Source organism: Microvirga pakistanensis, from assembly GCF_004458765.1.
Lineage (GTDB): Bacteria > Pseudomonadota > Alphaproteobacteria > Rhizobiales > Beijerinckiaceae > Microvirga > Microvirga pakistanensis.
Genome location: NZ_SPJX01000652.1, coordinates 170,195 through 226,066, shown reverse-complemented (window position 1 = coordinate 226,066; position 55,872 = coordinate 170,195). Strand labels below are relative to the sequence as shown.

The 55,872-nt window shown below is 64.6% G+C and carries 54 protein-coding genes, 1 tRNA gene and 2 pseudogenes (2 of these 57 only partly in view); 29 read left to right on the top strand and 28 right to left on the bottom strand.

The features are described 5' to 3' along the window. The 5 genes from E4K09_RS25840 to E4K09_RS25820 all read right to left on the bottom strand — a co-directional run. Nucleotides 1-1,104, bottom strand: the 5' portion of a protein-coding gene (locus E4K09_RS25840; RefSeq protein WP_134500494.1) for a glycosyltransferase. 117 nt of this gene lie to the left of the window's left edge; 1,104 of the gene's 1,221 nt are visible here — the first part of the coding sequence; the start codon lies at nt 1,102-1,104; the stop codon falls past the left edge of the window. 193 nt (nt 1,105-1,297) lie between these two features. After that, on the bottom strand, nt 1,298-1,609 hold the full coding sequence (locus E4K09_RS25835; protein ID WP_134500493.1) for a polyhydroxyalkanoic acid system family protein: 312 nt from the start codon (nt 1,607-1,609) through the stop codon (nt 1,298-1,300). A 116-nt stretch (nt 1,610-1,725) separates the two neighbouring features. After that, complete coding sequence (locus E4K09_RS25830) at nt 1,726-2,031, bottom strand: hypothetical protein (protein WP_134500492.1); 306 nt, start codon at nt 2,029-2,031, stop codon at nt 1,726-1,728. Between the two features lie 95 nt (nt 2,032-2,126). Further along, nucleotides 2,127-2,480 carry a hypothetical protein gene (locus E4K09_RS25825; protein WP_134500491.1) on the bottom strand — a complete coding sequence of 118 codons (354 nt, stop codon included), beginning with the start codon at nt 2,478-2,480 and terminating at the stop codon, nt 2,127-2,129. A gap of 77 nt (nt 2,481-2,557) precedes the next feature. Next, on the bottom strand, nt 2,558-2,884 hold the full coding sequence (locus E4K09_RS25820) for a septal ring lytic transglycosylase RlpA family protein (protein WP_244610694.1): 327 nt from the start codon (nt 2,882-2,884) through the stop codon (nt 2,558-2,560). Between the two features lie 388 nt (nt 2,885-3,272). Here E4K09_RS25820 and crtI point away from each other — a divergent pair, with 388 nt between their 5' ends. From crtI to ispH, 9 genes are all read left to right on the top strand, one after another. Next, nucleotides 3,273-4,823, top strand: coding sequence for a phytoene desaturase family protein (crtI, locus tag E4K09_RS25815; protein WP_134500490.1), 1,551 nt, complete (start codon nt 3,273-3,275; stop codon nt 4,821-4,823). A gap of 10 nt (nt 4,824-4,833) precedes the next feature. Beyond that, nucleotides 4,834-5,232, top strand: a complete 399-nt coding sequence (locus tag E4K09_RS25810) for a DUF2141 domain-containing protein (protein ID WP_244610686.1) — start codon at nt 4,834-4,836, stop codon at nt 5,230-5,232. Nucleotides 5,233-5,238: 6 nt separating this feature from the next. Next, nucleotides 5,239-6,321: an SAM-dependent methyltransferase gene (locus E4K09_RS25805; RefSeq protein WP_134500489.1), complete on the top strand. Its 1,083-nt coding sequence runs from the start codon at nt 5,239-5,241 to the stop codon at nt 6,319-6,321. A gap of 118 nt (nt 6,322-6,439) precedes the next feature. Further along, nucleotides 6,440-7,975: a phytoene desaturase family protein gene (locus E4K09_RS25800; protein WP_134500488.1), complete on the top strand. Its 1,536-nt coding sequence runs from the start codon at nt 6,440-6,442 to the stop codon at nt 7,973-7,975. Between the two features lie 95 nt (nt 7,976-8,070). Next, nucleotides 8,071-8,811 (top strand): lysophospholipid acyltransferase family protein, encoded by a 741-nt coding sequence (locus E4K09_RS25795; protein ID WP_134500547.1) that lies wholly within the window; start codon nt 8,071-8,073, stop codon nt 8,809-8,811. After that, the gene (locus E4K09_RS25790; protein WP_134500487.1) at nt 8,808-9,911 is read left to right on the top strand and encodes a glycosyltransferase family 2 protein; all 1,104 of its coding nucleotides are present in this window, start codon (nt 8,808-8,810) and stop codon (nt 9,909-9,911) included. The genes E4K09_RS25795 and E4K09_RS25790 overlap by 4 nt, the downstream gene beginning before the upstream one ends. A 4-nt stretch (nt 9,912-9,915) precedes the next feature. Continuing rightward, nucleotides 9,916-11,574, top strand: a complete 1,659-nt coding sequence (locus E4K09_RS25785; RefSeq protein ID WP_134500486.1) for a squalene/phytoene synthase family protein — start codon at nt 9,916-9,918, stop codon at nt 11,572-11,574. Beyond that, on the top strand, nt 11,571-12,857 hold the full coding sequence (locus E4K09_RS25780) for a hydroxysqualene dehydroxylase (RefSeq protein WP_134500485.1): 1,287 nt from the start codon (nt 11,571-11,573) through the stop codon (nt 12,855-12,857). Before E4K09_RS25785 ends, E4K09_RS25780 begins: the two co-directional genes overlap by 4 nt. Further along, complete coding sequence (gene ispH / locus E4K09_RS25775) at nt 12,854-13,822, top strand: 4-hydroxy-3-methylbut-2-enyl diphosphate reductase (RefSeq protein ID WP_134500484.1); 969 nt, start codon at nt 12,854-12,856, stop codon at nt 13,820-13,822. The genes E4K09_RS25780 and ispH overlap by 4 nt, the downstream gene beginning before the upstream one ends. Here ispH and E4K09_RS25770 read toward each other — a convergent pair. Continuing rightward, the gene (locus E4K09_RS25770; RefSeq protein ID WP_134500483.1) at nt 13,801-15,222 is read right to left on the bottom strand and encodes an MATE family efflux transporter; all 1,422 of its coding nucleotides are present in this window, start codon (nt 15,220-15,222) and stop codon (nt 13,801-13,803) included. The two genes, ispH and E4K09_RS25770, sit on opposite strands and share 22 nt — an antisense overlap. A gap of 137 nt (nt 15,223-15,359) precedes the next feature. Between E4K09_RS25770 and E4K09_RS25765 the strand changes: the two genes are divergently transcribed. Both E4K09_RS25765 and E4K09_RS25760 read left to right on the top strand, forming a co-directional pair. Continuing rightward, a complete protein-coding gene (locus E4K09_RS25765; protein WP_134500482.1) occupies nt 15,360-16,337 on the top strand; it encodes an amidoligase family protein in 978 nt (325 codons plus the stop codon). Next, nucleotides 16,334-17,035, top strand: a complete 702-nt coding sequence (locus E4K09_RS25760; RefSeq protein ID WP_134500481.1) for a gamma-glutamyl-gamma-aminobutyrate hydrolase family protein — start codon at nt 16,334-16,336, stop codon at nt 17,033-17,035. The genes E4K09_RS25765 and E4K09_RS25760 overlap by 4 nt, the downstream gene beginning before the upstream one ends. Nucleotides 17,036-17,041: 6 nt before the next feature. Here the strand turns inward: E4K09_RS25760 and E4K09_RS25755 are convergent, their stop codons facing one another. Beyond that, complete coding sequence (locus E4K09_RS25755; protein WP_134500480.1) at nt 17,042-18,526, bottom strand: response regulator; 1,485 nt, start codon at nt 18,524-18,526, stop codon at nt 17,042-17,044. 142 nt (nt 18,527-18,668) lie between these two features. On the opposite strand from E4K09_RS25755, the gene E4K09_RS25750 reads away from it, so the two are divergent. Beyond that, nucleotides 18,669-20,903 carry a glycoside hydrolase family 3 N-terminal domain-containing protein gene (locus E4K09_RS25750; RefSeq protein WP_134500479.1) on the top strand — a complete coding sequence of 745 codons (2,235 nt, stop codon included), beginning with the start codon at nt 18,669-18,671 and terminating at the stop codon, nt 20,901-20,903. A 227-nt stretch (nt 20,904-21,130) separates the two neighbouring features. After that, nucleotides 21,131-21,970, top strand: a complete 840-nt coding sequence (locus E4K09_RS25745; RefSeq protein ID WP_134500478.1) for a DUF1206 domain-containing protein — start codon at nt 21,131-21,133, stop codon at nt 21,968-21,970. Between the two features lie 116 nt (nt 21,971-22,086). Here E4K09_RS25745 and E4K09_RS25740 read toward each other — a convergent pair whose 3' ends face one another. From E4K09_RS25740 to E4K09_RS25710, 7 genes and pseudogenes are all read right to left on the bottom strand, one after another. Further along, nucleotides 22,087-23,187 (bottom strand): 5-methyltetrahydropteroyltriglutamate--homocysteine S-methyltransferase, encoded by a 1,101-nt coding sequence (locus E4K09_RS25740; protein WP_134500477.1) that lies wholly within the window; start codon nt 23,185-23,187, stop codon nt 22,087-22,089. Between the two features lie 22 nt (nt 23,188-23,209). Then, nucleotides 23,210-23,944: an ABC transporter ATP-binding protein gene (locus tag E4K09_RS25735; protein ID WP_134500476.1), complete on the bottom strand. Its 735-nt coding sequence runs from the start codon at nt 23,942-23,944 to the stop codon at nt 23,210-23,212. After that, nucleotides 23,937-24,689, bottom strand: a complete 753-nt coding sequence (locus tag E4K09_RS25730; RefSeq protein WP_134500475.1) for an ABC transporter ATP-binding protein — start codon at nt 24,687-24,689, stop codon at nt 23,937-23,939. Before E4K09_RS25730 ends, E4K09_RS25735 begins: the two co-directional genes overlap by 8 nt. Nucleotide 24,690: 1 nt before the next feature. Beyond that, nucleotides 24,691-25,755, bottom strand: coding sequence for an ABC transporter permease subunit (locus tag E4K09_RS25725; protein WP_134500474.1), 1,065 nt, complete (start codon nt 25,753-25,755; stop codon nt 24,691-24,693). Then, on the bottom strand, nt 25,745-26,599 hold the full coding sequence (locus tag E4K09_RS25720) for a branched-chain amino acid ABC transporter permease (protein ID WP_134500473.1): 855 nt from the start codon (nt 26,597-26,599) through the stop codon (nt 25,745-25,747). Before E4K09_RS25720 ends, E4K09_RS25725 begins: the two co-directional genes overlap by 11 nt. 64 nt (nt 26,600-26,663) lie before the next feature. Beyond that, nucleotides 26,664-27,839 (bottom strand): ABC transporter substrate-binding protein, encoded by a 1,176-nt coding sequence (locus tag E4K09_RS25715; RefSeq protein ID WP_134500472.1) that lies wholly within the window; start codon nt 27,837-27,839, stop codon nt 26,664-26,666. Nucleotides 27,840-28,044: 205 nt separating this feature from the next. Further along, nucleotides 28,045-28,233: pseudogene (locus E4K09_RS25710) on the bottom strand (tripartite tricarboxylate transporter substrate binding protein); the annotation flags it as partial. A 47-nt stretch (nt 28,234-28,280) separates the two neighbouring features. Here E4K09_RS25710 and E4K09_RS30510 point away from each other — a divergent pair. Continuing rightward, a pseudogene (locus E4K09_RS30510) lies at nt 28,281-28,487 on the top strand (VOC family protein); the annotation flags it as partial. Between the two features lie 98 nt (nt 28,488-28,585). Here E4K09_RS30510 and E4K09_RS25700 read toward each other — a convergent pair. Both E4K09_RS25700 and E4K09_RS25695 read right to left on the bottom strand, forming a co-directional pair. Further along, on the bottom strand, nt 28,586-28,867 hold the full coding sequence (locus E4K09_RS25700; RefSeq protein WP_134500470.1) for a DUF2218 domain-containing protein: 282 nt from the start codon (nt 28,865-28,867) through the stop codon (nt 28,586-28,588). A gap of 136 nt (nt 28,868-29,003) precedes the next feature. Beyond that, nucleotides 29,004-29,405 (bottom strand): hypothetical protein, encoded by a 402-nt coding sequence (locus E4K09_RS25695; protein ID WP_134500469.1) that lies wholly within the window; start codon nt 29,403-29,405, stop codon nt 29,004-29,006. A gap of 481 nt (nt 29,406-29,886) precedes the next feature. Here E4K09_RS25695 and E4K09_RS25690 point away from each other — a divergent pair, with 481 nt between their 5' ends. From E4K09_RS25690 to E4K09_RS29505, 6 genes are all read left to right on the top strand, one after another. Next, the gene (locus E4K09_RS25690; RefSeq protein WP_244610685.1) at nt 29,887-30,351 is read left to right on the top strand and encodes a Tat pathway signal protein; all 465 of its coding nucleotides are present in this window, start codon (nt 29,887-29,889) and stop codon (nt 30,349-30,351) included. Between the two features lie 9 nt (nt 30,352-30,360). Further along, nucleotides 30,361-31,047, top strand: coding sequence for a MotA/TolQ/ExbB proton channel family protein (locus E4K09_RS25685; RefSeq protein ID WP_134500468.1), 687 nt, complete (start codon nt 30,361-30,363; stop codon nt 31,045-31,047). After that, nucleotides 31,047-31,490, top strand: coding sequence for an ExbD/TolR family protein (locus E4K09_RS25680; RefSeq protein ID WP_134500467.1), 444 nt, complete (start codon nt 31,047-31,049; stop codon nt 31,488-31,490). The genes E4K09_RS25685 and E4K09_RS25680 overlap by 1 nt, the downstream gene beginning before the upstream one ends. Nucleotides 31,491-31,505: 15 nt before the next feature. Further along, nucleotides 31,506-32,429 (top strand): energy transducer TonB family protein, encoded by a 924-nt coding sequence (locus E4K09_RS25675; RefSeq protein ID WP_134500466.1) that lies wholly within the window; start codon nt 31,506-31,508, stop codon nt 32,427-32,429. A 232-nt stretch (nt 32,430-32,661) separates the two neighbouring features. Then, nucleotides 32,662-34,923 (top strand): PAS domain-containing sensor histidine kinase, encoded by a 2,262-nt coding sequence (locus tag E4K09_RS25670; protein ID WP_134500465.1) that lies wholly within the window; start codon nt 32,662-32,664, stop codon nt 34,921-34,923. A 724-nt stretch (nt 34,924-35,647) separates the two neighbouring features. After that, a complete protein-coding gene (locus E4K09_RS29505; protein ID WP_166802520.1) occupies nt 35,648-35,797 on the top strand; it encodes a hypothetical protein in 150 nt (49 codons plus the stop codon). A gap of 223 nt (nt 35,798-36,020) precedes the next feature. Here the strand turns inward: E4K09_RS29505 and groL are convergent, their stop codons facing one another. Both groL and groES read right to left on the bottom strand, forming a co-directional pair. After that, nucleotides 36,021-37,667: a chaperonin GroEL gene (groL, locus tag E4K09_RS25660; protein WP_134500463.1), complete on the bottom strand. Its 1,647-nt coding sequence runs from the start codon at nt 37,665-37,667 to the stop codon at nt 36,021-36,023. A 45-nt stretch (nt 37,668-37,712) separates the two neighbouring features. Beyond that, nucleotides 37,713-38,027, bottom strand: a complete 315-nt coding sequence (gene groES, locus E4K09_RS25655; RefSeq protein ID WP_134500462.1) for a co-chaperone GroES — start codon at nt 38,025-38,027, stop codon at nt 37,713-37,715. A gap of 810 nt (nt 38,028-38,837) precedes the next feature. On the opposite strand from groES, the gene E4K09_RS25645 reads away from it, so the two are divergent. Next, a complete protein-coding gene (locus E4K09_RS25645; protein WP_134500544.1) occupies nt 38,838-40,211 on the top strand; it encodes an MBOAT family O-acyltransferase in 1,374 nt (457 codons plus the stop codon). A 14-nt stretch (nt 40,212-40,225) separates the two neighbouring features. Then, nucleotides 40,226-41,245, top strand: a complete 1,020-nt coding sequence (locus tag E4K09_RS25640; protein ID WP_134500461.1) for a hypothetical protein — start codon at nt 40,226-40,228, stop codon at nt 41,243-41,245. A gap of 447 nt (nt 41,246-41,692) precedes the next feature. Here the strand turns inward: E4K09_RS25640 and E4K09_RS25635 are convergent. Further along, nucleotides 41,693-41,769: transfer RNA gene (locus E4K09_RS25635), tRNA-Arg, on the bottom strand. A gap of 222 nt (nt 41,770-41,991) precedes the next feature. On the opposite strand from E4K09_RS25635, the gene E4K09_RS25630 reads away from it, so the two are divergent. From E4K09_RS25630 to E4K09_RS25615, 5 genes are all read left to right on the top strand, one after another. Beyond that, complete coding sequence (locus E4K09_RS25630) at nt 41,992-42,204, top strand: sugar phosphorylase (protein WP_134500460.1); 213 nt, start codon at nt 41,992-41,994, stop codon at nt 42,202-42,204. Nucleotides 42,205-42,335: 131 nt separating this feature from the next. Then, nucleotides 42,336-42,482 carry a hypothetical protein gene (locus tag E4K09_RS29500; RefSeq protein WP_160883845.1) on the top strand — a complete coding sequence of 49 codons (147 nt, stop codon included), beginning with the start codon at nt 42,336-42,338 and terminating at the stop codon, nt 42,480-42,482. Then, on the top strand, nt 42,479-42,700 hold the full coding sequence (locus E4K09_RS25625) for a hypothetical protein (RefSeq protein ID WP_134500459.1): 222 nt from the start codon (nt 42,479-42,481) through the stop codon (nt 42,698-42,700). The genes E4K09_RS29500 and E4K09_RS25625 overlap by 4 nt, the downstream gene beginning before the upstream one ends. Nucleotides 42,701-42,769: 69 nt before the next feature. After that, nucleotides 42,770-43,603: a thermonuclease family protein gene (locus E4K09_RS25620; RefSeq protein WP_134500458.1), complete on the top strand. Its 834-nt coding sequence runs from the start codon at nt 42,770-42,772 to the stop codon at nt 43,601-43,603. Nucleotides 43,604-43,609: 6 nt separating this feature from the next. Next, nucleotides 43,610-45,031: a M48 family metalloprotease gene (locus E4K09_RS25615; protein ID WP_134500457.1), complete on the top strand. Its 1,422-nt coding sequence runs from the start codon at nt 43,610-43,612 to the stop codon at nt 45,029-45,031. A 169-nt stretch (nt 45,032-45,200) separates the two neighbouring features. Here the strand turns inward: E4K09_RS25615 and E4K09_RS25610 are convergent, their stop codons facing one another. The 6 genes from E4K09_RS25610 to E4K09_RS25585 form a co-directional block, all read right to left on the bottom strand. Next, the gene (locus E4K09_RS25610) at nt 45,201-46,073 is read right to left on the bottom strand and encodes an RNA polymerase factor sigma-32 (RefSeq protein ID WP_134500456.1); all 873 of its coding nucleotides are present in this window, start codon (nt 46,071-46,073) and stop codon (nt 45,201-45,203) included. A 163-nt stretch (nt 46,074-46,236) separates the two neighbouring features. Next, a complete protein-coding gene (locus E4K09_RS25605; protein WP_134500455.1) occupies nt 46,237-46,821 on the bottom strand; it encodes a CarD family transcriptional regulator in 585 nt (194 codons plus the stop codon). Nucleotides 46,822-47,260: 439 nt separating this feature from the next. Continuing rightward, on the bottom strand, nt 47,261-47,599 hold the full coding sequence (fdxA, locus tag E4K09_RS25600; protein WP_134500454.1) for a ferredoxin FdxA: 339 nt from the start codon (nt 47,597-47,599) through the stop codon (nt 47,261-47,263). A gap of 53 nt (nt 47,600-47,652) precedes the next feature. Continuing rightward, nucleotides 47,653-47,955 carry an RNA-binding S4 domain-containing protein gene (locus E4K09_RS25595; RefSeq protein WP_134500453.1) on the bottom strand — a complete coding sequence of 101 codons (303 nt, stop codon included), beginning with the start codon at nt 47,953-47,955 and terminating at the stop codon, nt 47,653-47,655. 9 nt (nt 47,956-47,964) lie between these two features. Then, nucleotides 47,965-51,081 (bottom strand): helicase-related protein, encoded by a 3,117-nt coding sequence (locus tag E4K09_RS25590; RefSeq protein WP_134500543.1) that lies wholly within the window; start codon nt 51,079-51,081, stop codon nt 47,965-47,967. A 203-nt stretch (nt 51,082-51,284) separates the two neighbouring features. Next, on the bottom strand, nt 51,285-52,151 hold the full coding sequence (locus E4K09_RS25585; protein ID WP_134500452.1) for a DUF3108 domain-containing protein: 867 nt from the start codon (nt 52,149-52,151) through the stop codon (nt 51,285-51,287). A 232-nt stretch (nt 52,152-52,383) separates the two neighbouring features. Between E4K09_RS25585 and rpmB the strand changes: the two genes are divergently transcribed. Both rpmB and E4K09_RS25575 read left to right on the top strand, forming a co-directional pair. After that, nucleotides 52,384-52,674: a 50S ribosomal protein L28 gene (gene rpmB, locus E4K09_RS25580; RefSeq protein WP_047190249.1), complete on the top strand. Its 291-nt coding sequence runs from the start codon at nt 52,384-52,386 to the stop codon at nt 52,672-52,674. Between the two features lie 97 nt (nt 52,675-52,771). Beyond that, nucleotides 52,772-53,398: a queuosine precursor transporter gene (locus E4K09_RS25575; RefSeq protein WP_134500451.1), complete on the top strand. Its 627-nt coding sequence runs from the start codon at nt 52,772-52,774 to the stop codon at nt 53,396-53,398. Nucleotides 53,399-53,426: 28 nt separating this feature from the next. On the opposite strand, the gene E4K09_RS25570 is transcribed toward E4K09_RS25575, so the two are convergent. The 3 genes in view from E4K09_RS25570 to E4K09_RS25560 are tightly spaced (at most 51 nt apart) and all read right to left on the bottom strand, a layout consistent with a single transcriptional unit that may run on beyond the window. Then, nucleotides 53,427-54,176 (bottom strand): proteasome-type protease, encoded by a 750-nt coding sequence (locus E4K09_RS25570; protein WP_134500450.1) that lies wholly within the window; start codon nt 54,174-54,176, stop codon nt 53,427-53,429. Nucleotides 54,177-54,227: 51 nt separating this feature from the next. Next, nucleotides 54,228-55,046: a transglutaminase family protein gene (locus E4K09_RS25565; RefSeq protein WP_134500449.1), complete on the bottom strand. Its 819-nt coding sequence runs from the start codon at nt 55,044-55,046 to the stop codon at nt 54,228-54,230. A gap of 15 nt (nt 55,047-55,061) precedes the next feature. Next, nucleotides 55,062-55,872, bottom strand: partial view of an alpha-E domain-containing protein gene (locus E4K09_RS25560; protein WP_134500448.1) — the 3' portion only. 134 nt of this gene lie beyond the right edge of the window; only the last 811 of its 945 coding nucleotides appear in the window; its start codon lies beyond the right edge, outside the window; its stop codon occupies nt 55,062-55,064.

Here is a 55,872-nt window from a genome sequence, read left to right as displayed (position 1 = left end):
GGAGCCCTGAGCCAGATGCCGGTCGACCTTGGCGAGCCAAGCGTCTTTCGGCCTGTCCAGGATGGTCTCAACCTTGGCGACGACCTCCTCAGCCGTGCGGGCGATTTCGACAAGACCCTTCTCGCCGTAGGGCCTCACCACATCGGTGATGGGTGTCGAGACCACCGGCACGCCGGCGGCGAGGAATTCGGGTGTCTTCGTCGGACTGATGAACTTCGTCGCTTCGTTCAGCGCGAAGTTCATGAAACCCACGTCCCAGCCGGCGAGATAATGCGGCAATTCATTGTAATGTTTGCCGCCAAGCCAGTGGATGTTGGGGCGCTGCGGCAGCGTCGCGGCATCGATCTTGACGACCGGGCCGATCATGACGAACTGCCAATCGGGACGCAGATCCGCGACCTCGGCCAGGAGATCGATGTCCATCCGCTCGTCCACCACGCCGAAGAAGCCGAGGCGCGGATGCGGAATATGTGCCTGATCCTCCGGATCCCGATGAAGGGAGCGCGCCTGCGAGAAGTGGTTGAAGTCGATGGAGGACGGGAAGCCGTGAACGCTGCGGTGGCGGTTCTTCTTGGCTTCGTAGAGGCTCATGCCACCCGTGAACACCAGATCGCAACGGGAAAACAGCGCACTTTCGAGATCGAGCAGCTCCTGCGAGGCGCCACGGAAGAGCGACAGCTCGTCCATATTGTCGTAGATGCACAGATCGCATTCGAGATCGCTGGTGAAGGCCATGGCCATCGGCGTATAGTACCAGAACACGCGCGGGCCGCTGGGCTCACGCCCGATCAGCGCCTCGATCAGATCGTGCTGCTCGGCGATGACATCCTCGTGCGACAGGCCTTCGGGCAGCATAGGAACTGCGACGGTGACGCCCTGGGGACGGGGACTCACGTCCATATGCGGCTTGACACCCGCCTTGAACATGGGTTCTTCGATGATCAGCACATCGTAATGCTTCACGGCGCGGCTGAGCAGATGCTGCGGACGTTGCCAGACGAAATCCCACCGAAGATGTGAGAAACAGACGAGGAGAGGCTTTTGAGAGTTCGCCTTGGAGGGCGAACGGAGGGCATGCGGCTGCGTCATCAAACGCTCGTGCATAGCGCGATCCTCAAGAACAGATGTGTTGTCACGATCGGACGGAAAACCACGGTCCGGGGCGAATAAAGCGATGTCTTTAGTGAAGCGCACCGGAGAACGGTCACGGGCGCAATCGTTTAGCTAACGCAGTGGGTGCTATTTGGTTCCATCTGCATTCATGTTCGTGAATGAATATTCATAGTGATCGTTCTGATCACTTCTTCTCCAACATCAGGGTTCCCTGCTTTTGGATGAAGGTCTTTGCCTTTTCAGCCACCATGGCGAGAATCCACGGCAGCTGCACTTCCACGCGCACCTGCTCGTCCATGACTTGGACGTTTCCGCTCACATTCTGGCCCATGGCTCCGACGCGAAAATCCATGCGGTCTCCGGTCCAGCTTTCGTCAATGGAAGCGACCTTCTCGCCGAACTGCGATTTCAGGCCGCTCATGCCGCCCTGGAGCCTGCGCAAGGCTTCGGCTTTGCCGAGGGCGTGGGGGATGGAAACGACGAGGGGTTTTGACATGGTGATATTCTCTTTGACCCGAGCGCGCCTCTTAACGGGCAAGATCGATTCCCGTTCTTCCGCAGGCTGCGCTTAACCGATACGACAAGCGAAGCGGCACCGCCCCGGTTCCGCCGTCAGAGCATTTCGACCTTGATGGCGCGAATCACGATGGTTTCCTGCCGAAAGCGGCGTTCCAGCTCGGCACGATAGTTTTCCCACCAGGCATGATCAGTCTCGCGGACCATCACCTCGAAGACCACGATATCGTCATGGGCGGTATGGCCGCCCTCCTTCCAGACGCCTTCGGCGGGCGCGCGCGTGAAGCTGGTAATGCCGCCGAACCGCTCCGACAATTCCGAACGGACACGGCCATAGGCGCTGCCGTCGAAGCGGCGTCCGGCATTGTCGGTCAGCGGCAGAAGGATCTGCACCAGATGCATCGCCTTGGTCCTTCTTGCAAGGAGCGGCGGAGCTTGCACAAGCTCCCCTCCAACAGGAAATAGTTCAAAGAAGGAGAAAGGCGAGATCCGATAGATCACGCAAGCATAGCGGCGAAAAGCTCCTGATCCGTCTCGGGCCAGTCGTCGACCCGATAACAACTCGAAGGTTTCGAGACTCGCCACGGGTGAAGCGTAGAGGATTGAAACGATTCGGAGGGACGCAGGCGGCGGGCCGTTCCGTCGGACAGCACCTCGTCGATCACGACGAACCCGAAAATATGGAGCCGTATCGCCACGTCCTTGGTGGCCCGGTCGTCGGCGGGGATCGGCAGCGAGCCCGCGGCATAGACCGTATCCATGAGGCTCTTCTGGTCACGGCGGGGATTGGCCGACGGGCGTGCGCCCCGAAAGCGGATGATGTTCGTCGGCTGAGACGATCTCGATTCCATGTAAGCAACCCTTGGTCCCGAATCGGGCCAAGAATCGCCTCAAGGAATTAAGAAGCGCCTAACTCGGCAAGGCCGCCTCAATCGAGCCTGTGCAGGGAGACATACCCGGTTCCGGCACTGGTCAGACCCAGGGCTTGAGCCGGTCCTTTCGCAAGGTCGATGATGCGCCGATGGGCGAAGGGCCCGCGGTCATTGACCCGAACGATCACCGAACGGCCATTCTGCTCGTTGACGACCCTCAGCCGGGTGCCGAAAGGCAGGGAACGGTGGGCCGCCGTCATCTCATTGGCGTTGAAGCGTTCGCCGCTGGCGGTCTTCCGGCCATGGAAGCCGGGCCCGTACCAGGACGCCGTTCCACGCTGGAATTCCTTGCCCAGACTGGCTTGCGAGATGGAGCCGGTCACTGACGGATCGTTGGACGCGGTCGTATTGCAGGCCGCCACAAATAGAAGTGCTGCAATCGCAGACGCGCGGGTGAGGATGTTCTTCAAAGATGGGGCTCCCCTTCCGTTTCGATTGGAAGTGAAGCTCAACTTTAAAAAGGCAAGAATAAGGCGCTTCAATTTTATCCTTAGAAACTCATACTTTTGGACCAACGCATTACGCAAATCTATAGCCTGAGAAAGTGGCAAGCGAACCAGATATTGCCTTAATATCGTTTCAGTTTTCAAGGACACATCCCGGGATTTTCGCTCCCGGCAGAGCCTTGCCTCTGGTCCTCGGACGAGGCTGTTCTACTTAGGCTCGACTACGGCTTCCATTCAGCTGTCCGTCCACGGGGATGTTTGATCCATGTCGCATGCCTCGCCATCGCCGCGTGTGGTCATTGTCGGCGCAGGGCCCGGAGGCCTTGCATCCGCCATGCTGCTCGCGCGGGAGGGCATTCCCGTAACGATGTTCGAGAGCGAGGCCGCCGTCGGCGGCCGCACCCGAACGATCCATGCGCCGGGCGGCTACAAGTTCGATATCGGGCCTACGTTCTTCCTCTACCCACGCGTTCTGCGAGACATCTTCGAAAGCTGCGGCGAACGCCTGGAGAACCATGTCGACCTCAGACGGCTCGACCCGCAATATCACCTCGTGTTCGAGGGTGGCGGCGAAATTCGCGCGACGGCCGATCTTGTTCGTCTTGAACAGGAGATTGCACGCCTCGCGCCTGCCGATGCCCGCAACGTCCGCCGCTTCCTCGACGACAATCGCGCAAAGCTCGAGGCCTTCCGTCCCGTTCTCGAACAGGCCTTCACGAGCCCCGCCGACCTCGTGACGCCCGCCATGCTGGCCGCTTTGCCGAAGCTGAGACCCTTTTCCAGCGTGGACAGCGACCTGAAGCGCTACTTCGCCGATCCGCGCGTGCGCCTCGCCTTCTCGTTCCAGACGAAGTATCTCGGGATGTCGCCCTTCCAGTGCCCGAGCCTTTTCACGATCCTGTCGTTCCTGGAATACGAGCACGGCGTCTATCACCCAATTGGCGGCTGCGGGGCCGTGTCGGAAGCCATGGCGCATATCGCGCGCAGGATGGGCGTCGATATCCGCCTGAACACGCCGGTTGATCGCATTCTCTACGATGCCGGTGAAGCGGTCGGCGTCGAGGCGGGTGGAGAGCGCTTCAGCGCCGGCTCCGTTGTCGTCAACGGCGATTTCGGGCAAGCCATGCGCCGCCTCGTCCCGGAATCCATGCGTCCACGCTGGAAGAACAGGAAACTCGATCGGACAAAGCTCTCCTGCTCAACCTTCATGCTCTACCTGGGCGTCGAAGGCGATGTGGGAGATCTCGCTCACCATACGATTCTTCTCGCGCGGGACTACGAGCGCAACATCCGTGAAATCACCGAAGGGATTCTCTCGGAAGAGCCCTCGATCTACGTCCAGCATGCGGGCGCGACCGACCCCTCGCTTGCTCCGAAGGGACACACGAGCCTCTATGTGCTCGTGCCGGTCCCGAACCTGAGATGCGGCATCGATTGGCAGACGGAAGCCCCGCGCTATCGCAGGCTCGCGCTCGATCGCCTCAAGCGCCTGGGTTTGTTCGATATCGAAAGCCGCATCCGCTTCGAACGCATGGTGACCCCCCGCGGATGGCAGGATGACTTCTCCGTGTTCGAGGGCGCCACTTTCAATCTCGCGCACAATCTCACGCAGATGCTGTATTTCAGGCCGCACAACCGATTCGGGCGCAACGTCTATCTGGTCGGCGGCGGCACGCATCCCGGCAGCGGCCTGCCGGTGATTTTCGAAGGCGCGCGCATCACCACGCGTCTCCTGCTGGAAGATCGGGAACGCCGTCGATCCGAATGGCGGGAGCAGGAATCCCAGGTCGAAGCTATCCGAGAAGCCAGTTTGTGAAGGAGCATCCATGGGACGCGTCGGATGGATTCTGGGTCTTGTTCTGATGGCGTCCTCGGCTCAAGCCGCCACGCTCACGATTCGGGCCGAGGGTGTCGGCTCCGCACAAGGCATGGTTTATGCCGGGATCTGCGATACCAGCTTCGACGAGAGCTCCTGTCCCTACAAGAGTCGGGAGACTGCGAAAGCCGGCACGGTTGAACTGCGCCTGCGGGACGTGAGGACTGGATCCTATTCCATCGCCGTCTTCCACGACACCAACGGCAAGCTCGATCGCAATTTCGTCGGCCTGCCCAGCGAGCCCTATGGCTTCTCGAACAATGTGGGACGCCGCGACCCGCCCGATTTCGAAGCGGCCACGATCGTCGTGAGAGAGGCCTCCACGACCGTCGTCATCCCGATCAGGTAGGCCCTCATGCTGTGGCGCGCCTATGCCCTTCTTTCCCATGGTGGGGATCGCATTGGCTTTCGCCCGTGGCGCAAGGGAGCGCAGCCCTCCCTTCGGCAGCACCCGAACGATATCCTCGATCTGCTGGAGCGCGCGGATGAGGCCCTGTGGGTTGCAAGCGCCCTGGCGGCATGCGCCGATGCGGGGGTGATCCGACAGCTGGAGAAGCCGTCGACGCTCCAGGACATGATCGACACGCTGACCCTCGACCCGGCGCTCGCGACGGCTCTCGTCAACGTTCTCGTCGGCGCGGGTCTTGCAAGCTGCGAAGACGGTCACGTGCGCGCTGCTCCGGCCCTGCAGCCCTTCACCTCCGAGAAAGGCACGCAGGTCTTCAAGGCCGCCCTGCAGGCACCGCTCCTGCAGACGGAGGATTTCCGGAGAAGGCTCAAGGAGGGGCGGCTCACGCTCGCCGGCTGGACGCATACGGACGAGGCCATCATCGAAGCGCAAGGGGCGTTGACGCGGTTATGGACCGCAAAGGCTCTCCCCAAGCTCAAGTTTCTGCCCGGTCTCCTCGCCCACCTCGAAAGACCGGGCGCATGCCTCCTCGATATCGGCGCCGGGGCGGCGGGTCTCTCCATCACCCTGTGCCAGACATTTCCCCATCTCGCTGCGGTCGCGCTTGAACCGGCCGAACACCCCGCCGCGATCGGCGAGCGGCATGTGCGCGAGGCGGGGCTTGCCGCGCGCGTCACCGTGCGCCGTCAGCGCGTCGAGCACATGGAGGACGTGGAGACCTTCGATCTCGCCTTCCTGCCGCAGATGTTCTTGCCCGACGCCGTTATGACGGAAGCCGCCCGGCGCATCTTTCGCGGCCTGCGCCCAGGCGGCTGGCTGCTGGTGGCGGTCCTGGCCGATGAGGGGCAAGACGCCGTCTCCGCCATCAATCGTCTGAAAAACCTGCTCTGGGGCGGCAACACACGCCACATGAACAGCCTCAGACCCTACTTTGTTGCGGCAGGATTCGACCCTGTCATTCGCGCTCCGGGCGGACGGGTGCTGCGAATGATCTGCGCCCGCCGCCCCTTGTTCGGGAGATTATCTTGAACTGCGTTTTTCGCCTCCTACAACCAAGACCTCAGGTCATGCGCGTGATCAGGACAAGGAGCCCGAGAACCTTCTGGCCAGCCATCATTCATCGTCCGGACCCGATTGGAGGATCCTCGTGAGCGCTCAAGCATCTTCGATTGCCGTGATCGGCGGCGGTCTGGGCGGACTGGCAGCGGCCTGCGTCACGGCGGCACGTGGCTACACAGTAACGCTCTACGACAAGAATCAATGGCTCGGCGGTAAGGCAGCGGTGCTGCACGAGGATGGCTTTCGCTTCGATATGGGGCCGACGATCCTCACCGTCCCGCGCGTTCTCGAGCGCATCTTCGCGGAGGCCGGCCGCAACCTCTCGGATTATGTCGACCTCGTCCGGCTCGATCCGCAATGGCGCTGCTTCTTCGATGACGGCACCCATATCGATTTGCAGGAGAACATCGAGGGGATGGCCGCGGTCATGGACCGCTTCGCTCCCGGCACGGGAGCCGGTGACGGCTACAAGCGTTTCCAGGAAATTTCGGCCCATCTTCACGACATCTCCAACCGCTTCTTCTTCTGGAAGCCGGTGGAGGACCTGTTCGACACCATCAACATCCGCGCCAACATGAACCCCGCCACCTTGCGGGACGTCCTGTCGCTGCGCATGGGCTCGTCCGTTGCGGGCACCATCCGGTCCAAGGTGAAGGACGAGCGGCTCGCGCAGATGCTCGATCACTTCACCCAATATGTGGGCTCTTCCCCCTATGGCTCTCCCGCCGTGCTCTGCGCCATCGCGCACATGCAGGCAGCGGACGGCGTGTGGTATCCCATGGGCGGCACGCGGGCCGTCGCCGAGGCGCTGATGAAGCTCGCCTCGGAACTCGGCGTGACATTCAGGCCCGCATCCGATGTCGCATCGCTGCAGATCGAGAACGGCGCAGTCAGGGGCATCGTTCTCGCCGATGGCGAGGCCGTGTCGTACGACAGCGTCATCTCCAACATGGATTCGATCCGCACCTATCGCGAACTCGTGGGCGGCGAGGTGGGCGAGCACTACGCGCGCAAGGATTTCGAACCGGCATGCTCGGGCGTCGTGCTCTATCTCGGCCTGAACAAGCGCTACGACCACATCCTTCATCACGACTTCGTGTTCTCGCGCGATCCGGAAGAGGAATTCGATTACATCTATCGCCGCGGCGAGCCGGCTCCCGATCCGACCTGCTATCTCGCAGCGCCGGCCGGAACCGATCCGGGCGTTGCGCCGGAAGGTGGAGAAGCACTCTACGTTCTGGTTCACACGCCCTATCTGCGGCCTCACCACGACTGGTCGAAGATGTTTCCCGGATACCGCCAGGCGATCATCGACAAGCTGAAGCGCACGGCAGGAATGCACGACATCGAGGAGCGCATCGTCGTCGAGCGCCACCTGACGCCTCAGGATATTCATGACCGCTACAAGGTGCTGAACGGTGCGATCTACGGCCTGGCAAGCCATGGCAAGTTCATGGGCGCCTTCAAGCCCGGCAACCGGAGCCGGCAGGTGCGCGGGCTGTATCTCGCCGGCGGCGCGGCTCATCCGGGGCCGGGGATGCCGATGGTGATGATGTCGGGCTGGATCGCGGCCGATGCTCTCGACGCCGATCTCAAGGCCGAGACTTTACGGAACGCATCTTGATGCACAGCGGAGGCAATGCGGCAGGAGGACATCGGCTCTCCCGGCGGGCAGGGCCCTCCCCCGTCGCGCGCCGCAACGCCACGATCCACCGATTCATGGTCTCGATGTTCCGCCGCTATTTCGCCCGGCACATGAATGCGCTGCGGATCGCCGCCTGGGGCCGTCCCGATGTGCCGCGCAGCGGCCCGGTCATCGTTTACTCCAACCACCCATCGTGGTGGGACGCGGCCGTCTACATTCTCGCGGACGACCTCCTGTTTCCGGCCTACGAGAGCTATGCTCCCATCGACGCCGACATGCTCGGTCGATACGGCGTCTTCGGGCGCATCGGTGCCTTCGGGGTCGATCTGCATACCGCGCGGGGCGCGGCCGACTTCCTGAAGGCGAGCGCGGACATCCTGTCCTCGCCTCGTCGGGCTCTCTGGGTGACGGCACAGGGCCGCTTCGCCGATGTGCGTGAACGCCCTCTCGGGCTGAAGCCCGGCATCGCCCGCCTGGTCGAGATCGCGCCCGAGTGCACAATCATCCCGCTCGGCATCGAATACGGCTTCTGGCTCGAGCGAGGTCCGGAAGCCTTCCTGGCCTTTGGCGATCCCATGCATGGCCGCGACCTGCTCAATCTCCCGCGCCCGGCTCGCTTGCGGTATCTCGATGCGGCGCTCACGACGGTGCTCGACCGCCTGAGCGACGATGTGAAGACCCGCGATCCTGCGCGCTTTCAGTCGCTGATCGAAGGCCGCGCGGGCGTGGGCGGCGTCTACGATGGCTGGCGCCGCATGACCTCCGCCCTGTCCGGACGCTCTTTCGACCCCTCGCACGAGGGCCGACGGTCATGACGGTGCTCGGCCTCATCCTTCTCGTGCTCGCGGGCTTTCCAGCGGGGCTCGCCATCGTCAACCTTGCCGTCCTGGGCAGAACGCCCCGCGTGCCCGCGCGGGAACGAACCCTCGTTTCGGTGCTCATCCCGGCGCGCAACGAAGCTGCGAATATCGGCCCCTGCGTCGAAGCGGCGCTCGCGAGCCGGGGCGTCGACATCGAAGTGCTCGTCATGGACGACGGCTCGACGGATGCCACCGCGGCGATCGTCCGCGCCATCGCCTCCCGCGACCCGCGCGTCCGCCTGCTCGATGCGCCGCCCCTGACGGAAGGATGGACCGGGAAGGTCCATGCCTGCCATCACCTGTCGAAGCACGCGCGCGGAACGCATTTCCTCTTCGTCGACGCCGATGTGAGATTGACGCCCCATGCCGCGAACCTTCTGGCCGGGCATGCGCAGGCGACGGGCGCCGGCCTGGTCAGCGCGGTTCCCCGACAGGTCATGAAGACACCCGGCGAGTGGCTCACCGTGCCGACGATCAATCTGCTCCTTCTCGGCTACTTGCCCATGAGTCTGATGCGCGCATCGATTCATCCAGGATTCGGCGCGGCCTGCGGGCAGCTGATGCTGGTGGAACGCGAAGCGTATCGCGAGAGCGGCGGCCATGCCGGCATCCGTTCCCTGATCCATGATGGTATTCAGCTCGCCCGGCAGTTCCGGCGCAACGGCTTCATAACCGATCTCGTGCCGGGCGACAGGCTTGCCTCGTGCCGCATGTACACGCGCTTTGCCGACGCATGGAACGGTTTCGCGAAGAACGCCCATGAAGGCATGGCGAAGCCGGTGGCGCTGCCGGTCTGGACCGTTCTGCTCCTGGGCGGGCACGTGCTGCCCTTCGTTTTCCTCCCCTTCTCGTCGACATGGCTCGTCGTGGGAGCCGCCCTGCTCTCGCTCGCAACCCGCGCCATGGTGACGGTCGCGACACGCGAGAATCCTCTCTCGGTCCTTTTCCATCCCTTCACGATCCTGGCGAGCCTGGCGATCCAGTGGAGCGTTCTGCTGCGGATCGGCCGCACGCGTCGGACGGGATGGAAGGGTAGGCTCTATCCGGTGGGATGACGCCATGAGCACAATGGCGAGGGAACCGACGAAGACGCCGAAGACCGAGAGCTTCCCCGTTGCTTCCCTCGTCCTGTCGCCGGAGCACCGGGAGGCTGTGCTCGCCTTCTATGCCTTCGTGCGCATGGCCGACGACATCGCCGACGCCGCCGATCTCGGAGCCGCCGAAAAGCTGACCCGCCTGGAAGGCCTCGAGCAGGCTCTCGTCGCCGGCGATCCCCGGGTCCCCGAGGCAGCACGGCTTCACCAGGTGGACAGGACGTACAGGGCGGGCATCGCCCAGGCTCGCGAGATGCTGCGCGCCTTCCGGCAGGACGCGATCAAGACGCGCTGCAACGATTGGGCGGACCTTCTCGATTATTGCCGTCGCTCCGCCAATCCGGCCGGGCACTTCCTGTTGCAGCTTCATAGGGAACGGGCTTCCGCCCAGGGGCCCGCGGATGCACTCTGCACGGCCTTGCAGATTCTCAACCACCTGCAGGACTGCCGCGAGGATCATGAGCGCCTGGGGCGGATCTACATCCCCGTTCAATGGACGATGCTGTGCGGAGGCGAGCGGGCCTTCTTCACGTCCGCCCAGGCGACAGCGCGGCGCATGGTGCTCGATGCCATGCTGGACCGCATCGACGACCTGATCGACCAGGCCCGAGTCCTGCCGGAGCGCCTGCAGAACAAGCGCCTGCGCGCTCAGAGCATGGCCACGATCGTGGCAGCCGAACGCTTGAGCCGACGCCTGCGCCGCACCGATCCGGTCGTTGGACGGGTGGACATCGGCAAGGCGGACGCGGCGCGCGCCTTCGTGACCGGCCTGACGGGTCTCGTCAGGAAGCCGGGAAACGGCGATGCCCGCATCACGGCGGCGGTGGTGCGGCGCTCAAGCTCGTCGTTCAGGCTCGGCATGCGGAGCCTGAGCCAAGAGCGCCGTCGCGCCATTCACGCGGTCTATGCCTTCTGTCGCGCCGTGGACGACATCGCGGACGGGATCGTTCCCACCTCGGAAAAGATCCGGGCCTTGCGGGACTGGCGCCGGGAGATCGACCGCCTGCATCGCGCGCCGGAAACGCCCATCGGCCGCGAACTGGCCCGCGCCTCCAGCCTGTTCAGGCTGCCGCTCGACGAGTGCCACGCTCTTCTCGACGGCATGGAGAGCGACAGCGCCGAACGGGTTCGGCTGAAGAGCGACCACGAGCTTCATCTCTACGGGCGCCGCGTGGCCGGATCCGTCGGCACTCTCTCGGTGCATATCTTCGGCGTCCCGAAGGCCCGCTCCTTCGCTCTGGATCTCGGGCGCACCTTGCAGCTCGTGAACATCCTGCGCGACGTGGATGAGGATGCCGCGCGCGAGCGAGTCTACATCCCGCTCTCCCGCCTCGCTCAGCTCGGCGTGCCGGACGCGCCCGCCACCGTTCTCGTCGCCGATCCCCGCTTCGCCCGAGTCTGCGAGGTCCTGGCCGAGGAGGCCCGCGCAGGCTTTGCCGCTGCGGACGAGGCGTTGACACGCCTCGACAGGGCCGCGCTCAAGCCTGCGATCCTGATGATGGAGAACTACCGCCGCGTCCTCGACCGGCTCACGGCACGCGGCTGGGGCACGCGCCAGGGCCGGCTCCAGCTGACTGCGGCGGACAAACTGCACCTTCTCACCCGCGCCATGAGGCCCGCATGACGGCAAGACGCACCCACATCGTCGGGGCCGGCATCGCCGGCCTGAGCGCCGCCCTCACCCTGGGCCGGAGTGGTGGCGAAGCCGTTCTGTACGAAGCGGCCCCTGAGCCCGGCGGCCGCTGCCGCACGATCCATCCTGCCGATGGGTTCTCGCACGACAACGGCACCCATGTCCTGTTCACGGCCAACCGGCAGGCGCTGAACCTGCTCAAGGCCGTGGGTGCGAGAGACAGGTGGATCGAGCCGGAGCGGACGGGGCTTCCGCTTTACGATGCGCGAACCGGCGCAATGCGCCGGATCGGCCTGTCGCCCTGGTCCTGGCTGCGGCCGTCCCGCCGGCCGCCCGGCATCGGCATCAGTGATCTCGCACGCATCCTGCGCCTCGCCTTTGCAGTGCAGGATTGCCCGGTGGCCTCGATCATCGGCAACAGGCCCATCATGGACAGCCTCATCGGCCCGCTCACGGTGGCGGTTCTCAACACGCCGCCCGAGGCGGCATCCGCCCGCCGCCTGGCCCTGGCCCTGCGGAGCCTCCTGTGGCCGCGGGCGGGCCGCCTCCTCGTCGCCCGGAACGGCTTGAGCGAGGATCTCGTCCAGCCTGCGGTCGAGACCCTGCAGACTCTGGGCGTTCCCATCCTGGCGGGACAGCGCCTGAGGAGCCTCGTGATCCATGACGACCGCGTCATCGGCTTGAGCCTCACGGACCGCACGATCGCTCTTCGCCCCGAAGACCAAGTCGTCCTCGCCCTGCCGCCTTACGAGATCGAAAGGCTGCTCCCCGCATTGCCCGTGCCGCGGCGGTTCGAGGCGATCCTCAACCTGCATTTCCGAATGCCCGGCCTGGAGAGGCCCCGCTTCTTCGGCCTCACCGGCGCCCTGGCGCAATGGCTTCTCGTGCGCCGGGACCATGTGAGCGTCACGGTCTCGGCAGCCGATGCCGCGGTTCACAGGGATGCGGCCGATCTCGCCGCCGCCATCTGGCGCGACGTCGTCCCGGTGCTGCGGGATCTGGGTCTCGAGGCCTCTGCCGATCGGCAGCCGGAGGCGCGGGTCGTGAAGGAGAAGCGCGCCACGATCCGCCAGGATGCCTCTTCGCTGCCGCAGCCGCCCTTGCGTCCCCTCGCCAATCTGGCGCTTGCCGGAGACTGGCTCGGCACCCTTCCGGCCACCATCGAGAGTGCCGTGATCTCCGGGGAAGAGGCCGTCGCGGCTTTGCAGCACGCGCCTGCCGCCGGAGCCTACCCCTCGCGCCATCACCCGCATCGACGGGAGGACGCCGCATGACCCAGGACCGCCCGTCCCTCACCGTTCTGCTGGCGGCGCCGCGCGGCTTCTGCGCGGGCGTCGAGCGCGCCATCCGGGCCGTCGAGGATGCTCTTGAGCAGACCGAACGGCCCGTCTATGTGCGCCACGAGATCGTGCATAACGGGCGCGTCGTGAACGAGCTGAAGCGGAAGGGCGCCGTCTTCGTCGACGATGTCGGGGAGATCCCCGATGGTGCGGTGGCCATCTTCAGCGCCCACGGCGTCTCCCGCACTGTGGAGCGAGAGGCCAGGAGCCGCAATCTCGCGGTGCTGGATGCGACCTGCCCTCTCGTGCGCCGGGTTCATCTCGAGGGACAGCGACACGCGAAATCGGGCCGCGAGGTGATCGTCATCGGCCATCGCGGCCATGTGGAGGTGGAAGGTACCATCGGCCAGATCGATGGCGTCGTCCATGTGATCGCATGCGTGGAGGAGGCGCTGGCGCTGGTGGTGAGCGATCCGGAGCGCATCGCCTACGTGACGCAGACCACTCTCTCGGTCGACGACACGCGGGAGATCATCGCCGCCCTCAAGGGACGGTTTCCCGCCATCCAGGGACCGGACACCAGGACGATCTGCTACGCCACGCAGAACCGTCAGCTCGCGGTGCGCGTGATCGCCAAGCGGGCGGACCGCATCATCGTCTGCGGCGCGCGCAATTCCTCGAACACCAATCGCCTCTGCGAGGTGGCGAAGAGCGAGGGACGGCCTGCGCTCCTGATGCAGGATCCGAAGGATCTCACGCTGTCCTTCATCGACGGCGCGGCGGTGATCGGCATCACGGCCGGCGCCTCCGCTCCGGAAGAGCTGGTGCAGGAGGCCCTGGCCCTGCTCGCCCGGTGGCGCACGATCACGGTCGAGGAGGTGCGAGTGACCCATGAGGGCACGCACTTCGCCCCCGTCGATCTGTCCCGGCTGATCGCTCAGCTCGCGAATGCCTCCTGAACGTCCTTCGGCATGGCCGTGACGAGGCCCAGTCTGTCGCGGTGAACCCATCGCCAGAGCATCAGGGAGGCAACGACGCCCAAGCCCGTCGCCAGCCCGATCCAGATGCCGATGCCGCGGAGCGGCGTGCCGAAGGCGAGAATCACGCCGAGCGGCAGGCCGATGCCCCAATAGCCGATCGCCGCATAGATCATCGGCACCCGGGTGTCCTGCAGACCGCGCAACATGCCCGCGCCGACCGCCTGAGCCGCATCGGCGAGCTGGAAGATCGCCGCCATGACGAGGAACGAGATGGCGAAGGCGACCACCGGCGCGTTCGTCGGCTCGTCGAGATCGAGGAAGGCGCTGAGCAGGAGACGCGGCGCGAAGAGCATGAGGGAGGCCGTCACGACCATGAAGCTCGTGGCGAGGATGAAGGCCGTCCAGCCGGCACGGGTCACGCCCGCGGCATCCTGGGCGCCATAGGCCCGCCCGACCCGCACGGTCGCCGCCTGGCTGAGGCCGAAGGGCACCATGAAGCAGAAGGACGCGATCTGCAGGGCGATGGCATGAGCCGCCAGTTCATGGGCGCCGATGCGCCCCATGAGCAGGGCGGCGGCGTTGAAGATCGTCACCTCGAAGGCCAGCGTCAGGCCGATGGGCACGCCGATGCGCCACAGGGTGCGGTAGCGCGGCCAGTCGGAGCGCCAGACACGGCCGAAGATGTGGTAGCGCCGGAGCTTCGGATCGAGGCCGATCACGAGGGCGAGGGCCAGGAACATGAAGGCGCTCGAGATCACCGTGCCGACGCCCGCGCCGATCAGGCCGAGGCGGGGCATGCCGAGCGTGCCGAACATGAAGCAATAGGCGGCGCCCAAATTCACCGGCACGGCGATGAGGCCGATCACCAATGGCCAGCCGGGCCGCTCCAGCGCCGCCAGGAACGAGCGCAGGACGAGATAAAGCAAGAAGGGCAAAAGGCTCCATTGGAGCGCCCTCATGTACTGGCCCGCCGCATGGGCGAGCGCAGGCTCCTGCCCCATGGCCAGGAGAATGAGCTCCCCGTTCCATGACACGATCCAGATCGGTACCGCAACGGTGATGGCGGCCCAGAACCCCTGCCGGACCGTGCGCCGCACCTCGCGGACTGAATGGCGTCGGCGGCCCAGTTCCTCCGCGATCAGGGGCGAGGTCGCGCTCATGAGGCCGATGCCGAAGATCAGGAAGGCGAAATAAAGATTCGTGCCGAGCGCGCCCGCCGCCAGCGCATCGGAGCCGAGCCATCCCATGAGGATGACGTCCGATGTCATCAGGGCGTTCTGGGCCACGTTGGTGAGAACCAGTGGCCAGCCTAGGGCGAGCGTGGCGCGCAGCTCCGCCATCCAGGCGAATCTATCGAAGGTCCGGTGTTTCGCGATCATGGTGGGGCTTGTAACCAAAGGGCATCCGGAAAGCCACACCGTGACTGCGGAAGAGAGAGGAGGACCAAGCAAGGAACTCAGCCGGACCGCGTCCGTTGCTCAAAGGCCTCACATCTTGTGCTCTGCCGGAGTTTCCGATGGCGCAGACCGCGCTTCCGACCTCGATCGGTTTTCTCACGCCGCCCGTGCTTCATAACGAGCGCGGCGAGGTACGCACGGTCGGCGTGGAGATCGAGTTCGTCGGCCCTTCCGCCGAGAAGACCATACAGGCGCTGCAGGAGGCGCTCGGAGGCCGCCTTGTCGAGGTGGACCCGCATTCCTTCGCTCTGAAGGACTCCGCCATCGGGGAGCTCACGGTCGAGCTTGACAGCCGCATCCTGCATCCAGGCAAGACCAGAGGCAGCCGGAAGGGCGTCCTGCCCAAGATCGCAGCCCTTTTCGGCTTCGCTGCAAGCTACCTCGTGCCCTGCGAGCTGGTGACGGCGCCCACGCCCATCGACCGCCTGCAGGATCTCGACCGCATCCTCGACATCCTGCGCCGGCTCGGCGCGAGGGGCACCCAGGACGCACCCTTCTATGCCTTCGGCCTCCACTTCAATCCGGAGATTCCACGCCAGGACGCCCACACGGTCACGGCTTTCATGAAGAGCTTCGTGCTCCTGAATCCCTGGCTGCGCCGGGAGGTCTCGCCCGACCGCACGCGGGACCTTCTCGGTTTTGCCGATCCGTTCCCGCCCGATTACGTCCGCATGATCGTCTCGCCCGATTACTGGCCCGACATCCCTCGCTTCATCGATGATTATCTGGCGGCGAATCCGACCCGCAACCGCGATCTGGATCTTCTCCCCCTGCTGCACCACCTCGACAGGGACCGGGTCCGGGCCGTGCTTCCGAACGAGAAGATCAATGGGCGCCCGACCTTCCACTATAGGCTGCCCGACGCGCGCGTGAGCGATCCCGGCTGGAGCATCGCGCCCGACTGGAACCGCTGGGTCACGGTCGAGCGCCTGGCCTGTGATCGCGAGGCGCTCGACATGGTGGGCAAGACCTATCTCGCCTTCAGGGGCGAGGACAAGAGCTGGGCCAACGTGGTGGAACAGGTCGTGCGCTCATGACGAGACCTCTGATCGGCGTCACCACCTCCCGGCGCGGCGGCTGGCGCAGCTATCTCATGCATCGGCTGGCCCTGGCCCGGGTGGGCGCACGTTCCGTGCGCCTCGTCCCGGGCGAGCCGCTGCCGCAAGAGCCACTCCAGGGCCTCGTCATCGGCGGCGGCGACGATATCGGCGCAGAGATCTATGGCGGGCAGGTTCTGCCGGACGTTCGCATCGACCCTGATCGCGACAAAATGGAGCTCTCGCTCCTGAAAGCGGCCCTGCCGCAGCAGCTTCCGATCCTCGGCATCTGCCGCGGATCGCAGATGATCAACGTGGCGCTGGGCGGCAGCCTGCACACGGATATCTACGAGGTCTATGTTCAGGCCCCGAAGATGCGCACGGTACTGCCGAAGAAGCGCGTGACCATCGAGGCCGATTCCCGCCTGGACAGGATCCTGCGCTGCAATCCGTGTCTGGTGAACGCCCTGCACCACCAATCCGTGGACCGGCTCGGCGAGGGATTGCGGATCGCGGCGCACGACGAAAGCGGGATCGTTCAAGCCATCGAGAATGAGAGGGCACCCTTCCTCATCGGCGTTCAATGGCACCCTGAGCTCCTGGTCTGGAAAAAGCCGCAGCAGCGGCTGTTCGCTGCCCTTGCGCACGCTGCCAGCGAGGTTGCGGCTCCTCTTGCGGCCGCAGCCGTCGTTACGTGACTCGGCTCACGCGCTTCTGGAGGAACGGGGAAACAGCGGCACGACCTTCCCCCCGTCGTCCGGCGGCGTCAGGTGCCGCTGGATCGCGGCATGCAGATCGCGACTGATGATGGGCTTCTGCAGCAGGGGGAACTCGCCGGCCTCCCCCGCCATCACGGGATTGCCGGTGATCAGCAGCACGGGCAATCCGGGAAATGCCTGCCGCACCTCGCGCGCCAGCATGACGCCGTTCATGGTTCCCGGCATGGCGACATCCGTGAGCAGAAGACCCGGCTTGCGTGACTGAAGACTTTTGACCGCCTGCACGGCATCGGTGGCGATGCTGGTGACATAGCCGAATTCTTCGAGCGTCGATTGCAGCGCCAGAGCAACCTCGAGTTCGTCATCGACGATGAGGATTTCCGCACTCCGCCGCATGCCTTCTTCAGGCGGATCGTCCTCGCTGTGCGCACCGAGAGGCAGCATCGTGGCGACTTCCGCACGCGGCAGGTACAGCGCGATCGCAAGCTCATCGCCGTTGCGGGAAACCTTGGAGGCGCCTCCGATCCCTTGCAGGAAATGCAGGCTTCGATTCAGGCGGAGCCAGGATGAGACGTCGATCTCCTGGAGCGTGAAAACCTGTTCCGTGCCGTCGCCGACGTCGTGAAACCCATTCTCCGTCGGAGTGCTGCAGATCCGCAGCTCGACGAAATCGCCTTCGATGTCCAGATTCGGAAGGGAGCCTTTCTCAACCCGGGCGTTCTGCGCCGCAAGCGTGATGGTTCCGCCTTGCGTCAGACTGTCCCGCACATAGGCGCTCAAGGTGACGATGGCGGTCTCGATCTCGTCGGGATCGGCCTCCACGGGCCAGAGTTCCTCAGAAAGAGACAGGTTCAGTTCCACCGTATCGCGCAGGAGGGATCGCCCCATGAGAGATGCGACAGAGCCGATTCTCTCGGAAAGATCCAGGTATTGAACCTGCGGTTCACTCGGGCGGGAGAAGGACGCGGACTTGGCGATGAGCCTTGCCGCCTGATCGGATGCGACGAGGGCCGAGAGCAGTTTGCGCTGCACCGACGGCTGATCCTTCATGTGACGGGCCACCGCGTCGATATTGGCGCTGATGACCATGAGCTTGTTGTTGAGGTCGTGCGTGATGCCGTCCCGGAGGTGCTCGACGGCCTCCGCCTTCTGGATCCTGCGCAGAGTGTCCTTGTCCTCGTCGAGGGCGGGCTCCTCGACGACATGACCTTGCACCGGTCCCGCCGCCTGTTCCAGGGCGATCGCCTCGAGCACGGAGACGTCCTCGACGATTCGCTCCGGCTCGGCAAGGATCCTGCCGATCTGGCTGCCGAGCAGCAGGGGAGCCCCGGCGGCCACCGCCAGAAAGAACGCCAGGGACACCACGAGCGCTTCGGCATCCCGGGTATAGGCAGCAGCAGCCAGCGCCAGACCTGACAGGATCAGGGCGCAGGACAGGGCCAGAAAGGGCAGCTTCAGGATAGCTGGCACGGGTTGCTCGCGATTCCTCACAAATCGATTGACCTGACGCCCGCGAGACGCCACTTCGGGACGTTATCTTATGTAGCACGGATCGCTGGCAAGCGAGATGGCTCTCGCAACAACCTTCACGTGCCTATTCTAGGAGACGAATGTGCGGCTTTCTTATGTCCTTGGCCTTCTTTCAGCCCTGGCTGTGTCCGGCCTGCCTCTGCCCGGGGCCTTCGCGCAGGACGCCATCGAGCGCCGCGTCGACGAACTGCTCGGGCAGATGACCCTGGAGGAGAAGGTCGGGCAGCTGAACCTTGTCTCCCACGGCCCGCCGCTGCGGTGGGAGGATCTTTCCGAGGGCCGTGCCGGGGCGGTGCTGAACTTCAACAATGCCGCGGATGTCGCCAGGGCCCAGGCCCTGGTGCAGCAATCGCGCCTCAAAATCCCGCTGCTGTTCGGCCTCGACGTTCTGCATGGCTTCCGCACCCAGTTCCCGCTCCCTCTGGGCGAAGCCGCCGCCTTCAGTCCGCGCCTTTCGGCCCTCGCGGCGGAAGCGTCCGCTAAGGAGGCGTCCCATGTGGGTGTGAACTGGACCTTCGCGCCGATGGCGGATCTCTCGCGTGACAGCCGCTGGGGCCGCATCGTCGAAGGCTTCGGAGAGGATCCCTATCTGGGCTCGGTTCTGACGGCCGCTCGCGTGGAAGGCTTCCGCAAGGGCGGCCTTGCCGCCGCCACGAAGCATTTCGCCGGCTATGGCGCGCCGCAGGGCGGTCGCGACTACGACACCACCTACATTCCCCGTGCGGAGATGCACGATACCTACCTGCCTCCCTTCCGGGCCGCCGCCGAAGCCGGCTCGGCGAGCTTCATGGCAGCCTTCAACGCGCTCAACGGCGAACCCTCGACAGCCAATGCGTGGCTGCTGACGGACGTGCTGCGCCGGCAATGGGGCTTCGACGGCTTCGTCACCTCGGATTGGGTGGGCATCGGCGAATTGATCAATCACGGCGTCGCCGCAGACGGCGCGGAGGCGGCACGCAAGGCCATTCTGGCCGGGGTCGACATGGACATGATGGGGCAGCTCTACATCGCGCACCTGCCCGACGAGGTGCGCGCCGGACGTGTGCCGGAAAGCGTGGTCGACGAATCGGTGCGCAGGGTCCTGCGCACCAAGTTCCGCCTCGGCCTGTTCGACCGGCCTGCCATCGACCCCACCCGCACCGATGCGGATTTCCCTTCGAAGGAAACGCGCCAAGCCGCGCGCGAGGTCGCGCGCGAGACGCTCGTACTCCTCCAGAACAGGGGCGACTTGCTGCCGGTGAAATCCGGCACGCGCTCGATCGCCGTCATCGGTCCGCTGGCCGATGCGCCGCAGGATCAGATGGGTCCTCACGCGGCGCGCGGCCACAAGGAGGACAGCGTCACGATCTTTCAGGGAATCCGCCAGCGTGCGCAATCCGCCGGCATCGCGGTGAGCCACGCGCCCGCCTGCGATCTCATGTGCCGCTCGACGGAGCAGCTCCCCGCAGCCCTCGAAGCGGCGAAGAGCGCCGATGTCGTCGTCGCCGTCTTCGGCGAGCCGCAGGAGCTTTCGGGCGAGGCAGCCTCGCGCGCCCATCTCGAACTTAGCGGCAAGCAGAGCGAAATCCTGGAAGCTCTCGCGGCCACCGGCAAGCCGATCGCGCTTGTGATCATGGGCGGACGCCCGCAGATCCTGGGACCGGTGGCGGAGCGCATTCCGTCGATTCTCATGGCCTGGTATCCGGGCACCGAAGGCGGCAATGCCGTCGCAGACGTGCTGTTCGGCGACGTCAGCCCGAGCGGCAAGCTCCCGCTCACCTGGCCACGCGCCACGGGGCAGCTGCCGATGTATTACAACCGCCTGCCATCGAGCCGCCCGACAATTCCCGACAACCGTTTCACGCTGCAATATATCGACGAGGCGATCACGCCGCTCTACCCGTTCGGCTGGGGCCTCAGCTACACGCAGTTCGCCTATTCCGACGCAACGATCGCACGCCAGAAGCTCGATGCCGGCGAGGCGCTGGAAGTCGCCGTGAGCGTGACGAACAAGGGCACGAGGGCCGGCCAGGAGGTCGTGCAGCTCTATACGCGCGATCCGGTCGCGAGCCGCAGCCGGCCGTTGCGCGAACTCAAGGCGTTCGAGAAGATCAGCCTCGAACCCGGCGAGACCAAGCGCGTAACCCTGCGGGTGCCCGTCGAGTCCCTCGGCTTTCATCTGGACGACGGCACCTATGTGGTGGAAGCCGGAGCGATCCAGGCTTTCGTGGGCGGCAGCTCTCTGGCCGAGCCGGTCGGCGAAGCGGACATCGTGAGCACGATCCGCATGCCGCCCGAGGAGCGGCGCGCCTCCGCCTCGACGGGCGTCGCGCAATAGGCCTCAGGAGCCGCTCGATATCCTGTCGAGCGGTTTTTGATCGGTCCGCCGCAGTACCCATTCGCAATGGAGCTGAAGCCTGGATCCGTGAAGCATCGCGCCATCGCCGCCCCACCTTCGTGGCGGGCCGTCATCGTCGCCGGCCCTTCCTGACAGTCTCCCGGTGACAAGGAACATCCGGCAAGCCTCGTCGGTTCACGATGGTAATGGAAGCGGAGCCACGTTCAATGCCGAACCCCACACGGAATCCCGTCGAGACGCTCGCCCGTTTAGGCTATGGCGCGCGCGGCGTGGTCTATGGTCTCGTCGGCGGTCTGGCCCTTCTGGCGGCTGTCGGCTCGGGCGGCCAGACCGGCGGCAGCCGCTCCGCGCTGCAGACCCTGCTCGCGCAGCCCTTCGGCCGGATCTGGCTGTTCGTGATCGCGGTCGGGCTCTTCGGGTTCTGCGCCTGGCGCATCGTGGAGGCTCTCACCGACGCCGACCGCCGCGGCTCGGACATGAAGGGCTGGGCGATCAGAGGCGCCCACCTGATCAGCGGCTTCATCTATGGCGGCCTTGCGCTCTCCGCGCTGAATCTCGCGCTCGGGCGCGGCTCCGGCGGTGGAGAAGACCAGGCCGCTCAGGATTGGACGGCCTGGCTCATGAGCAAGCCCTTCGGCTTGTGGCTCGTGGGTTTCATCGGTGTCGCCGTTGCCGCGACGGGGCTTGGCTTCGCCTGGAAGGCGTGGCGCGGCGACGTCGCGGCCTATCTTGCGGTGCCGGCCGACAAGAGGGGTTGGGTCGTGTCCCTGGGCCGCATGGGATTCGCGGCCCGCGGCATCGTCTTCGTGATCATCGGCGGCTTTCTCGTCCTGGCCGCTCTTCACAGCTCGTCCGCCGAGGTCCATGGCCTCGGCGGCGCTCTCGAGGCCCTGCAGCAGCAGCCCTATGGCTGGGTGCTTCTGGCCCTGACCGCCATCGGTCTCCTGGCCTTCGGCCTCTACGGCCTGGTGCAGGCGCGCTACCGCCACATCGACGCGCCCGACCTCGATGACGCAAAAGCTGCCGTGGCGCAGATGAAGCCCTGACACGGCGCTTACAAGGCACCGCCTCCTCGCTCACCGACGCATAACAGGCGCACGCATTGCGGAAGATCGATCCTGCCCTGCTGCCCACATTGGCGCGGCAAGGCAGGATCGGGGGATCAGCCCCAGACCTCCTGGGCGATCTCGACGATCATGCGCAGCTTCGCCCATTGCTCGTCCTCCGCGAGGACATTGCCCTCCTCGGTCGAGGCGAATCCGCATTGCGGCGAAAGACAGAGCTGGTCGAGACCGACATATTTCGTCGCTTCGTCGATCCTGCGCTTGATGTCGTCCTTGTTCTCCAGGGTGCCGGTCTTGGAGGTGACGAGTCCCAGAACCACGGTCTTGCCCTTGGGAAGGAATCGCAGGGGCTCGAACCCGCCTGCCCTGTCGGTATCCCATTCCATGAAATAGCCGTCCACCGGCATGGCGTTGAACAGCGTCTCGGCCACGGGTTCGTAGCCGCCGGAGGCGATGAAGGTGGAGCGGAAATTGCCCCGGCACAGATGCATGGTGATCGTGAGGTCGTCGGGCTTGTCCCTGAGCGCCTCCCGCACCATGCCGGCATAGATGTCGGGCTGCTTCTGCGGATCGTCGCCCCGCTGGCGCAGCATCTCGCGCTGATCCGGGTCGCACAGATAGGCGAAGGAAATGTCGTCGAACTGCAGATACCGGCAGCCCGCGTCGTAGAAGGCGTGAACCGCCTTGTTGTAGGTGGCCCCCACATCGGCATAGAACGGGTCCATCTCCGGATAGACGCCTGCATTCATCATCTTCCGGCCGCCGCGATAGTGGAGCATGCTCGGGCCGGGGATCGTCATCTTGGCCACCCGGCTCGTGTTCTCCTTCACGAAGCGGAAATGGTCGATCATGGGGTGATCGGAGAAGCCCACCCGGCCGGTGATCCGCAACGCCTTGGTGATGCCGACGCCGCCCTTGAAGTTCATGCCGGAATCGGCCTCGATCGAGGTCACGCCGTCGAGATGCTCCAGGAAGTCGAAATGCCAGTAGGCCCGGCGGAACTCCCCGTCCGTGACGGCCTGCAGGCCGATCTCCTCCTGGCGCTTGATGATCTTGCGGATCTCCTCATCCTCCACCTCCTTCAGGCCCGAGTCCGAGAGCTCGCCCTGATGATGCTTGTGCCGTGCATCCTTCAGAGCCCCGGTACGCAGAAGGCTGCCGACCATGTCGGCCCGAAACGGTGGTGTGGTGCGCTGCATAGGCTGTTCCTCCGGTGGATGCTCAATGAATGGCGGCTTGGCGCGGCTTCTTCTTGGCCGTCACGCCCAGGTGCTGCTCGAGGGGCGCGGGATCGTCGATCAGGGATCGGCTCGACCCCGCATGCACGATGGTACCGCGATCCAGGATGATGGCGCTATCCGTCACGCCTAGGACTTTTTGGGCATGCTGCTCCACCACCACGGCCGACATGCCCTCGCTCTGGATGATGCGCCTGAGCGCCGCCAGCAATTCCTCGACGATGATGGGCGCGAGTCCCTCCGTGGGCTCGTCCAGCAGCAGGAGCTTCGGGTTGAGCACGAGCGCGCGGGCGATCGCCAGCATCTGCTGCTCGCCGCCGGAGAGTTGGTTGCCCATGTTGGCGCGGCGCTCCTTCAGGCGCGGGAACATCTCGTAGACGCGAGAGACCGTCCACAGGCCGGGGCGGGCCACGGCGGTCAGGTTCTCCTCGACGGTCAGCGATTTGAAGATATTGCGTTCCTGCGGCACCCAGCCGATGCCGGCGAGTGCGCGCTTGTCGGGCCGCGTGGTGGCAAGATCCTTCCCATCGAGCACAATGGTGCCGCCCCTGTGACGCGTCACGCCGATGATCGTATTGAGCAGCGTGGTCTTGCCGGTTCCGTTGCGCCCCAGCACCGCGAGCGACTCGCCCGGTTGCAGGCGCAAGTCGATCTTCGAGATGACGACGGCGTCGCCGTAGCCGGCCGACACCTGATGCAGATGGAGGAGTTCACTCATCGACGCTCTCCCCGAGATAGACCGCCCGCACCCTCGGGTCGGCCGAGACCTCCTCGACGCTGCCCTCGGTGAAGAGCGCCCCGTTGACGAGAACGGAGATCCTGTCGGCGAAGCTGAAAACCAGGTCCATGTCGTGCTCGATCAGGAGCACCGAGACATCGCGCGGAAGAGCCGCGACCGTGGCGAGCAATTCATGTCGCTCCGCCTCCGGCACGCCGGCGGCAGGCTCGTCGAGAAGGAGCACCCGCGGACGGCACGCGAACGCCACGGCGATTTCGAGAAGGCGCTGCTTGCCATAGGCGAGGTTCGACGTGCGCTCGTCGAGCACGTCGGCGAGGCGGAAGCGCTGCGCGATCTCGACGATCTCGTCGACGATTTCGCGCCGGCTGCCGGTGACGCGCCACCAGTCGCGCCCGCCTCCCAAGCGCTCGGATACCGCGAGGCCGATGGTCTCCAGCGGCGTCATGGCCGGGAAGAGCTGGTTGATCTGGAAGGTCCGGGCGAGCCCCCGCTGCACCCGTCGTTCCGGCCGCAGGCCTGTGATGTCCTCACCCTGCAGCAGGATCTGCCCGGAGGTCGGCTTGAGAACGCCGGTGAGCAGATTGATGAGGGTGGTCTTGCCCGCGCCGTTCGGGCCGATGAGGGCGTGGCGCGCGCCCTGCTCCAGCCGGAACGTCACGTTGTCGGTGGCCACGAGGCCGCCGAAGCGCTTCATGAGCCCCCTGGTTTCGAGTGCGGCCGCCATGTCAGACCTCCCGCGCCGGGGTGACGGGCAGGGCCTGAGCCTTCCCGTCCGGGGAAGGTCGCGACCGCGGCCACAGGGCTTTGACCCGGTCGGTCAGGCGCTCGCGCCCGGCAAGCACGAGCACCACCAGGATCAGCCCGATCCAGAACTGCCAGTATTGCGGCGTCCAGGCCGAAAGGATGTCCTGGAGAATCTTGAACCCGATGGCGCCGAGGAGCCCGCCGTAGAGATAGCCGGCGCCGCCGATCACCAGAACGAGCATGATGTCGGCCGAGCGGTGAAAGGCGAGCACGTCGAGCGACACGAACTGGGTGGTTTGCGCCAGGAGCGCGCCCGCTACGCCCGCATAGGCCGCAGCCAGCGTGTAGACCGCCACGAGGCGGCGGTTGACCGGGATGCCCACCGCGCGGGCGCGCAGCGGGTTGTCGCGGATCGAACGCAGCGAAAGCCCGAAGGGCGACACCACGATGCGGCGCGCGATGACGAAGAGAACGAAGGTGACCGCGAGGCTGTAGGCATAGGCCGTCGTGCCGAAGATGTCGAACTCGAACAGGCCGAGAACCGGCCCCATGGAAATGCCCTGGAGGCCGTCGGCGCCGCCGGTGAGCCAGGACGCCTGGTTGGCGATCTCGCCGAGCAGGAGCGCGACCCCGAGCGTCACCATCAGCTTCGTGAGGTCGGTTCCGCGAAGGACGAGAAAGCTCGTGGCGAAGCCGAGAAGGGCCGTGGCGAGCGATGCAACGGCCAGCCCGAGCAGCGGATCGGCCAACCCGTGCTTCGCCAGGATCCCGGCGGCATAGGCCCCGAATCCGAAGAAGGCCGCGTGGCCCAGGGACACGATGCCGGCATAACCCAGGATCAGATCGAGGGAGAGCGCGAACAGGCCGATGATGGCGATCTCGTTCAGGATGAGATGGCGCTCGGGCAGGAAGACCAGGGTCGCGGCCGCCACGAGCCAGAACGCGATCTCGGCGACGCTCCAACGGCCTTTCCGGACAAGGCGCCTGCGGACGGCATCGGCCGTGCTCGACGGCGTCGCGGTTTCTGCAGTCGGATCAGCGTGCACGGGCGAAGAGTCCTTGCGGGCGAAGAATGAGAACGACGATCATGAGCGTGTAAATGACGAAGGCGCCCAGGCTCGGGACGTAATATTTGCCGGCCACGTCGGCGATGCCGAGGATCAGCGAGGCCAGGAACGGGCCGGTGATGCTGCTCGTTCCGCCCACCGTGACCACGATCAGGAAGTAGATCATGAACTTCAGCGGGAACGTGGGATCGAGGCCCAGGATTTCCGCGCCGAGCGCTCCGCCCAGTCCCGCAAGGCCCGATCCGACGGCGAATGTGGTGGCGAAGATCATGCTCACATTGATCCCGAGCCCGCGGGCGACGCGCGGATCGTCCACGGCGGCCCGCAGGCGGCTGCCGAAGCGGGTCCGGGACAGGATGAGCTGCAGCGCGACGACGAGCACGCCGCAGATCACGATGATGAAGCTGCGGTAGAGCCCGACCTGAATGCCGAGCACGTCGACGCGCCCCTGAAGCCAGGCGGGAAGCTGGATCAGCTGCTGCTGAGAGCCCATGGCATAATCGACGGCGGCCACGGCCATGAAGACCAGGCCGATCGAGAACAGGACCTGGTCGAGGTGGCTGCGCCCATAGAGCGGCCTGTAGAGAGTCCGCTCGAGCAGGAGGCCGACGATGGCCGGGACGATGAAGGCGAGCGGAAGGGTCGCCAGGAACGGCACGCCATAGCGGTTCATCAGAACGGCCGTCACGTAGCCGCCGGCCATGGCGAAGGCGCCATGCGCCAGATTGACGAAGTTCATCAGACCGAGCGTCACGGCCAATCCGCAGGCCAGGACGAACAGCAGCATGCCATACGCGATGCCGTCGAAGAGAATGGTGAGCACGGCGTCTCCGGAAGAATGATAGAAACGCCGCCTCTGCGGGCGGCGTTTCGACCGGTTTCATCGATCAGTTGGACTTGGCGGCCTTCACCGGGTCCTTGACGCTCGGGATCGTCGCGAACTCGACGTTGTAGAGTTCGCCGTTTACCCGCTCGACCTTGCGCACATAGATGTTCTGGATGATGTCGCGGGTCTGCGGGTCGATGCTGACCGGGCCGCGCGGGCTCGTCCAGCTCAGGCCTTTCATGGCATTGATCAGCGCCTCGCCCCCGGCTCCGTTGGACTTCTTCAGCCCCTCGTAGATCACGTGCATGCCGTCATAGCCGCCCAGCGCCATGAAGTTCGGGCGCATGTTGTTGTTGGCCTTCTTGAAAGCCTCGACGAAGGCCTTGTTCTCCGGGCTGTCGTGAGCGGCGGAATAATGATGGGTCGTGATGGCCCCGAGAGCCACGTCGCCCATGCCGTTGAGGATGTCGTCATCGGTCACGTCGCCGGGCCCGATGAGCTTGATGCCGCTCTTGTCGAGACCGCGCTCGACGAACTGCTTCATGAACTGCGCGCCGACGCCCGAGGGGACGAACACGAAGAGCGCATCGGGCTTGGCGTCGGCGACCTTCTGCAGGAAGGGCGAGAAGTCGGGGTTGGCGAGCGGAACGCGCAGGCTCTCCACCTGTCCGCCCTTGGCCGAGAAAGCGCCGGAGAACGCCTTCTCGGCATCGATGCCGGGACCGTAATCGGAGACCAGCGTGACGACCTTCTTGATGCCGTTCTCGGACGCCCAGTTCGCCATCGGCACGGTGGCCTGCGGCAGCGTGAAGCTCGTGCGCACGATATAGGGAGACGCCTCGGTGATCGTGGCGGTGGCCGCCGCCATGACGACGGCGGGCACCTTCGCCTGGGTTGCGAGGGGAGCGGGCGCCAGGGCGAGCGGCGTGAGGCCGAATCCCGCGATCACCCCCACCTTGTCGTTGACGATCAGTTCCTGCGCCAGGCGCTTGGTGACGTCGGCGACGCCGGTATCGTCCTTGACGATCAGCTGGATCTTCTTGCCGGCGACCGTATCGCCGTTCTGCTGCATGTAGAGTTTGGCGGCGGCTTCGATCTGCCGGCCGGTCGAGGCGAATGGACCGGTCATCGGCAGGATCAGGCCGATTTTCATCGCCTCCTGGGCCGATGCCGCGCCCCCGAAAGCCAGGATGGCCAGAGCAGCACCGGCTGCACTCAGAACAGTTCTACGTCGCATGGTTCTTCCTTCCCTCTTCGGCATTTCCTGCCTTCTCTTTCGACTCTTGCGAGGCCGGCGGCATCTCGCGGTCTGCCACCGATGGCGAGCCGGGCGCAGGATCCGTCGACCCTGCGGGACACGTTCTCCACCCGCCTCCCGGGAGGTCTCGAAGCCGAAGTCTTTCCGCTTCTCCGGGGCTATTCGACCTTGATCCCAGTTCGCTTCACGAGATCCCCCAGCGCTCCATTTCCCTGGTGATATGCTGCCGGAACTCCTCCGGAGTATTGGTCCAGACTTCAGCGCCTTCAAGAGACAATCGTCCGGCGATTTCGGGGGCCGCCATGGCGGTTCTGATCTCGGTACCGAGCCGCTCGATCACGGGTTTCGGCGTGCCGGCCTGCACCAGGATGCCGTACCACTGGGACGCCTCGAACCCGGAATAGCCGGATCTCGAAACCGTCGGGGCCGCACAAGACGCGGTGCAGCAGACGTTCTTCCTCTACGTGTATGAGCCCGGCGGCAACCGCGTCGAGGTGTGCAACGCCGGCGCGCCTCATCCTCGCGCCCGATTGGAAGACGATCGTCCGGACGGAGGAAGAGCGGAAGAAGGGCCAGGCCTGGGGCATGAAGACGGTCGAGTCGTTCCACACATACGGAACGCCCCCGTGGACGAGATGGAATACCCCCCTCCCGCCCCTCCGCATGGCCGCGTTCAGGCGCGGCCTTCCGGACGATCGCGCAGGCGCACGCCGGTTGGGCGCCTGTCATGTCCACGCATAGGCGAGCGTTTCCCTGAACGCGAAGCGGTTCAGATGGTCCTCGAGGACCTTGCGCATCCGATCACGGGTCTCTTCGTCGGGTACGGTGAGCCTGATCCGGAGATGATCCGGCTCGGCCGTGAGTTCGGCCCTGCGGTCCTCGGAAAAGGGGATCGTGCTGCTCGTCTCGTCGAAGGCGACCGCGAACTTGTGCGACCAGTGCTTGCTCAACTGCTGCAGGTAGCGGCTCGCATGCGCCGTGGGAACCCTCGCCTCGGTTGAAAGCATTCTCGATCCTGATCGTTTCCTGAGCAGCCGCCCGCGTGCCGGAATCTGCGGCCCGCTCCCGCTCGTTGCATCCAAGAGCAGGGACGCGCAAGTCCCTGCTCAATCCCTCGAGTCCCTGCTCGACCCCTCCAGAGGCTCAGTCCTCGCACGCGGCCGCCGTGTCCCGGTCCTCTCGATAACGATTTCGCGACGAATCGCGACCCTTTTCGATCGTTTCGATCTTCTGCTCCGCCAGCTGGGCCAGAACGCTGTCAGGCGTGGTTTCCCGCAGAGCGCGGACCGCGTCTTTGATCTCGCCGATGGAACGAGCCATCAGGAGCCGGGTCTCTTCGATCCTTGAATTCCGTTCCATCACCATCGGCAATGCTCCACTCGACTGAAATGCAATCAATTGATGTTGAAATGCCGCGGCGGGTGACCGGCAGGCTTGTTCGTGGATCTCGGAGCGGTCGGAGACCCCAAATCTCCTGAAGAGACGCGCAGGTCTCCATGGGGTGACCACTTCATCATGAGCGTAGGCGCTCCTGGGCAACTCCATGCTTACGGTCGGGTTACCGATCTGTAATACACCTCTCCGTTCAGGGAGGTGCTCTCCGTCACATGACGATCGCGTTCCGGAACCCGCTCCCGGCGCCGCATCCGCCGAACGGACCTCTCACATGCCGCTCGCACAATGCTTCCGAACGGGGCCGACGGCGGAAGAGGACGTGGTCTTCGGGCTGTCGATGGACGCAATCAGAGAAGAAAAACACTTTGAAGCAGTTTTAAAGAAGCAATTCCTGCCCCGATCTCAAGGCTGTAGAGGATGTTTTAGAATCAATCCGATCTAATCCTAAGCCCTTGATCTGTTTTGTTTCTTTCAGATATCTCCTGACTGTCGCCGCCTGACGTTAGATCAGGCTGCCTGTGATTGATCGAATCTGCCGACGAGATCTGTGCGCGCCCTGGTGTCCAGGGCGCGAAAGCTGCGCGCCTGTCCGCGCGTCACGGAGCCCTGCCGGCGCAAGGAGATGGGGACCATGCTGCGGAACAGGTGGAATGCCGTGAAGTCGCTCTCCGGAAGCGCGGTCTGCGCTGCCGCGATCGTCGGCCTCCATGGAATGGCCGTCGCCCAGGAGGCTTCGAAAGCCGCGGCGTCCGTGCGCGTCGAGCTGAACAAGATCGAAGCCGCTGGAGAGAACTGCCGCACTTACTTTCTGATCGACAATCGACAGCAGGAGCCGTGGCGCTCCCTCAAACTCGATCTGTTCGCGCTCGACAAGGACGGTGTCGCCGCGAAACGTCTGGCGGTCGAGGTGGGGCCGGTGCCGGGCGGCAAGAAGCTCATCAAGCTCTTCGACTTCCCCGGCCTGAGCTGCCCGCAGATCGGCAGCGTTCTGCTCAACGATGTCGTGGCCTGCGAAGGCGCCGGCGCTTCGCGGGAGGAGTGCCTGGCCGCCATCGAGACGGCCTCGAAGGTCGACGCCGTTTCCTTCGCCAAGTGAGGACCAGCCATGGACCAGATTGCCGCCGCACCGACACATGATCTTTCCTTCCTGGGCCTCTTTCTGCAGGCGGATCCCATCGTCAAAGGGGTCATGATCCTGCTCGTGCTGGCATCCGTGGGCTGCTGGACCATCATGCTGGACAAGCTCCTGCGCTTCATGGCCATCCGCCGCCAGGCGCGCGCCTTCGAGACCGCGGCTCGCGCCGGAGGCAAGCTCGACCCGCAGATGCCCGGAACCAGCGGACGCATCGTGGCGGCGGGCTACGAGGCGTGGCGCGACCAGGACCCGTCCGAGACTCGTGCGGAACGCCGCGAGCGGATCGAGCGCGCCATGCGCGCGGCGCTCTCCGTCGACCTGCGGCAGCTTCAGGTGGGCCTCGCGTTTCTCGCCACCACCGGCTCGGCCGCTCCGTTCATCGGCCTGTTCGGCACCGTGTGGGGCATCATGAACTCGTTCTCGGCGATCGCGACGAGCCAGGACACCAGCCTCTCGGTCGTGGCTCCTGGCATTGCGGAAGCGCTGTTCGCCACGGCGATCGGCCTCGTGGCGGCCATTCCCGCCGTGATCGCCTACAACAAGCTCACCACCGACCTCGGCCGCCTTCAGCAATCCTTCGCGGCGGGGATCACCGCGCTCGGCGACCGCCTGGCCCGCGACCGCAAGCCTCACATCCGGTCGGAGGCCGCCGAATAATGGGCATGGGACCGCTCCGCACGACGGATTCCGACGACGAGTTCGGCGCAAGCCCTCTGTCGGACATCAACGTCACGCCGATGGTCGACGTGATGCTCGTGCTGCTCATCATCTTCATGGTCGCGGCGCCCCTCATGACGGTCGGCGTTCCCGTGCAGCTGCCGAAGACCGCGGCCCCGAAGGTCGCCCAGCCGAAGCAGCCGGTCGTCGTCACCATCGACCAGCAGGGTCAGCCGTTCCTCGACAAGGAGCCGCTCGCGCCCGAAGCCCTCATGCCGCGCCTTCGGGAGCTCGCGAGCGCGGATCCCTCCCAGGTGGTTCTGGTGCGGGGGGACAAGGCCGTCGCTTACGGGCGCATCGTCGAGATCATAGGCCAGATCAACGCCGCAGGCTTCAGCAAGGTGTCCCTGATCGCGCAGGCGCCCGGCGGGTCGCGTCCCTAAACGGCAGCCGTTCGCATGTTCGCTCAGAGTACAGGATCCCTGCAGGAGCCGCGCCGCGTCGGGATGGCGTTCCTGACGGCGCTCGCCCTCCATGCCGGCGCGCTGCTGGCGGTCACTCTCTGGCGGTCGGACCAGGCCGTCCAACCGCCCGGCGAGCAGGAAGTCACCATCGATCTCGCTCCGGCCATGGAGAATATCGAGTCGGTCGCGCCCGCCGAAGTCTCGGCGCCCGACATTCCGCCGGTCGAGGCCGAGATGCAGCCGCCGGCGCCCCCTGTCACGGAGGCCCTGCCCGCCGAAGAGCCGGTCGAAGAACCGCCTCCGGAGATGTCGGAGGCCACCGAAGTGGAAGCCGTGCCCGTCGAGGAGGCCATCGCGCCCGAAGCCGTGCCGGCCCTGGCCCCGTCCGAAGTGGTGGTCGCCCAGCCTCTGGAGGAGCAGCCCGCGCCGAAACCCGTGAAGCCGCCGCCTCCCAAGGTGGCTGAGCGCAAGCCTGCCCCCAAGCCTGCCCCCAAGCCTGCCCCCAAGCCCGCCCCCACGCCGCGCCGCGTGACGGCCGAACGCAGCCCTCCTCCCGCCGCCGCCCGCCAGGGGCAGGCTTCGTCGTCGCGCGAGAACACGCAAGGGTCGGCCGCATCGGCGGATCCGAACGTGCTCAACCGCTATGCGGCGAGCCTCGCGGCGGCCCTCCGCAACCGCCTCCGTTATCCCGAGCAGGCGCGCAGCCAAGGCGTCTCCGGCATCGCGACCGTGCGCTTCTCCATGGACCGCTCCGGGCAGATCATCAGCGCCACCGTCGTTCGCAGCGCCGGCCACCCGATGCTCGACAGCGCCGCCCTGGCGGCGGCTCGTCCGGGCTCGTCGCTTCCGGCCGCTCCGGACGCCCTGCCGCAGCAGCAATTCACCTTCTCCGTGCCCCTGCGCTTCAGCCTGCGCTGACGGAGGGGCGGACCTGCCCGGCGCGGCACGCGACGCCCGGGCGGGATGGATGGCCATCGAGCCCTCACGGGTCCGGACAGCCTCAATCCGGTCCGGGCCAGCGGCTTGCGGGGCCCGTCGATAAGTCTTGCATCGATATATCAAAAGAGTTCAGAATGACCCGGAGTGGCCTCGGACCTCCGGTCCCGCCCTGTTTCGTCGTTTGAGCGGCAACGGTTTTTAGGATCGGCAGGTGAGTTTGAGTTCCCACAAGCGCGCGGAGGAGAAGAACGTGGAGGACGCTCTGCGGGCATCGCCCAGGGTATATGGGACGGTTGCCGGACCGGGAACGGCCGAGCGCTCGGCCGAGGAGCGCTTGGCCGACATCCTCGAAGGGATGGAGGACGCCTTCTGCACCCTCGACCGGAACTGGCGCTATACCTACATCAACCGAGCCGCCGAGACGTTTCACGGTCAGCCGCGGGAAGCGATGCTGGGAAGAGCCGTCTGGGACGCTTTCCCCTGGACTCCGGCAGCCGATGGCAGGGCCCGCTACGAGGAGGCCATGGAATCGGGCCTGCCCGCAACGTTCGAGACGGCGCCGGTGCGGAGCCCGGACAGGATCTGCGAAGTCCACCTGTTTCGATACGCGGACGGCCTCGGGGTCCAGTTCAGGGACAAGACCGACCAGCGTCGCACCGAAGAGGCCTTGCGCACGAGCGAGGCGCGGCTGCGTCTGGCCCTCAATGCGGGCCGCCTCGCCGTTTGGGAACACGACATCGGAACGGGAATTCTCCATCCGTCACCGGAACTCAAGGTGCTGCTGGGTTTCCGCCCGGACCGGAACCTCACCACGGACGAACTTCGGGACCGCTACCACCCTGACGATTACGAGCACCTCCATGCGGCCGCCCAGACGGCGCTTTCCCGCGGCGAACGGCGCTTCGAGGCCGAGTTCCGCTTCCGCTGCGGGGATGGTGTCTGGCGGTGGTTCCTCCTGCGGGCGGAGATCCTGTTCGAACAGGGGCTGCCGATCCGGATGATCGGCGTGCTCCTGGACATCACCGATCGCAAGACGGTGGAGCATGCCCTTCGCGAAAGCGAAGCAAGGCTGATGGCCGTGGCCGACAACATCCCGCTGACCATGATCTACCAGATCGTGAGTTCTCGGGACGGTTCCGAACGCAAGTTCGTATATGTCTCGCGCAGCTGCCTGCGCGTGAACGGCGTCCCATCTGAAGATGTCCTGAAGGATCCGACTCTTCTCTACAAACTGGTTCTACCTGAATACATCCCTCTGATCGCATCGGCAGAGGTAGAGGCTCTTCGCAATCTCGAGCCATTCGATGTCGAAATCGCCCTTCGGCATGCGCAAAGCGGCGAAGTCCGGTGGAATCGGCTTATCTGGGCTCCGCGCCTATCATCAGAAAACGAAGTTATCTGGGACGGGGTGCAGATCGATGTGACTGACCGTCGGCGCGCCGAGGATGCCGTGAGGGCAAGCGAAGAACGTCTCAGGATGCTGCTGGAGCGCATGCCCGTCGGTGTGACCCTGGCGAGGATTCCAACCGGAGACATCCTTTTCCAGAACGCGATGTCGGTGGACCTGCTCGGGCCGAAGACCACGTTCATGGGGGACGAGGCCGATGCCGGGTTCGGAGCGGTTCGCCGCAACGGAGCCGCCGCCTATGACGAGCAAGAATCCATCACGCGGGCCATTCTGCGCGGAGACGTGGTCGACCGGGACGAGGTGATCTACCATCGCCCAGACGGTCGAATCGTGAACCTGGTGGTCAATTCGGCCCCCATCGAGGGCATCGGCAACGACACTCTGGCCATGAGCACGTTCTACGACGTTACCGAGCGAACCCGGGCCGAGGAGCATTTGCGCCTGCTGATCAACGAACTGAACCATCGGGTGAAGAACACCCTGGCGACGGTCCAGTCGCTCGCGGCCCAAAGCCTCCGCGACGTTCAATTGTCGGACGAGGGCACGGCTCTCGCGGCAAAGGGCGCGTTCGAAGAACGCATTTTCGCGCTGGCCCGAGCCCATGACGTGCTGACACGGGAGAACTGGGAGAGCGTCAGCCTTCTGGACATCCTCAGGCAGGCGATCGCCCCCTACCGGGGAAGGGTGGTCGGCAATGATCCCTTCATCATCTCCGGAACGGATATCCGCCTGCCGCCTCAAACCGCTCTCAGCCTCTCCATGGCCTTTCACGAGCTCAGCACCAATGCCGTCAAGCATGGGGCCCTGAGCAGACCTGGAGGATGCGTGCGCATCACATGGGCCGAGCGTCCGTCAGGCGACAAGCCGTCCCTTGCGATCCGCTGGGAGGAGCTCGGAGGCCCCCCCGTCTCGCCTCCGCTCTGCAAGGGGAAAGGATTCGGAACCCGCCTCCTCGAGCGCGGCTTGGCCCGCGAGTTGGACGGCAAGGTTCTGCTTTGCTACGAACCGACGGGCGTGGTCTGCAGCATCGATTTCCCATTGAGGACAAATCCCAAGCCCTCGTGAAAAGAACGGCCTGAAATATTGGCGATCCCGGGAAGACTCGAACTTCCGACCTCCGGTTTAGGAATCGACGATTCGTTACGTTGCCACAATTGACGCTAGTTGATGGGCCTCGACGTGATTACGCTAAGTTGCAACGCCCCGGTCAGGCCCCGGCCGATTAGATACTCGTGAAATGGCGTGAAACATAGCAATGCCGCGTGTAAGCCTGTGCAGGCAGAAAACTGCAAGCGCGGAGTAACCGCGAGGCTGGGAATTCGCCGAATACCTTGAGAGCAACACGAAAGTCACGTGCTGGGCAAAAGCCAAAGATCCCCCGGGCAGGCCCAGTGAGCCGCTACTTCTTGGATCCCGTGCTCGGGTTCACTGATCCCTTTGTAGAAGGCGCTGCGGCAATGGTCTTCGGCTTTGCTGCCTTCGGTTTTTTGGCTTCGCGGTTTCCGCGCTGTTCGCCCTTTGCCATCTCTGCTTCTCCTGGTCTGGTCGACGAGGGTAACACCTGCCGACTCACAAGGGAACGTTGATGCACTTAAAGAAACCCTGATCGCCTCTGGAATAAAGGGTGGTGTGTCGGTCTCTCAGCCAGCGGGCTCGCCCAAGATATGTAAGTTGGATCCGTGCGCAGCGGATGCCGCATCTGAAGCCCTTAGGATCATCGTAGTCCTTTGGGCAGCCTCATATCCTTCTGGCGCCGAGGCCGAGGCTCGCGCCAGCCCTGGACATGGGCATGAACCGTCTCGCCTGTTTCCGCATTTCGCCACGCCCCATCGGCGTATTCACACCGGAACGGCAGGATGTATGTCCCCACGTGATCTTCAGCCAGGGCTTCAACCTGTTGGCCGGAGGCAGGAGCCCGGTCAATGACGAATTCTTCTAGGCGTACCTTTCGTGTGACCATACTCTCGTTTGTCTCAGCAGGTGATGTTATGGAGCAGCAAGGCCGTGATCGGCGATAAGAGCTCCATCGGGTTATGAAGGTAAAGGGTGGTCCCTTCGTCTCGCAAGGCCGCACCAAGAGCAACTTTTCCAACTTCACTTAACCTTGAAAGAAAAGGCCGCCCAATGGGCGGCCCTCATTATTATTGGCGTTAAGGAAGGGCTTAGAAGTCCATGCCGCCCATGCCGCCCATGCCGCCGCCCGGCATCGCCGGAGCAGATTCCTTCTTCGGAGCCTCGGCCACCATGGCCTCGGTGGTGACCAGCAGACCAGCGACTGACGCCGCATTTTGGAGAGCCGTGCGGACGACCTTCGCCGGATCGACGATACCGGCCTGGAGCAGATCCACGAACTCTTCCGTCTGAGCATTGAAGCCGAAGGTATCCGACGAGGTGTTGTCGTTGATCTTGCCAACAACCGTGGAGCCCTCGACGCCAGCATTCTCGGCGATCTGGCGGATCGGAGCCTCAAGGGCGCGCAGCACGATGTTGATACCGGACTTCACGTCCGGGTTGTCGCTGGTGAGCTTGGCGACCGCAGCTTTGGCGCGCAGCAGAGCCGTGCCGCCGCCGGGAACGATGCCTTCTTCCACCGCAGCGCGGGTGGCATGCATGGCATCGTCGACGCGGTCCTTCTTCTCCTTCACCTCGACCTCGGTCGCGCCGCCGACGCGGATCACCGCGACGCCGCCTGCGAGCTTGGCGAGGCGCTCCTGGAGCTTCTCGCGGTCGTAGTCCGAGGTGGTCTCCTCGATCTGCGCCTTGATCTGAGCAACACGAGCCTCGATGTCTTCCTTCTGGCCGGCGCCGTCGATGATCGTGGTGTTCTCCTTCTCGATGCGAACGCGCTTGGCGCGGCCGAGCATCGGAAGCGAGACGTTCTCGAGCTTGATGCCGAGGTCTTCGGAGATCGTCTGGCCGGCGGTGAGAACGGCGATGTCCTCCAGCATGGCCTTGCGGCGGTCGCCGAAGCCCGGCGCCTTCACGGCCGCGATCTTGAGGCCGCCGCGCAGCTTGTTCACCACGAGGGTGGCCAGAGCCTCGCCCTCAATGTCCTCAGCCACAATCAGCAGCGGCTTGCTGGTCTGAACGACAGCCTCAAGGATCGGCAGCAGCGACTGCAAGGAGGAGAGCTTCTTCTCGTGGATGAGGATGTAGGGGTCCTCGAGCTCCGCGATCATCTTCTCGGCGTTCGTGATGAAGTACGGCGAGAGATAGCCGCGGTCGAACTGCATGCCTTCCACGACATCGAGTTCGGTCTCGGCGGTCTTGGCCTCCTCGACCGTGATCACGCCCTCGTTGCCGACCTTCTGCATCGCCTGAGCAATCATCTCGCCGATGTCCTTGTCGCCGTTGGCGGAAATCGTGCCGACCTGGGCGATCTCTTCCGACGAGGCGACCTTCTTGGCTCGGGCCTGGATGTCCTTGACGGCTTCGGCAACAGCGAGATCGATCCCACGCTTGAGGTCCATGGGGTTCATGCCGGCGGCCACCGCCTTGGCGCCCTCGCGGACGATGGCCTGGGCGAGAACGGTCGCGGTGGTGGTGCCGTCACCCGCCACATCGCTCGCCTTCGAGGCGACTTCGCGCACCATCTGGGCGCCCATGTTCTCGAACTTGTCGGAGAGTTCGATTTCCTTGGCGACGGTGACGCCGTCCTTGGTGATGCGCGGAGCACCGAAGGACTTTTCCAGCACCACATTGCGGCCCTTGGGACCCAGTGTGACCTTTACGGCATTGGCAAGAATGTCGACGCCGCGCAGCATGCGATCGCGAGCATCAGAGGAAAACTTTACGTCTTTGGCAGCCATGAGCTGAACTCCTGTTGGTTCTTATCTGGTCGGGGCTTGGCTGTTTTAAGCGGCCTTCTGCGCTTCAGCAGACTGCTCAATCACGCCCATGATGTCGGATTCCTTCATGATCAGGAGGTCCTGACCATCGATCCGCACCTCGGTGCCGGACCACTTGCCGAACAGAACGCGGTCGCCGGCCTTCACATCGAGAGCAGCGATCTTGCCGCTCTCATCACGGGCGCCCGGGCCGACGGCGATGACTTCGCCCTCTTGCGGCTTTTCCTTGGCGGTGTCCGGGATGATGATGCCGCCGGCCGTCTTCTCTTCGGCCTCGATGCGGCGGACGACGACGCGGTCGTGCAGCGGACGGAACTTCATGGGTGAGCCTCCTTATTCTTGAATGGGAGGCACTCGTCTGCGCCGAGCAGCACGATTAGCACTCGACGCATAGGAGTGCTAACACGAGTTAATAACTTGATGCTACGGTTCAGGCAAGCTCATCTTTCAAGAGAAGCTGAACCGTATTCTTATGAGCCGCGTTGAACCCGTGAGGCCACTTGGCCGTTCAAAAATGGGGTTCAGCAGTGTTGAGTTTCGATGCCGTTGAAGAGATCTGCGAGAGCAAGCGGACAACTCTTGTGATCCACCCAATTATCCGGCGAGCCATCAAAGGATACGAGGAAAGCTTCTATGTCGGGCTCCGCTGCTTTCTTGCGGGAGAAACCGATGGCCTGTTCTTTCTCCCTCTTCGGAGCGGTGGCTATGTGCGACTGGTTTTCTCAAAGCGTGTCTCGCCTGGAGGGTACAATCTTCTCAGGATCGACCCACTCACGAACGAAGGCCTAGGTCGAATCAAAGCTGCTTTCTCCGAGTAAGCACAGGTCGCACCTCCCGAGATTAAGTGGCAGCTGCTAGTCGCGGTTGGCCGACGGAAGGCAAGAAAGCGCGTCTCGCATCTTGTCCTCGGGCATGATCGGCTGCCGAGGCCGATTCCAGCGCGAAGGTGACGTCACCTAGCCGGCGTGGCATTTAGTCATCCAGTCCATCTACGGAAAATTGAGAGCGCTAGCAGTCGACGACTGTTCCGGCTCTTGACGCAAGATAAGCTGTAAGTGAGAGAAGCTCACCGTTCGAGAGTCAATCTTGACAGCTTCGACCTCGGTTCATCCTCAAAGCCTCTTCGAGCACATGCTGTTCAACTCTTTTGCGTTCCTGCTTGTCTTCTTACCGGTTGCACTCGCCCTGCATTGGCTCGTCGAACGCTTTCGTCCGGAGTACCGGCTGCCGCTCCTGCTCGTTCTGTCCTTCCTGTTCTATGGCTACTGGGACTGGCGGTTCGCCCCCTTGCTCGCCGCTTCCATCCTCGTGAACTGGCTCGTCGCTCAAGCTTTCCTGCAGACCCGGCGCGAGCTGCTGATTACCTTGGCCTTAGCCGCAAACCTCCTGCTGCTCGGAGTGTTCAAGTATTTCAATTTTTTCGCGGGACTGGCAGTCCTCATTCCCGGGGTTGCAGCACCCAAATGGGACGTGGCCTTGCCGCTGGGCATCTCGTTCTTCACTTTTCACCACGTGATGTACCTGGTTGACCTGAAAGCTGGGCGGGCGCCGTGCTATGATCTGATGCGCTACGCGCTCTACATCGCCTTCTTCCCTCAAGTGCTGGCTGGTCCACTCGTCCGCTGGAGTGAGATCATGCACCAGCTTGATGAGCGGCCTTACAAGCGACCCGATGCAGCGGAGCGGTTTGCCAGGGGACTGATGTTGCTGACCGTTGGCCTCGCAAAGAAGGTGTTCATCAGCGACCCACTGGCGGAGTACGTGAATCCCGTCTTCGAGCAGGCTGCGACAGGCGGCATCGTCACAGTTGCCGAGGCGTGGCAGGCGACGCTCGGCTTCACGTTCCAGATTTACTTCGATTTCTCAGGCTACACCGACATGGCGCTTGGCATTGCGCTGATGCTTGGAATCGTCCTGCCGCAGAACTTCGACAAACCCTACACCGCTACGTCCCTGCAGGATTTCTGGCGGCGCTGGCACATGACACTGTCCCGATTTTTGCGGGATTATCTCTACATTCCGCTGGGAGGAAGCCGAAACGGTCTTGCCGTTCAGGTGGGAGCACTGTTCATCACGATGGCGCTCGGCGGCCTGTGGCATGGCGCGGGCCTTACCTTCGTTGCGTGGGGTGTAGCACACGGGATCGGGCTTGGCGCTGGTGTGCTGTGGCGGCGAGCAGGACTGCGGATGCCTGATCCGGCCGGCTGGGCTTTAACACTGTTGTTTGTCATTTTCACCTGGGTGTTGTTCCGTGCCCCTAGCTTCGATGCGGCCCTGCGGATCTATGAGGGTCTGATTGGACTTGTGCCGTTGGGCAACGGGTTCAAGTGGCAGCTGATTGCGGTGGCAGCGGCCATTGCCTGTCTCGGCCCCACCGCTTGGGCGGCCGTTCGGGCTGTTCCGCCTTGGCGCCCAATTGCCGTAGGCGTTGCCGCGGCTCTCGTTGCAATCCTGTTTCACATTGGCGATGCCGCCAACATCGAATTCATTTACTTCCAGTTCTGAAGGACTGAGTCTCCATGTCTGCCCCAGCCCAGCACCATTCCTGGACACGCTTCGCACTTTGGGTGGTGTGCTCGGCGTTCGGCTCTCTCTCAGCGCTGTTGGTCGCTCTCTACCTAATTGATCCCTACGACACAGGGCGCTCGCCGCTTTCCGGAGCATCGCAACTGCGGGGACAAAAGGAACTCAATGCGACAGCCAGTGTCGGGCGCAATCCGAATTTCACAGGCGCTGTGATCGGCAATTCCACCATTGCGCTTGTGATGCCCTCCCAACTGACGGCAATGACTGGAATCCCATTTGCGCAACTCGCTGTTGCCGGCAGCCATGTACCGGAGCAACTCACTGTCCTCGATTGGTTCATGAGGCATCATGGCAGCACCACCAAGGCGTTGGTGTTCTCGATCGACCGAGACACCTGGTGCACCCGCGACCCGGAGAAGCCCGGACAGAATCCATTCCCCTTTTGGCGATTCAGCAAATCACCGCTGGAGTATCTCTCAGGGTTGATCAGCGTCAGCAGCGTTGAGCAAGCAGGGCGGCGCCTGGGCCTCACTCGTACGGCCAAGGCCCAGTCGGCGGCCGACGGCTACTGGGACTACGAGCCGCTCTATGCTGCGCAGATGGCCGACCCTCGAAGGATGGAAAAGCTCCATACACGTTCAGACGATCAGGTGGGTGGCTTAACAAAATCGTTTCCGGCCGCCGATGTGCTGGAGCAGAAGCTGAGAATGCTGCCTGCAGATGTTTCCGTCGTGTTGGTGTTCCCGCCCGTGTTTACGGCGAAGCAGCCCCGGCCGAAGACTCCACGCTACGTTTCCGAGCAAGCCTGCCGGAGGCGCTTTGTCGAGCTCGCGTCGCGGCGACCAAACACTGCGGTGGTCGACTGGTGGAATGATCGTCGTGGGATGACTGGGCCAGATCTGTTCATTGACCATATCCACTATCTTCATCCAATCGCTCGGGCCCTCGAGCAGGAAATAGCAGCGGCTTTACAGAAAGTGCAAAGGAGCGCGGGCGTAGACCGGATCAATTAAGGTGTCTTTGCTTTTGCCAAACCCTTGTATGGTGCTCAATTCTTTGCGCGCCAAGCCGTGCATTAGCTCTTTCATGGTCCTGGATTCAGATCAGCATACCGCATCTTATCAATGCAGCATCAAGCCTTATCGTACGAGCGTACTGTCCGTACGCCCCGTCATGGAACTACCAGGAACCGCGGTGCCATGGCCATATACGCGGGCGCGGAGGTGCCGCCGGGCTGGCGTGGGGCCACGGAGTTATAGTAGGGACTAGGATGTGCCGCAGCGGCGTCCGCGGGGCCATGGCGCGGCAGCGTGGGGTATCCCGTGCCCAGTAGCGCCCGCGGATCCACCCGGTCCAGGGCAAGCTAAGCATTACGAGGCAAACTCTTATCGGCTATTTTGTTTCACACCGATGCCTGTCACCGGGAGGTAACCACGGGCACTCTGGCGGCGCTGAAATACTGGCGATCCCGGGAAGACTCGAACTTCCGACCTTCGGTTTAGGAAACCGCTGCTCTGTCCTGCTGAGCTACGGGACCGCACGCGACATGAGATAGCACGGTCATCCCGCAGCGGCCAGACCCTCTCGGCAGAATGCTTGGCATCAGGCCCGGGCGCAGCATTGAGCACCAGCCGGCGAGCCGGATCGACCCCGTTCCTCGTCCTGCCGCGGACCTGCGAAGGCGGGGCTTGCGCCCGGGAAGCGGCAAAGGAACCCGCCGCGCTTCAACCGGTTGGCTGAGGGCAACCGGAGGCATTCCATGGCTCAGACCCTGCGCGATTTTCTCAAGAAGGTTGAGAAGCTCCCTCCCGACACCCTGCTCTGCGTCGCGGAGGTGGACGAGGCTTTTGCCACCCACGTGGAGGAATTCGAAATCGTCGAGAACGCCAAGCCGCAGAACAAGCGATCAGAGGGATTGGAGGCCGTCGAATTGGGCAACGGCAGCCAGACGGTCGTCGTGATCCGCTGGTGAGGCCAAAAGCCTCCTGCCGAGCCTGAAACCATTGGTGGCGCGATCGATTGACCTGGCAGGCCCCCGCTCCACACGCCACGGGCGCTGGGCGGGACATCCCTCGCAGGCAAAGAACGATCAGGATCTTCGCAATGACCAAGAACATTCCCGGCTCCCGGACCAATCCGGAAGGCATCCCGCAGGAAGGACATGGCGGCTCCAACACCCGCGGCACGCAACATCAGCAGGGCAAGGACGGCAACGGCGCCCAGAAGCGCCAGCAAGAGAAGAAATCATGAGCAGCACCGGCAACCGCAGCAACCCGAACGAGACCCGCGTGGCCGGTCATCGGGACGGCCAGGATGATCAGGCCCACACCAACGCCTCCGGCGCGCCCGACATCGGACGCCGGGGCGGCGCGAGCCATCAGGAAACCCGCGAGCACAACAAGCACAACGAGCCGGGCCAGAGCGGACACAAACCGCAGAAGCACAGCCCTGCACAGGAAAAGCACTAGAGTTGCATCCCGAAGCCTAGCCGCAGCTGACGGTCCTTGTATGATCCTCGGCCTCATGTGGGACCGGATATGCGGATCGGAGCTGCGGCAGGCCTTTGGGTGATGCTCACGGTCGGACCCGTGGCGGCGCGGGAATCCCCGCCTGCCTGCAAGGATGAGGCCCGTCAGGACCGACTGGCCGGCATCACGGCCGAGGGTGATCTCGTGCTCGGGTCGGAGCGGCTGGCCCGGCTGGCGGGCATCAGGCTCCCGGACGATTCCCACCACAGGCAGCAGGCTCTGGACTGGCTCAAGCTCCGGGTCGGCGAGCCGCTTGTCGTCTCCATCCAGGGCGATCGAGACCGCTGGGATCGTCGCCCCCTGCGGGCCCGCCTCGGTCCTGCCCAGGCAGGCGGCCCTTCCCAGAGGCTCGATCTCGCCCACGGCCTCGTCGAGGCCGGCCTCGCATTTGTCGACCCCGGAGCCGATCCGGTCTTCTGCCAGCCTGAATTGCTCGCTCTCGAGGAGACGGCCCGCGAGCGACGGCTTGGTCTTTGGGCCGATGGCCGCTATAACCCCATCCTTGCCGATCAAACTGAGCGCTTGAAGGAGCGTGTCGGCAGCTTCGTCATCGTCGAGGGGCGGGTGCGCAGCGTCGGTGAACGCAAGCAGAGAACCTATTTGAATTTCGGGGGGCACTGGGCAGAAGACTTCACAATCATCATCCCGCGGAAAACCTGGATGCAGATGGCCGGGAGAGGCTTTTCGGCGGCTTCGCTGACAGGCCGAGCCCTGCGGGCCCGGGGCATTTTGCAGTCTTGGCAGGGCACCGCCCTTGCCGTTGATTTACCGGAGATGATCGAGCGTCTTGAAGGCGAAGGTCTTCAGGGCAGCAGAGATGAAGATAAACGCTTGGCCCGATGAGCAAGCATGCGCGAGAGACGTCACACAGGTAAGATCCGGATCGCCGCCGGCCTGATGATCGCGGGCCTGGTCTCGGCCTGCTCGGGCCTCGGCGGAAACGGCTCCCTGCCGGCCAACGCGCCGCGCGTGCTCGGGCCGGATCGGGACCGCGACCATATCCGCCTGGTCTCGGCCTTCGGCGGCGAGGGCCGTGCCCCCCAGCTTCAGCGGCTTTTGACCGATGCGGTGAACCGGCTCGTCATGGCCACCGACCGGCCGGACGAGGCCTATCAGGTGACCATCCTCAACTCCCCCGTGGTGAACGCCTTCGCCCTCCCGAACGGCCACCTTTACGTGACGCGCGGCCTGCTGGCCCTGGCGAACGACACCTCGGAAGTCGCGGCCGTCCTCTCGCATGAGATCGCCCATGTCACCCTCCGCCATGCGTCGCAGCGCAGCGAGCTGCAGGCGCGCTCGGAGCTGATCGAGCGCGTGGCCGAGAACGTCCTGAACGATTCCCGGGAGGCCGCGGTGGTGCAGGACCAGGCCCGGTCGACGCTCGCGAGCTTCTCCCGCTCGCAGGAGCTGGAGGCGGATCAGACCGGCATCACGGTGCTGGCCCGCGCCGGCTTCGACCCTTATGGCGCGCCGCGCTTCCTCACGGCCTTGGGCCGCTCCGCGGCCAGCACCGGCGGAACGACCGACCGGGTCGCCTCCCACCCCAGCACCGCCGAGCGCATCGCGAAAGCTCTCCAGGCCGCCCGCCGTGCCGGTCCCCGGGGCATGGGCGAAACCGGGCGTCTCGAATACCTGACCGCCCTCGACGGGCTCGCCTACGGAGACGACCCGAGCGACGGTGTCGTGAAGGGCCGCCGCTTCATCCATGCCCGCCTGGGGGTCGCGTTCGAGGCGCCGGAGGGTTTCACCCTGGAGAATACCTCACAGGCCGTTCTCGGCTCCTCGGCCGATGGCGAGCGCCGGCTGCTGTTCGATGCGGCCGATACTCCGGCCGGGCAGAGCCTGGAGGAGGTGTTGCGGTCCACCTGGACCGACACCATCGAGCCGGGCAGCCTGGTCACGACGACCGTCAACGACCTTCCTGTGGTGACCGGCCTGTCCAACGGCAAGGAATGGACCTTCCGTCTCTCGGCCATTCGCATCGGCAATACCACCTATCGCCTGATCCTGGCGGCCCGCAGCGGCGGTCCGGACCTGGAGACCATATTCCAGCAGACCCTCGGCAGCGTACGCCAGGTGCAGCGCGAGGAGGCTCGCCGCATTCGTCCGCTGAAGGTCCAGATCGTGACGGCGCAGCGCGGTGATACGGCGCAGTCGCTCGCCTCCCGCATGCCTGTCGACCGCCCGCTCGAGCGATTCCTGCTGCTCAATGGCCTTGACCGCACGGCTCCCTTGAAACCGGGTGAGCGCTACAAGATCGTCGTCGAGTAGTGGAAGCCCCCCTTAAGACCAGGCGGACTTGCTCCGGGGAGCGACCGGCTCGGGACCGCGAAGCATGAGGCAGCCCTCGGAATGAGGGCGCAGTAACCCTCAGAGCCCAAACGCAATCAGGCGGGCCTGAGATCGGCCCGCCTGATCCGCTTTGAGAGTTTCGACGTCCTCAGACGAAAGCGCCCGAGGCCTGAGGATATTTGTCGATCAGTGCCCGTTTGAGCTTTTCCAGGGCCCGGTTCTCGATCTGGCGGACGCGCTCCTTCGAGATCCCCAGGCGGTCGCCAAGGAATTCGAGGGTGACCTGCTCGTCGTCGAGACGACGCGCCTGCAGGATTCGCAGCTCCCGTTCGTTGAGCACTTCGAGCGCCTGCTTGAGCCAGCGCACGCGGCGTTCGGTGTCGATGACGTCGCTCACGCTCTCGTCCGGCAGCGGGCTCGAATCCACGAGAAATTCCACGCGCTCGGCGGAATTGGACGGATCGGCATCGAGAACCGGTGCGTTGAGGGATGTGTCGGGGGCCGAAAGGCGGGCATCCATCAGGGCCACATCGGCCTTGGAGACGCCGATCGCTTCGGCGATCTTCTCATGCACGTCGGATGAGATGCGCTCCTCGCCGCCACGGGTCAGGCGGGCGCGCAACCGGCGCAGGTTGAAGAAAAGAGCCTTCTGAGCGGAACTTGTTCCACCACGGACAATTGACCAGTTGCGAAGGATGTAGTCCTGCACCGAGGCACGGATCCACCAGGTGGCGTAGGTCGAGAAGCGGACTTCCCGCTCCGGCTCGAACCGCGCCGCAGCCTCGAGAAGGCCGACATGTCCTTCCTGGACGAGATCCGCCATCGGCAGGCCATAATGACGGAAACGGGCCGCCAGCGCGATCACGAGGCGCATGTGGGCAGCCGTCAATTGGTGAAGAGCCGTTTCGTCGCCGTGTTCCTTCCAGCGCACGGCAAGCGCATGCTCCTCCTCCCGTTCGAGAAAAGGCGCATTCATGGCGGCGCGAACGAAACGACGACGAACGCCTGAGATTTCTCCCATTGTGTCCTCCCTTGGCAGAGACACAACGAGCGAAGCGGGAAAAAGTTCACGTCCAACGGCTAAGTTTTGCGAAATAGATTCCAGCTCTCCGAAAACAAGGTCCGGACCAATAAAAAAGCCTGGCACGAGGCCAGGCTTCTTGTGGGTTCAGGATCCGCTGCCGTTATGCGGCCTCTTCCTGCATGTCGTCGCCGTCGGCCTCGCCGTCGGCCTCGGCGCCCTTGACGCGGCGCGGCGACTTGGCAAGGCTCTGCTCGATGAGCTTGAGGGCTTCCGTATCCGTGATCTTGTTCACAGCGGCGATCTCGCGCACGACCCGGTCGAGGGCGGATTCATAAAGCTGGCGCTCGCTGTAGGATTGCTCGGGCTGAGCCTCGGAGCGGTACAGGTCACGCACGACCTCGGTGACGGAGATGAGATCGCCCGAATTGATCTTGGCTTCGTACTCCTGGGCGCGGCGCGACCACATGGTGCGCTTCACGCGGGCACGACCCGTCAGAACGTCCAGAGCCTTTTGAATCAGGGCCGGTTCGGCGAGCTTTCGCATGCCGACGCTGGCCGCTTTCCCGGTCGGGACCCGCAGGACCATCTTGTCCTTATCGAAGGAGACCACGTAAAGCTCCAGCTTGAAGCCGGCGATTTCCTGCTCTTCGATGGCCGTGATGCGGCCGACGCCGTGAGCGGGATAGACAATGGCTTCGCCGGACTTGAAACCCAGGCGCTGAGTGGACTTCTTGGCGGTTGTCATGCGAGAGAGGCCTCCTTGCATGGCCCCCTGCCCGTCGAGGCATGGGAGCGGTGGTTCCACTGAGCAGGGACCCAGGGGAACAGGAATGAGATGAGTTAAGACGGAACTTGACTATTCCGCTCGACTCCCTGATGTAAGCCAGCAGCTAGAACACGCTCATCCCGGACCCAAGGCAGGATTGGCTCCCTTCGGTCGGGCTTTGTGCATCATGCTTCAGTGTGTGAACCGGCGACCTGCAGGAGACGGTGCACGGCTTGAGCGCAAGCGACGGCATTCACAGACCCTATCACAGTCCGGCCCGAAAAGCAAAAATATTTCAAAGCGTAGCGTAAACCGGCCCGGTTCATGACCGGGCTCCGGACGTGTCGCAACGTAAGGATACCGCCCGGCTTTCCGTGAGCCGCTCGCGCGGGAAGGTGCGGACCGGACGAACCGGAGCTCAGTCGCCCTCGCCGGGATTGGGCGAGAAATACTGCTCGAACTTGCCCGCGACACCGTCGAACTCCTTGGCGTCGGCCGGGGCGTCCTTCTTCTGCGTGATGTTGGGCCAGCTCTTGGCCATGTCGGCATTGAGCTTCAGCCACTGCTCCAGGCCCGGCTCCGCATCGGGCTTGATCGCCTCGGCGGGGCATTCCGGCTCGCAGACGCCGCAATCGATGCACTCGTCCGGGTGGATGACGAGCATGTTCTCGCCCTCGTAGAAGCAATCCACCGGACATACCTCGACGCAGTCCATGTATTTGCACTTGATGCAATTTTCAGTGACGACGTAGGTCATGACCGGTCCTTTGAGGGTCTCTTCCGATAAGAAAGTGCGAGGCTGCCGCCGCTCTAGCTGTTGTCGCCTTCGCTGACAAGCGCCCCGTCGTGCTGGTTGAGATCGACGTAGAGCTGCCTTGCTTCCGGCGCAGGTCCCCGGCGTTCGCCGAGGCTCTCCACCCGCACCACGAGGGTCGTGCGGGCCAGAGCGATGGTGACCACATCGCCGACCGACAACGCTTTGGCGGCGTTGTCGGTGCGCTGGCCGTTGACCCGGACGAAGCCGCTCGTCACGAGCTTGGCGGCCAGCGTCCGGGTTTTGGCGAAACGTGCGAACCAGAGCCACTTGTCGAGCCGCTGCCGGTCCTCACGCATGGAGCCGTCTCACTTCTTGCTGTCTTCAAGCTGAGCCTTGAGGGCCATGAGCTTGGCGAAGGGCGAGTTCGGGTCGGGCTGTTTCTCGCGCCGCTCCTGACCGCCGTCGCGGCGGTTGTCCGCGCGCTTGTCGGGACGCGGACCACGACGATCGTCCGGGCGAGGTCCCCGCGGGGGACGGTTCTGCGGACGCCCCCCTTCTCCTTGAGCCTCGCGGCGCGGGCGCTCGCCCTTGCCCTCGCCGGGACGGGGACGACGCTCCCCGCGCTCGTTCCGGTTGCCGCGCGCTTCGCGGCCCTGACGGGCGTGGCCACCCTCGTGGTGACGGCGGTGCTGACGCCAGACCTCGATCGTTTCAGGCTCGGCAGGGTTCTCCGGGGGGGTCTCGGCAGGAGCTTCGGCAGGAGCTTCGGCAGGAGCTTCGACAGGAGCTTCGGCCGCACCCCCGGCGGGAGCCATGGCCTGGCCTTCGGGCGAAGCCACGGCCTCGGCGGCGCTGGCCTCCACGGTCTCGGGCGCAACGGCGGCCTCGGGGGCTTCCACGGCCACCGCGCCGGTTTCCTCCGCCAGGGTCTGGGCCTCGGCCGGAGCCTCCGCGACGGCCGAGGCAGGAGCGGCCTCGGCCTCGGCGGCCTGAGGAGCCGCCGCGAGAGGCACGGTGATGGCCGGGCCGGGCCGGCGCTCCATCACGTAGCCGAGCGATTTCAGGATCGTGGCGAAATCCTCGCCCGCGCAGCCGACCAGGGAGGTCATGGCTACGGTCGGCACGAAACCTTCGCCGTCGGCGGCCCCGGCCGGCGGTTCGCCGGGGGTGATCCCGGGCCGATAGGCGATGGCCGGGCGGATCAGGTCGGCCAGACGCTCCAGGATGTCCACACGCACGGCGCGGCCGCCGCAGACGCGGAAGCCCGCGGCACGGTAGAGGCCTGCGGCGATCTCAGGATCGACCGGGATCGAGGTGCGGCCGGATTGGGCGAGATGGGCGATCTCGTCGATGCCCTTCTGGTCGAGACCGCCGTTCTGGAGCGCCCAGAGCTGCGTCGCGAGGACGCGCGGGGCAGGCTTCAGAAGGGCGGGAAGATAAAGGTGGTAGGCCCCGAAGCGCACGCCCGCCTTGCGGAGTGCCGCACGGGCATCCTGGTCCAGGCTGCGAACCTCGTTGAGAACCTTCGCGCGCTCCAGCACGCCGAGCGCCTCGCCGATCTGGAAGGCGATGCCCCGGGCGAGGCCCGTCAGCTCCGCATTCGTCTCGAGGTCCATCACCGGGCCGAGCAGACGCACCACATAGGCCTTGAGCCAGGCGCGCAGGCGGTTGTCCACCTTGTCGCGGGCCGGCCCGGTGAGGTGCTCGTCCGACAGAATGCGCACGCGCGGCTCGAACAGCTTGTCGCCGGGCTCCAGCTTCGCCACGGGATCGCCCATCCAGCGGATCGTGCCGTCGTTGGACAGCACCAGCGTGGTGTCGGGCGTTTCGGCGAACCGGTCAGCCCGCGCCTCGATCTCCCCGGCCAGGGCCTTGCTGGCCGCATTGCGCAGGGTCTTGGCCTCCGTGGTGTCGGCCTGGGGGTCAGGCACGAAATGGAAGCCATGCAGGTGGCCGATATGTTGCCCCTCGACGGTGACGTCGCCGGTGGTCGTAATTTCCGCTTCGAGCATCGTGTTCTCTCTCAAGCGCCGCATGAGAACGCTCGTCCGCCGATCGATGAATCGTTGGGCGAGACGTTCATGAAGCGCATCCGATAGCTTGTCCTCTACCTGACGCGCAACACCCTGCCAATGCTCCGGGTCCTTCAACCAGTCGGGACGGTTTGCGACGAAAGACCAAGTCCGCACCTGAGCGATGCGGTTGGACAGGGTGTCGATGTCGCCATCCGTCCGGTCCGAGGCCGACAAATGGCGGGCGAACCAATCTGCCGGAACCGCCCCCTCCTTCATGAGGAAGCGATAGAGCTGGCCGACGAGATCCGCATGGGTCTGGGGTGAAACCTTCCGATAATCAGGCACTTGGCAGATCTGCCAGAGCCGCTCGACCGCGTGTTTCGTGCGGGCGAAGGCCTGGATGTCGTCATCCCGGGCCAGCACTTCCAGGGCCGCCACGTCCTCGCCCATGGGGGCGCGCACGAGGCCGTGCTCCCTGGGTTGCCGGCCGAGGGAATCGCGCAGGCGCGCCAGGGACGAGAAATCGAGATCCGGGTTGCGCCATTGCAGGATGCGGACGGGATCGAAGGTGTGATTTTCCAACGCCTCCACCGTTTCCGCATCGAAGGGCGGGCAGCGCCCGGTGGACCCGAAGGTGCCGTCGCGCATGTAGCGGCCCGCGCGGCCCGCGATCTGGGCGAGCTCCGGATTGTAGAGCTTGCGGAAACGGAACCCGTCGAATTTCTTGTCGGACGCGAAGGCCACATGGTCCACATCGAGGTTGAGGCCCATGCCGATGGCGTCCGTGGCGATCAGGTAATCCACGTCCCCGTTCTGATAGAGCTCGACCTGCGCGTTGCGGGTGCGGGGCGAGAGCGCGCCCAGGACGACCGCCGCGCCGCCGCTCTGGCGGCGGATGAGCTCGGCGATGCCGTAGACCTCCTCGGCCGAGAAGGCCACGATGGCCGAGCGGCGGGGCAGGCGCGAAACCTTCTTTTCCCCCGCGAAAGTGAGCTTCGAGAGACGCGGCCGCGTGACCACGTGCACGCCGGGAATCAGGGCCTCGATGAGCGGACGCATGGTCGAGGAGCCGATCAGCATCGTCTCCTCGCGCCCGCGCTGGTTGAGAAGCCGGTCCGTGAACACATGGCCCCGGTCGAGGTCGGAGGCGAGCTGGACCTCGTCGATCGCCACGAACGCCGCATCGATGTCGCGCGGCATGGCTTCCACGGTGGAGATCCAGTAGCGGGGCCGGTCCGGCTTGATCTTCTCCTCGCCGGTGATCAGGGCGACATTGTGCGGGCCCGCCTTCTCGACGACCCTCTGATAGACCTCGCGCGCGAGGAGCCGCAGCGGCAGGCCGATCATCCCGCTGTCGTGACCGAGCATGCGCTCGATGGCGAGATGGGTCTTGCCGGTATTGGTGGGGCCGAGCACGGCGGTGACGCCGCGCGCGCGCACTTGCGGGGGGAGAGAACGGCGGACCATGCCTTGGTGCGGGGTAATGTCGGATACGATCCCGGGTGAGAGGACGAGACGCTCCCGCATCGCGAGATGCAGGCAGCCTTCTCACAAAACAGGCCTGGCCCGAACGTCCGGCGGCAGGCTTCCTCTTAATATGGGGCTTCAGGCCGGTTTCGCTACCGGCCTTTCAAGGATTCTCCAAGGAATTCTCCAGGGATTTTGAGGGCTTATTGACCGGCCCCGGCCTTGATGGGCTCTCGTCCCTTGGCCCCGCGCCTCGCCGCCGTGGTCGTGCCGCCGCCCTCGACCGACCAGCTGGCGGCCTCGAGCTCGCCCATGCCGATCGTCGTGCGCACGGCAACCTTGATCGGGAAGAGCACGCGGGGACCCTCCACGGGCGCCAGCCACACGTTCATGTCCTTGTTCTCCTGCATGAACTTGATGGTGGAGCGCTGTGGACGATGGCCGGAGATCGGCACCCAGCGGGCATTGCAGACGAGGACGGGCCCCGAGTAACCCGGCACCTGGATGGTCTTGGTCTCGGCGTAGGAGAGCACGATGTTCTGGCGTGTGGCCCCATCGAAGACCGGGATGGTGCGGTTGCAGTTCGCCGCGTCGGTGAGGCTTTTTGACGCCACGGCGGGCATGATGAGGGCGCTCAAGGGATCGATGACCCCCTTCTTGTCGGCGGCCTTCACGGGCACCCGGTCCTCCTTGGGCTCGAGGGGAGGCTCGATCTCGACATCGGCCACGTTGCCGTCGTCGAGCGCCATGCGCACGGTGCGCTGCGTGCCGGAGGATTTCGTATTGACGGCAAAGGCCTGCGACTGAGGCTGAGACCCTGCGATCGTCCCGGAGGCCGTGCCCGCCCCCTTGCCGCCGGTGATCATCTTCACGAGCCCGGAGAGCTTCACGCTGCCCTGCATCTCGTATTTCGGGCCGTTGAAGGTCGAGGAAAGGTCAGCCTTCCCCAATGGCAGGCCTGCCAGGGAGAGGTTGTAGTTCACCGTGAGGGTCTGGGCAGGCTGAGCCTGGACCTGGGGGGCGAATCCGGTCAGGGCGAAGGCTAAAAGGGCTGAAGCCGTGAGGCGCATGGGGCTATCCCGTGATTCTATTCCGTTGCATCGCATGAGATTCCGAATAAATGATGACCATGACGGCCCAAAAAAACGAGTTGCGCTGTCGCACTATTCTTGACGCGGGGCGGGTTTTCGGCCTATAGCCCTGCACCTTCCAAGGACTTCTGGTGTCCGGCCGCGTGGGATCTGCGTTGAGGCAAACCCGCGAAATCGAAGCCGCGACCCCTTTGACAATAGGATTGAACCCATGTCCCGCCGTTGCGAACTGACCGGCAAGGCCGTGCTGAGTGGCCATCTCGTGAGCCACTCGAACCGCAAGACCAAGCGGAAGTTCCTGCCGAACCTCTGCAACGTCACGCTCCAGTCTGAGACCCTGCAGCGCTCCGTGCGCCTGCGCGTGTCCGCCCATGCTCTGCGCTCCGTCGAGCATCGCGGCGGCCTCGACGCCTTCCTGGCGAAGGCCTCGGCTGACGAGCTTTCGACCACCGCCCTCGCCGTGAAGCGCGAGATCGAGAAGAAGCTCGCCGCCGCGAGCTGATCCTCGGAGCGGTTTCGAGTTCTGCGCTTCGGGCGGCCTCACGGCCGCCCGTTTTGCGTTGCTCTCATAGCTTAACCCTATCGTGTGAAGGCCGATCATGATCAAGACCGAGCACCGCGACTTCCTCATCGCCCTCACGGCGATGACCCTCGTCGTCCTCTCGTCGAATATTCTTGTTCAGTATCCCTTCCAGCATCTGGGCTTGAGCGATTACCTGACCTGGGGCGCCTTCAGCTATCCCTTCGCGTTCCTGGTCACCGACCTGTCGAACCGCCGCTTCGGGCCCAAGGGAGCGCGACGGGTCGTCTATGCGGGCTTCGCGCTGGCCGTGGTGCTTTCGGTGATCCTGGCGACGCCGCGCATCGCCATCGCCTCGGGCGCGGCCTTCCTGGCGGCCCAGCTCCTGGACATCCGGATCTTCGTCCGCCTGCGCGGCCATGCCTGGTGGATGCCCCCCTTCGTCTCGTCGGTGATCTCCTCGGGCCTCGATACGGCGATCTTCTTCTCCGTCGCCTTCTATTGCGGCGCCGTTCCGGGCTTCGGCCTGACCATCACCGACATGCTCGCCCATGCGGGCATCGCGGATGAATGCATCGCCCTGCCCTGGGTGAACCTCGCCGTCGCCGATTACCTGGTGAAACTCGCCCTCGCGGCCATCGCGATCGCCCCTTACGGCGCGATCCTGCGGCTCATGCGCTATACGGCCACGCACCGGACCGCCTGAGCGGGCGGTTTCGTCCCACGCGATCCGATCAGAGAACCTTGTCCGCGTAAGGCGGATGGGGAATCGCCTGATGCGCAGCCCTCAGGGCTGCGGACCAGCGCTCGCGCAGGTCGCGGAAGTAGGGCTCGTCCTCCTGGATGCGGTGAGTGATCTGAGCTTTGAGCGCATCGCGCTTGGCCACCACGATATCGATCGGCAGCCCCACGCCGAGATTGGACTTGAGGGTGGAATCCATCGAGATGAGGCCGAGCTTGAGGGCCTCGACGAGCTCCGTGTCATGCAGGATCGCACGATCGAGGATGGGCTTGCCGTATTTGGGCTCGCCGATCTGCAGGAAGGGCGTGTCGAGCGTGGCCTCGATGGCGTTGCCGGCGGCATAAACCTGGTAGAGACGCATCTGCCCCTGCCGGATCTGCCCGCCGAGCAGCATGGTGACGTCGAAGGGCATGCTGCGCTTTTCCATCTCCATGCCGTCGATGGCATAGACCTGGCGGATGGCGCGACCGACGAGCTGGGCGGCCTTGAACATGCTGGGCACGGTCATGAGCGTCTCGCGTTCGCCCGTGTCCGGATCCTCGATGCCGTCCGACAGAAGCGACATGACCGACTGGCTCACCGACAGGTTGCCTGCGGTCGCGAGCGTCACCAGCCGCTCGCCCGGCTTTTCGAACATGTGCAGCTTGCGGAACGTGGCGATGTTGTCGACGCCCGCATTGGTGCGCGTGTCGGCGATCATCACAAGGCCGTCACGGACCAGGATGCCAACGCAATAGGTCATGGGTGATCCTCCGGGGGCCCTCTGGTCGAGCTGCGGTTTGGGCGCCATCCTTTAAGCCTGTGCTTGACGGGCGCCTTCGATCCTCAAACGAACGTCGAGCGCTTCATGGGACATCCCGTAATAGCTGCCTCTGACGGGAGCTGCATCAAGATAATCGAGCCCGGTGGCGAGCCGCACGTAATGTTCCGTTGCGGAAACTCCATTGGCCGGGTCGAAGCTCACCCAGCCGAGATCCGGGATGAAGGCCTCCGCCCAGGCATGTCCCGCCTCCTGGAGCATCTCTCCGGGCTTGTGGAGATAGCCTGACACGTAGCGGGCCGGAATCCGCAGGAAGCGTGCGGCGGCCAGAAAGACATGGGTGAAATCCTGGCAGACCCCGTGCCCTGCCTCGAAAGCCTCCGCCGCTTTCGTGCCCGAATGCGTGGCATTCGTATCGAAGCGCAGGTGCCGGTGAATCGCGTTGTTCAGCGCATGGGCCTGGTCCAGCGGACTGGAGGAAAACCCTGTCACGGACTGCGCCAGCTCACGCATGGCGGCGCTGTCCCGGGTAAGAGATGTCTGCCTCAGGTAGAACAGCTCCGGAAAGCGCTCGGCCCCGCCGCGCACGATGCCGGCCGTATCGCTGGTCTCGATCTCGCCCGAGACCCGCAAGGTGATCTGCTCCACGGGACCTGCCACGAAGAGGCTGTGCGCGATGTTGCCGTACCAATCCTCGCGCCGCAGGAGCCTGGCCTCACGATCGACATCGATGGCCCAGGAGATGACGGCCTGTCCCTCGTGGCCGCGCGGGGTCAGGCGCAGCAGCTGGATCGCGGACTTTGCGGGCTCGCTGTAGCTGTAGACCGTCTCGTGTGTGATGCGGATGCGCATGATCGGCCCGGGTCCTCAGCTCAGATATTGCTGCGTGATGGCAAACCCGAGCCGGTTGTTCTCGGCCAGGAACTCCTGCAGGAACTCGTGCAGCCCATGCTGGAAGATGTCCTCGATGTTCTGGTTCGCCAGACGCGAATGGATGGAGCGCGCCTGCCGCTGCGCGCTGCCGGAGATTCCGTAACGATGAGCGATGTCATCGAGATGACGGGAGAGCGCGCCGTAGCACGCCGCCAGCGAGCGGGGCATCTCCTCGCGCAGGATCAGCAGATCGGCCACGAGCCAGGGCCGCAGATTCTGGTGATAAACCCATTGGTAGCTCACGAGCGCCGAGACGGAGCGCAGGATGGCGGCCCATTGGTAGTAATCGATGCCGCCCCCGACTTCGGCGTCTCGCGGAAGCAGCACGTGATACTTCACGTCGAGCACGCGCGCGGTGTTGTCCGCACGCTCCAGATAGACTCCGAGACGGGAGAACCAGTATGCGTCGTTGCGCAGCATGGTGCGCATGGCGGAGCCGTCATAGCGAAGGGAAGCCTCCTTCACCAGGTTGAGAAAGCGCGGCAGCTCCTCGACATTGATCTTCTTCGCGCGATAGCGGCGCAGATCGAGCCAGGCGGAGTTGATCGCCTCCCACATCTCGGAGGTGAGCGCCGAGCGCACGGAGCGGGCGTTCTGCCGCGCGGTATCGAAGCAGCTCTGAATGCTTGAGGGATTCTCTTCGGAAAAGGCCAGGAACTCGATCACGCGCTCGGGCGTGACCTCGCCGCGATGCGCCTGGAACTGATCGATGCTGCAGGCGGTGGCAAGGGCCGATTCCCACTCG

Excerpts from the sequence above, each read along its gene's own strand:
- E4K09_RS25835 (WP_134500493.1), bottom strand. The coding sequence starts at position 1,609 with ATGTCAAAACCCCTCGTCGTTTCCATCCCCCACGCCCTCGGCAAAGCC.
- E4K09_RS25830 (WP_134500492.1), bottom strand. The coding sequence starts at position 2,031 with ATGCATCTGGTGCAGATCCTTCTGCCGCTGACCGACAATGCCGGACGC.
- E4K09_RS25825 (WP_134500491.1), bottom strand. The coding sequence starts at position 2,480 with ATGGAATCGAGATCGTCTCAGCCGACGAACATCATCCGCTTTCGGGGC.
- crtI (WP_134500490.1), top strand. The coding sequence starts at position 3,273 with ATGTCGCATGCCTCGCCATCGCCGCGTGTGGTCATTGTCGGCGCAGGG.
- E4K09_RS25810 (WP_244610686.1), top strand. The coding sequence starts at position 4,834 with ATGGGACGCGTCGGATGGATTCTGGGTCTTGTTCTGATGGCGTCCTCG.
- E4K09_RS25805 (WP_134500489.1), top strand. The coding sequence starts at position 5,239 with ATGCTGTGGCGCGCCTATGCCCTTCTTTCCCATGGTGGGGATCGCATT.
- E4K09_RS25795 (WP_134500547.1), top strand. The coding sequence starts at position 8,071 with ATGGTCTCGATGTTCCGCCGCTATTTCGCCCGGCACATGAATGCGCTG.
- E4K09_RS25790 (WP_134500487.1), top strand. The coding sequence starts at position 8,808 with ATGACGGTGCTCGGCCTCATCCTTCTCGTGCTCGCGGGCTTTCCAGCG.
- E4K09_RS25785 (WP_134500486.1), top strand. The coding sequence starts at position 9,916 with ATGAGCACAATGGCGAGGGAACCGACGAAGACGCCGAAGACCGAGAGC.
- E4K09_RS25780 (WP_134500485.1), top strand. The coding sequence starts at position 11,571 with ATGACGGCAAGACGCACCCACATCGTCGGGGCCGGCATCGCCGGCCTG.
- ispH (WP_134500484.1), top strand. The coding sequence starts at position 12,854 with ATGACCCAGGACCGCCCGTCCCTCACCGTTCTGCTGGCGGCGCCGCGC.
- E4K09_RS25770 (WP_134500483.1), bottom strand. The coding sequence starts at position 15,222 with ATGATCGCGAAACACCGGACCTTCGATAGATTCGCCTGGATGGCGGAG.
- E4K09_RS25765 (WP_134500482.1), top strand. The coding sequence starts at position 15,360 with ATGGCGCAGACCGCGCTTCCGACCTCGATCGGTTTTCTCACGCCGCCC.
- E4K09_RS25760 (WP_134500481.1), top strand. The coding sequence starts at position 16,334 with ATGACGAGACCTCTGATCGGCGTCACCACCTCCCGGCGCGGCGGCTGG.
- E4K09_RS25745 (WP_134500478.1), top strand. The coding sequence starts at position 21,131 with ATGCCGAACCCCACACGGAATCCCGTCGAGACGCTCGCCCGTTTAGGC.
- E4K09_RS25740 (WP_134500477.1), bottom strand. The coding sequence starts at position 23,187 with ATGCAGCGCACCACACCACCGTTTCGGGCCGACATGGTCGGCAGCCTT.
- E4K09_RS25735 (WP_134500476.1), bottom strand. The coding sequence starts at position 23,944 with ATGAGTGAACTCCTCCATCTGCATCAGGTGTCGGCCGGCTACGGCGAC.
- E4K09_RS25730 (WP_134500475.1), bottom strand. The coding sequence starts at position 24,689 with ATGGCGGCCGCACTCGAAACCAGGGGGCTCATGAAGCGCTTCGGCGGC.
- E4K09_RS25715 (WP_134500472.1), bottom strand. The coding sequence starts at position 27,839 with ATGCGACGTAGAACTGTTCTGAGTGCAGCCGGTGCTGCTCTGGCCATC.
- E4K09_RS25700 (WP_134500470.1), bottom strand. The coding sequence starts at position 28,867 with ATGCTTTCAACCGAGGCGAGGGTTCCCACGGCGCATGCGAGCCGCTAC.
- E4K09_RS25695 (WP_134500469.1), bottom strand. The coding sequence starts at position 29,405 with ATGGAGTTGCCCAGGAGCGCCTACGCTCATGATGAAGTGGTCACCCCA.
- E4K09_RS25690 (WP_244610685.1), top strand. The coding sequence starts at position 29,887 with ATGCTGCGGAACAGGTGGAATGCCGTGAAGTCGCTCTCCGGAAGCGCG.
- E4K09_RS25685 (WP_134500468.1), top strand. The coding sequence starts at position 30,361 with ATGGACCAGATTGCCGCCGCACCGACACATGATCTTTCCTTCCTGGGC.
- E4K09_RS25680 (WP_134500467.1), top strand. The coding sequence starts at position 31,047 with ATGGGCATGGGACCGCTCCGCACGACGGATTCCGACGACGAGTTCGGC.
- E4K09_RS25675 (WP_134500466.1), top strand. The coding sequence starts at position 31,506 with ATGTTCGCTCAGAGTACAGGATCCCTGCAGGAGCCGCGCCGCGTCGGG.
- E4K09_RS29505 (WP_166802520.1), top strand. The coding sequence starts at position 35,648 with ATGAACCGTCTCGCCTGTTTCCGCATTTCGCCACGCCCCATCGGCGTA.
- groL (WP_134500463.1), bottom strand. The coding sequence starts at position 37,667 with ATGGCTGCCAAAGACGTAAAGTTTTCCTCTGATGCTCGCGATCGCATG.
- groES (WP_134500462.1), bottom strand. The coding sequence starts at position 38,027 with ATGAAGTTCCGTCCGCTGCACGACCGCGTCGTCGTCCGCCGCATCGAG.
- E4K09_RS25645 (WP_134500544.1), top strand. The coding sequence starts at position 38,838 with ATGCTGTTCAACTCTTTTGCGTTCCTGCTTGTCTTCTTACCGGTTGCA.
- E4K09_RS25640 (WP_134500461.1), top strand. The coding sequence starts at position 40,226 with ATGTCTGCCCCAGCCCAGCACCATTCCTGGACACGCTTCGCACTTTGG.
- E4K09_RS25630 (WP_134500460.1), top strand. The coding sequence starts at position 41,992 with ATGGCTCAGACCCTGCGCGATTTTCTCAAGAAGGTTGAGAAGCTCCCT.
- E4K09_RS29500 (WP_160883845.1), top strand. The coding sequence starts at position 42,336 with ATGACCAAGAACATTCCCGGCTCCCGGACCAATCCGGAAGGCATCCCG.
- E4K09_RS25625 (WP_134500459.1), top strand. The coding sequence starts at position 42,479 with ATGAGCAGCACCGGCAACCGCAGCAACCCGAACGAGACCCGCGTGGCC.
- E4K09_RS25620 (WP_134500458.1), top strand. The coding sequence starts at position 42,770 with ATGCGGATCGGAGCTGCGGCAGGCCTTTGGGTGATGCTCACGGTCGGA.
- E4K09_RS25615 (WP_134500457.1), top strand. The coding sequence starts at position 43,610 with ATGCGCGAGAGACGTCACACAGGTAAGATCCGGATCGCCGCCGGCCTG.
- E4K09_RS25610 (WP_134500456.1), bottom strand. The coding sequence starts at position 46,073 with ATGGGAGAAATCTCAGGCGTTCGTCGTCGTTTCGTTCGCGCCGCCATG.
- E4K09_RS25605 (WP_134500455.1), bottom strand. The coding sequence starts at position 46,821 with ATGACAACCGCCAAGAAGTCCACTCAGCGCCTGGGTTTCAAGTCCGGC.
- fdxA (WP_134500454.1), bottom strand. The coding sequence starts at position 47,599 with ATGACCTACGTCGTCACTGAAAATTGCATCAAGTGCAAATACATGGAC.
- E4K09_RS25595 (WP_134500453.1), bottom strand. The coding sequence starts at position 47,955 with ATGCGTGAGGACCGGCAGCGGCTCGACAAGTGGCTCTGGTTCGCACGT.
- E4K09_RS25590 (WP_134500543.1), bottom strand. The coding sequence starts at position 51,081 with ATGGTCCGCCGTTCTCTCCCCCCGCAAGTGCGCGCGCGCGGCGTCACC.
- E4K09_RS25585 (WP_134500452.1), bottom strand. The coding sequence starts at position 52,151 with ATGCGCCTCACGGCTTCAGCCCTTTTAGCCTTCGCCCTGACCGGATTC.
- rpmB (WP_047190249.1), top strand. The coding sequence starts at position 52,384 with ATGTCCCGCCGTTGCGAACTGACCGGCAAGGCCGTGCTGAGTGGCCAT.
- E4K09_RS25575 (WP_134500451.1), top strand. The coding sequence starts at position 52,772 with ATGATCAAGACCGAGCACCGCGACTTCCTCATCGCCCTCACGGCGATG.
- E4K09_RS25570 (WP_134500450.1), bottom strand. The coding sequence starts at position 54,176 with ATGACCTATTGCGTTGGCATCCTGGTCCGTGACGGCCTTGTGATGATC.
- E4K09_RS25565 (WP_134500449.1), bottom strand. The coding sequence starts at position 55,046 with ATGCGCATCCGCATCACACACGAGACGGTCTACAGCTACAGCGAGCCC.